Consider the following 57671-nt stretch of genomic DNA (forward strand, 5'->3'; position numbering starts at 1 on the left):
ATTTCATTCAGCAAAATCATTTTAAATCTGATTTTCATGTACAATAAATTTGTATTTTCTATAGCCTTACTAGGTGGTTTGTTTTTTATACTGGTCAGCTGTAAGAAGCAGGAAGATAAAGGAATTCCGCCGGTGTCAATTACACATGTTAAAGGCGTGGCAGGTTACGGGGAAGCTATTTTTACCTGGGACCCTGTTTCAAATACCCCTGCAGATTCCGCCAGCTTTTTATATACTTCGATCAGTTATGCCGATAGCACCGGTAAAGTTTATGAACAAAAGTACAGTCGATATACCGATAGCGTAGCTATCACCGGACTGAGTAACAGACCTTATACATTTATCATCAAAACGGTAGGTACCAAGGGGGCTTTTACGGATGTAACCTCGATTACGCTGACACCCAATCAACCAGTATACGTGATCATCGCGAAAACGTTGCTGATTGAACCCAGCATTGGCGGCGCCAGGGTATCATGGATAAACAATACCGGTAAAACCGTGGTCGTAAATGCATCCTGGAAGGACGCCTCCGGTACCACGCAGAGCCAGTCATTTACATCTTCAAAGGTGAATGGAGTGGGATATGTATCAGGGCTTGCCGGTGGCGCTCCGGTTGTTGTGTCGGCAACGGTGGCTGATATATCTCAAATCAGATCCGCGCCGGTTACAGCTACCATTACACCACAGGTAGAGGTGCGATTGTCCAGAACCGGATGGTCTGTAGCCGGTTTCAGCGATCAGGAGGCTGGTGGCGAAGGTCCTGTAAATGGCTATGCTACTGCAGCTATTGACGGTAATACGGGTACCTTCTGGCACACTGCATGGAATGAATCGCAGCCGCCCTATCCGCACTGGATCGCCATAAATATCGGGCAAGCCGCTACTATATCAAGGTTTGGACTGGTAAACCGGCAAAATAACAGCGGCGGTCAAACTGAAATTCAGCTTATGGGCAGTATGGACAAAACTAACTGGACGGATCTGGGAACATTTCCTTTCCAGCAAAAAAATCCGGAGCAGTTTTTTTCTGTCTCACCGCAAAAATGGCAATACCTCAAAGTGGTGCTAACAAAAGGCCCCAACTTCTTTGGCTTTTTAGCTGAAATAAATTTATACGGGGCGCAGTAACATCAGGCATGCCCCGTGTGAACCTTTCGCCGTTCTAAAAAACGTGATACCTTTCGTATGAGGGTATCACGTTTTTTTCTGAGCAACTTTTTCATTCCTGGTAATTCGTATCGTCTTGTTTCAATGCGCTGAAAAAATAGTGCGCTCATCAGGCCTGGTGCTGCATTACTTATTGATACCGTTGTAAGTTGATTCACACTACAAATAGTGCAACGATCTTTGCCAATTTCGATGCTTTTTTGATCACTATCTATCCTGCTCCGGCCGTTCCGGGCAGGTTTTTATATAACGCCATTTCCCCGGAATACTGATTGCTGCTAATTCTCAGGTTCTTTTAACTTTTATGCACAGCACATCTTTCTTCCATCTTACCGGCAACAGCCGTCTTTACCCAACTCGCCGTGAAAACAAATAATCCTTACTTTTAGCTCCATCACATTTTTTCGGCAATTTCCAGTTAATATGATTTCTTCAAACACCCTGTCCGTTTGTAGTTCCGAGCTTTTGGATGAAGTGGCGGATGGTAATGAAAGTGCCTTCCGGCAGTTGTTTGATATTTATGCCGATAGAATTTATGGCGTAGCATATACCTATACAAAATCTCCTCACCTCTCAGAAGAGATTGTACAGGACGTATTTGTGAAAGTATGGCTTAAAAGAACCTCCTTGCCCGCAGTCAGGAATATCGCGGATTATATCTTTATCATTTCAAGAAACAGGATTTTGAATGAACTGCGTCGCCTCCGGCTGGAGAAAGATTATCTCCGGCAGTTATTGTCGGAAGAGGGGGAACAGCTTCAGTCGCCGGAAAGTGAATACGTGCTGAAAGAATCCCGCCATCTTATTGTGAACGCTATCAACAGCCTGCCGCCCCAGCAAAAAGTGGTATACCAGCTTAACCAGCTACAGGGGCTGAGACTGGGAGATGTGGCATTGCAACTGGGCTTATCCAGGAACACCGTCAGAAACCACCTGGCGAGGGCCACCCAATCTATACGGGACTATATTCATGAACACTCTGATGAGTCAACCTTTCTCTTCGTAATAATTTTTTTTGCATTACAGTAGTATCCCACTGGTACATTTCTTTAAGTCGCGTGTCTTTATCCTGAATCAGTTACAATAACACTGGTAACGAAAGCAATATGCAACGATTTCGCAGCATCATAAAAACATACCTGGAAGGCCGTATGTCGGAAAAGGAACTGTCAGAACGACTATCTGCTCACGATGATGAGCTGCACAGCACCATTCATGAACAGCTGGAATCCGGGGCCTTTGACGGCCTTACAAATCCTGCGGGTCGCGAGGAAATGTATAACCGTGTGATGGCGCAGGCGAAACAAACCGAAAGCGGCCTGCATATTTCCTATCGCAAATGGTTCAGGGTGGCTGCTGCCATATTGCTTCCGGTGATGGCTGTGGCAGGGTGGTGGTACTATACGCAGGAACAACTTCCTCATAAATTGACAGAACATCATATCACCCGGTCTGCAAAGAACAAAGTGGTGCTTACACTTTCAGACGGCACAGCTATCGAACTGGACAGTTCCGGGAAAGGAGTGGTGGCCAGGCAGGGAAATACGGTGGTACTGAAAAAAGACAACGGACAACTTGTTTACAATCCGTCGCTCAACAAAGGAGGCGAGGTACTCTATAATAAAATATCGACGCCAAAAGGAGAAACATTTAGGGTAACACTGCCGGATGGCAGCACCGCATTGCTGAATGCAGCTTCCTCCATACGTTTCCCGGTGGTATTTTCAAAAGATAGCAGGCAGGTAGAAGTAACCGGTGAGGCATATTTTGAGATAGAAAAAGCGAGGGCGCCCTTTCGTGTTAAAACCAGGGGCGCAGAGATACAGGTACTGGGTACTAAGTTTAACGTAAACGGATATACGGACGAAAGCGCGCTCAGGGTAACATTGCTGGAAGGCGCAGTGAAAGTGGCTGGCAGCAGGGACAGTGTAATGCTGCACCCTGGTCAGCAGGCGGTGCTGACCGGCTATGATGCGGGTGTGCGCGACCGGGTAGACCTCGAGGAGGCGATGGCATGGAAGAATGGAAACTTCGTTTTCAATAGCCTTACCCTGCCCGAAATCATGCGCCAGATCTGCCGCTGGTACGACGTAGAAGTAACCTATGAAGGACCGGTAAGTCAGAAACGTTTTACCGGGATAGTAGGGCGTAATGAAAGCATCTCAGAAGTACTCGGCTTTATGCAAACAGCCGGCATCAAATATAAAATCAACGATCGGAAAATAGTTATAACGCAGTAACAAATATCACCAAAATCCGCCCATAAAAAACCGTTCTGTGTGCGAGACAGAACGGCTGAATACGGGCAAACTATCCGGATAGCTATCCGGATAAGGAGTTCTATGCTCAGAAATCTCTAATCATTTACCCTAATCCACTCATTAAAAATGAGTAATTGAAAAAACAAAAGTATGAATTTAAGAGGACATTTCCTTGCCCATCCACGATGTGAAACAATCACAAAACTATTGTTGATGATGAAGTTTACTGCTTTTGCCCTGTTCTGTTTTTGCATGCAGACCAGCGCCACCGGGTTTAGCCAGAGCGTTACATTATCAGAAAAGAATGTGTCACTGAAAACGGTACTAAAAGAAATCAACCGTCAAACAGGATACAAATTTTTCTATGAAGATGAACTGGTAAACAATGCCACAGGCATAAACATTGACGTTCGTAACGTACCATTATCTGATGCCTTGAAAACCTGTTTCAAAGGCCTTTCGTTAACTTATTCGGTCTCGAAAAACCGGATCATTATCACGGCAACAGAAACCGCCGGAAAGGACTCCGCTTCGGCAACCGCACCGCTGGCGGTAGACATCACCGGGGTGGTACTTGGTGATGACGGCACGCCATTGCCGGGTGCTACCGTAAAACTGAAAGGTACTGCCAAAGGCGTAACCACAGATGCTAACGGACACTTTTCCATCCAGGTACCGCGCACCGGCGTATTGCTCACGGTGTCGTTTATTGGCTATGAGCAGCTGGACGTAACCGTGCATTCCGCAGACCCAATGCGGATTGTACTTAAACGCCTGGAATCAAAAGTAGAAGAGGTAGTAGTGGTAGCGCAGGGAAGACAACGGAAAACAGAAGTGGTGGGAGCCGTTACCTCTATTAAACCGGCAGAACTGAAGATCCCCAGCAGCAACCTGACGAATGCACTCGCCGGAAAACTGGCAGGTATTATCGCTTATCAGCGGAGTGGCGAACCGGGATTCGACAACGCTGATTTTTTTGTCAGGGGCGTAACTACTTTCGGTTACCGGAAATCACCCCTGATCCTGATCGATAATATTGAAGCATCTACCACGGATCTCGCACGTCTCCAGGTCGATGATATCGCGAGCTTTTCCATCATGAAAGATGCCACCGCCACCGCATTGTACGGATCTAAAGGCGCCAATGGCATCATACTCATCACCACCAAGGAAGGTAAGGAAGGAGCCGCCAATGTGTCGTTCAGGGCAGAAAACTCTGTTTCCCGCTCTACCCGGAATGTACAACTGGCCGATCCGGTAACGTATATGGAATTGGCTAATGAAGCGGTGCTTACAAGAAATCCCCTGGGTGGACTGCTCTACTCGAAAGATAAAATTGAGAACACCAGGAATGGAACTGACCCGGTGGTATACCCGTCGACCGACTGGCAAAAAATGTTATTGCGTAATTCGGCCCTCAACCAGCGTTACAACCTGTCGGTAAACGGCGGCGGAAAGATAGCACGTTACTATGTATCCGGTGCTATGAACCTGGACAATGGGATTTTAAAAGTAGATAAGAAAAGTAACTTCAACAGCAATTCCAAACTCAAGTCATACTCGATCAGGAGTAATGTCAATGTGAATCTTACCCCTTCCACGGAGATGATCGTGCGTATATCAGGAAGCTTTGATGATTATTCAGGACCCATCAAAGGGGGGCAGGATATTTATGGTCAGATCATGCAATCGAATCCTGTACTATTCCCCGCCTATTACGAGCCTACGGAAGAAACAAAGTATGTGCGGCATATTATGTTTGGTAATGCTGCCGACGGCAAATACAATAATCCGTATGCGGATCTGCAGAAAGGATACAAACAGTTTAACAGGTCTGCCATCAATGCGCAGCTGGCGCTTAATCAAAAGCTGTCTTTTATTACGGAAGGTCTTTCCGCCAGGGGCTTGATCAATATTCAACGCAATGCCTACTTTGCCGTATCAAGGTCTTATAATCCGTTCTTTTACCTGGCCTACAATTACGACTATGTGAGCAAAGGGTATTCGCTGAATGCGATCAACCAGGAGGCAGGGCAATCGCACGCGCCTGCAGGTACGGAGTATCTTGACTACGCGGAGAATGATAAAACATTGTCGTCCGACTTTTATGCCGAGCTGGCAGTAGACTATCGCAGAACATTTAATAAAGTACATGGCCTGAGTGGTACACTGGTAGGAATAGCAAAGAACAGTCTTACCGGAAATGCAGGCAGCCTCCAGAATTCCCTTCCTTTCAGGAACGTGGGCTTATCAGGACGCGCCACCTATTTGTATGATAACAGGTATGCGGCCGAGTTTAACTTCGGCTACAACGGATCGGAGCGATTTTATAAAACCCATCGTTTTGGTTTCTTCCCTTCAGCAGGTGTTGCTTATACCGTGTCAAATGAAAACTATTGGGAGAAGTTAAAGGATGTGGTCACTAAACTTAAATTAAGGGCCACGTATGGCCTGGTGGGCAATGATGCTATCGGTAGCCCTACTGACCGTTTCTTTTACCTGTCTAACGTGAATATGAGCAGTGGTGACAGGAGTATGGTATTTGGAACGCTGAAAAATTACAGTCTTACCGGTATCGACATCTCCAGGTATGGCAACAATGATATTACCTGGGAGCAGGCGGCAAAAACCAATATCGGGTTTGAAGCGTCCTTCTTCGACCGTTTAAACCTCGAAGTGGATGTATACAACGAAAAAAGATCCAACATCCTGATGCCCCGTACGTCGATCCCTACTACCATGGGGTTGTCGGCTGGCCTGAGCGCTAACGTTGGGAAGGCATCTGCACATGGTATAGATGTGGCCATGGATTATTCTCACCAGATCACCAGTAAATGGTGGGCCAAGGCAATGGCTAACTTTACCTACGCCACCAGCCGGTTTGATGTATATGAAGAACCATCTTACCCGGAAAAAAATAAATCGCATGTGGGTCACTCACTTTCCCAGCAGTGGGGATACATCGCAGAACGACTGTTTGTAGATGACCTGGATGCAAAAAATTCTCCCAAACAAAACTTCGGCTTATACGGAGGCGGAGATATCAAGTACAGGGACGTTAACGGAGATGGAAAGATCACGGAGCTGGATATGGCCCCGATCGGCTTCCCGACTACGCCGGAAATCGTATATGGCTTTGGGTTATCCTCGGGGTATGATCGTTTCGATTTCAATATCTTTTTCCAGGGACTGGCCAGGGAATCTTTCTGGATCGATTCCAAAGCTACTTCTCCTTTCATCGATGATCAACGCCAGTTGTTAAAAGTTTGGGCGGATAATCACTGGAGTGAAGACAATCAAAATATTTATGCCCTGTGGCCCAGGCTGAGCACCAGTTTGATCGATAACAACAACCAAACCAGCACCTGGTTTATGAGAAATGGAGCGCTGCTGCGTATCAAATCCATAGAAATTGGTTATACACTACCCACCCCGCTGATGAAACGCCTGCGCCTTTCCAATGCCAGGTTTTACCTGAACGGCACCAACCTGTTTACCTTCAGCAAGTTTAACCTGTGGGATGTGGAAATGGGTGGCAATGGTTTGGGATACCCCATTCAGCGGGTGTTTAATGCAGGCGTAACCTGTTCATTTAAATAGTAAATAACTAACAGTGAAAAAAACACGTATGAAGATCATAAAGATAATGTTGCTGGGGATAATGATCACCTGCACCAGTGGCTGTAAAAAGTTTCTTGATATTATACCCGATAACGTGGCAACCCTGGACCAAGCCTTCCAGATGCGGGCTACCGCCAAAAAGTACCTGTTTACCTGCTATTCGTATCTGCCGGATTTGGGCCATCCGGCGGCAAACTATACTTTCCTGGGATCGCGGGAAATAGCCACGCCGTATCCCGGCTCCCAGGCTCCTGGTATACCCGGGTCAATTATGCAGCTTTGCTACGACTACCAGAATATTGTAAATCCTATCAACAACTACTGGGATGGAAACATGGATGACAACGGTGGTATAGCCATGTTTACCGCGATGCGTACCTGCAATATATTCCTGGAGAACATAGGCAGGGTGCCGGATATACAGGAGGTGGAAAGAAAAAGATGGATCGCCGAAGTCAAAGTATTAAAGGCATATTATCATTTCCTGATGATGCGCATGTACGGCCCCATTCCCATGATGAAAACAAATATCCCCGTATCGGCTGATGTGGAAGCGGTAAAAGTAAAGCGCGACCCGGTAGATGACGTAGCCGCCTATATCGCCCAGCTGGTGGATGAAGCAGTACCGGATCTGCCGTCGGTGATCAACAACCAGCGGGAGGAGTTAGGACGTATTACCACTCCTATTGCATTGGCTGTAAAGGCCTATGCACTGACCCTCGATGCGAGCCCTCTTTTCAATGGGAATGCAGACTATGCCGGCTTAAAAAATAAGGATGGCCAGGCACTGGTGAATACCGCATTCGACAGGGGGAAATGGCAAAAAGCAGCGGCAGCCTGTAATGATGCCATTACAGCGGCTAATAATGCCGGATTTAAACTGTACTATTTCGAGAAACCTTTTGACCTCAACAACATTGGTGATACCACCAAAAAATGTATGGACATCAGGTGTGCGATTAGCGAAGAATGGAACCAGGAGTGTATATGGGGCTTTCCTCAAACCACTACCAGCGAATTACAACGGGAGTGTGCTCCCAGGAACGATGTTTATTCCTATACCTATGCTTTATGGGCGGCGAATATGAATGCCTGTGAAATATTCTATACCGGGAATGGTGTGCCGATTGAAGAGGATCTTGACTGGGATTATAATAACAGGTATACGAAGTTAGTAACCGTACCTGTTGCTATGCGCAGCATTTTAAAGCCTAACTATACCACATCTTCCTTTAACATGAACAGGGAATACCGCTTCTATGCGGATCTGGCTTTTGACGGCTCTTCCTATTTCATGAAGCAACGACCAAACGAAGACAACCTGCTGTATATAAATACCATGTGGGGATCTTCGTCTGCCAACACACTGTCGAGGTATTCGTTTACCGGCTACTGGCCTAAAAAACTGGTGAGCTGGAAAACATCCGGCGATGGAGGCTCCTATACTGCAGACGCCTATTTATGGCCTGCCATTCGTTTAAGTGCCCTGTACCTGATGTATGCGGAAGCGCTCAATGAATCAGAAGGACCTACTCCTAAAGCTTATCAATATATTGACGAAGTACGCCGCAGGGCAGGACTGGATGGTGTAGTGCAATCATGGGCCGCGCATTCCAGGAATGCCGCCAAACCTTCTTCCAGGGAGGGACTGCGGAGTATTATCCAGCAGGAAACCATGATCGAATTTATTTTCGAAGGAGAGAACTACTGGAACATGCGCAGGTGGAAAAGGCTGGACCTGATGAACAGACCCATCACCGGTTGGGATGTTACACAGAATACCCCCGCTACATTTTACAGGGCAAGGTCTATTTACCAGCCACACAATACCTTTAAGGATTTCCTGGCGCCCATCAGGGAATATAACCTCTATGTAAATCCTAATCTTGTTCAGAACCCACTATGGTAAGCAACCGTGGAGATGTGCAGCAGAACAATTATCAATCAAATCACAAAGGAATGAAAAAACAACTATTGCTCAATATACTGGCGCTGACTGCTGTGACAGCCGCCGTTACCCTTTATTCCTGTCAGAAACAGACAGGAACCAACCTGGAACCTATATACAAAAGTGATAAGAAACCCCCGGTGGTTACCAATGTTCGCGTAAGCGATTTTCCCGGCGGCGCCCTCATCACCTATGATATCCCCGCAGATCCGGATATACTCTATGTGCAGGCCGATTATATGATCAATCAAAAGTCAAAGCTGCAGGTAAAGGCTTCATATTATACCGACACGCTGAAGGTCCTGGGCTTTGAAAAAGCCGCGGAATACAAGGTGACACTCTATGCCGTGAGCCGGAGTGAAGTAAAGTCCGATCCTGTGGAGGTGACGGTTAAACCGCAAACGCCGCCTTACCTGGCTGTTAAGGCTTCCCTGCAGATCCTGGCCGATTTCGGCGGCGCGAATATCCAGTTCAGGAATGTTACGGAAAGCGATATTGCGGTAGTAACACTGGTAGACACACTGGGGAAACCCGAGAACGTTTATACCAGTTACACAAAAGACTCGACCGGCAACTTTTCTGTCAGGGGTTTTTCTCCGAAAGAAAGAAAGTTCGGCGCTTTTGTGCGCGACAGGTGGGGAAATGTATCTGATACCGTTTGGGCAAAGGTGACATCGATGAATGAACAGGAACTCGACCGCACAAAAATGAAAGCACTGGTGCTGCCCGGCGATCAGATCGCCTGTTGCGGCTCCGATCTTAACGTGCCATTGTCCAATTCCTATAAATCGGGTGACTGGGCTTTTTATGGGGTAACGAGTAACAACGATGCTGTTCCTGCAAGGGTTACTGTAGACTTTGGACGCCCAGTAGTGCTGAGCCGTTTCAGGTACTGGATGCGCCAAAACGGAGGCGCAGAATTCAGGAATGGTACGCTGCGTTTCTTTAAGATATACGGCAGTATGAATCCTAATCCAAACGGAGCGCTCGATGATACCTGGACGCAGGTAGGGGGCGTATATGAACTGGTAAAACCATCCGGTCTTCCTTACGGACAGCTCAATAGTGCAGACTATGCAGTGGTGAATAACGGATCGGAATTTATATTCCCGTTGCCGGCAGTTGCCATGCGCTACTTCCGCCTGGTGATCCTCCAAAATTACTCCGGCGGCGGCGGACTGGAAATGGCATCTATCAAGTTTATGGGAGATTACAAATAATCATATCCGGCAGCAGTTAAAAAAAACATTATGAAGAATACTATCTATACGCTATTGCTCACAGCAGTAGGATTGAGTGCCTGTACAAAAATGAATCATGAATATGCTCCTTACCTTACAAATGGAGAGATCTTTTATACCGGCATTTCCACTAACCTGGAGGTACACCCGGGCAGGGGAAGGGTAGAGCTGCAGTTTACCCGCTCACAGGATCCCAATATCACGAAGTTTGTTATTTACTGGAACAGTCGCAGCAAACAGCTGGAACTACCCGCTACGAGCAACGTGATACAGAAAGTAGTGGTGCCCGGCCTTTCCGAAGGCGACTATACCTTCGAAATAGTAGCATATGATAAGGCTGGAAATCCATCTACCCCCGGATCGGCAATTGTGGCCGGTTCCAGCCTGGGCCAAACATTTGAAAACAACCTGTTGCCCAGGCGGGTGAGTATCTCCAACAGCCAGTCCGGAATTCAACTGGACCTTGTTTCCGTGGATACTACCTGTAAGTATACCACGGTAAGTTATACCACCACATCCGGATCCACCGGATCGGTGAAGTACATGGATGTAAACGCCTTAACAGATACGCTGAAGAACGCCTCGCCGGCCCTTTCGTCCATTCGTGTTAAAACTGCCTATGTTCCCGTCAATGGTATCGACACTTTCTATGCGGAACAAGTAGTGCCGGTAAACCTCGCTGTTGGGAAATATACCTGCACAGGTCAGATGACAGACTATACCAATGCTTCCCTGACCGGCGCATATCCATGGAATGTTACGCTCCGGCCTACCACCGCCACACAACTGGAGCTGGTAGACAATGATCAGACAAACGATGTGTTTCATAAAATTCTGAGCGGCGGGAGTGGTTCCTACTATGGACAGTTCGGTGTGGTATTTAACCTGAATAGTAACCACCAGGTTGTCAGCGTCATCAATAAATACGGACAGCCTTCGGGTAACGGGAGATCCGCAGAATTGGACCCTTCGGGAATAAACAAATTTGATCCGGCAACCCGTACATTAAAGGTGAAGTACTGGATGAACCAGCCCGGAGCGACCCACCGGACCTCATTTGATGAAATTTTTACCATGAAATAAAGGAAGACAAAACCCCATCAATCAACGGGAGCTGCTTGCGGCTCCTGTTTTTTTATGAGCTGTTCTGCCATACCCAGGGCAAATAAAACATAGGAATCGGATAATTTTGCACTGGAATCGGGCTGCTTTCTTTACTACTTTTATAGCCAATTGGCTGCGTTTCAGTCATTTCGCACTATCACAACCATGAATATGATGTTTATTAAGAAAGTTACGGCGCTATTTGCAGCACTGGCGATGACCTCCGGTGTGTATGCCCAATGTGATTTTAACACGGCATATTTTAAAATTCACGTTAACGCTAAAGGCTGGATTACCAGTATGAAAAATACAACGGTAACGCCTCAACGGGAATTCAGTCCTTCCGATAAGCCTTCTCCGTTACTGTGTTTGTATAACAGTCAAACAAAGGTGTTCCATCAACCCATTAAAGCTGTCTATAACAAAAGCAATAAAACATTGTTGCTGAGTTATCCGAACGGTTCGGTCGCTAAAATTGCTATCGCTCCGCAAAAGAAATATCTCCGGCTCACCCTTCAGTCCCTTTCTCCGCGGAACGGTGTTGACGCTATTCAATGGGGCGCCTATCATACCAATATCACCAACCTGCTGGGAGAAATAATAGGCGTGAGCCGTGATACCAGCGCAGCGGTAAACTATGCTATCGGTATGCTTGCGTTAAACGATAATACCCTTGGCGGCACCGCTGAAACAATTGCCGACGCGGCGCCGTTCCAATATATCATTCACTCTCCTGATACGAAACTTTATCCCCTGCCCGCAAACCTGCACGAAGGACAGGTGTTTTCGCTGGGTGGCGATGGTATCAGTGACGTAGCCTTTTATGCTCACAAGGAGCCTTATTACAGGATCATGTATGGCGATGCGGCCAGTGTAGACGACAAAGGAAGAATATCTATCACTTACCAGTCGAGGGACCGGACTACTGAAAGAGAAGTGAATTATTCACTGATCCCGCATATGGCCGCCAACACTCCCAATCATTTGCAGGTGCAGCCATTGGCAGGTGTAGACTATATTGGTTCTTCCATCGCTTTATGGGGTAGCCCGGACAGCACCGCCCTGCTGGATGTAGTACAAAATATTGTATTGTCGGAAGGACTTCCTTATCCAACAATTAACGGGAGATGGGTAAAAGATCCGGCAGCTTTTGTTCCTGATGCTATTACCAGCGGTGGCTTGTACGATAGCATCATACCGTATACCGCGAGACTGGGTTTTAAAACCATCAGTTTATATGACCAGGGCTTTTTACGACCGGATCGCGGAAATAATGGTTATATAGATGGAAAGAATTTTGAGAAGAAGCCTATACATTTAACGGCAGGCAATAAATCACACAAGGAGTTTGCTGAAATGGCCGCAAAATCCGGGCTTACCATCGGCAGAACCACCATCACCAATTCATTGGCGCCGGGTACGCAGGATGCCAGTCCTGTACCAAGCGACAGCCTGTGTTATCAACAACGCCGTTTATTGATGACAGCTCTTTCGCCAACCGATACCATCATCGTAGTGGACGATCCCCGCTATCTCGAAGAAATTGCCAGCTGGGAAGGGCATTGTGCAAATTTAAATATGATAAAAATCGGGAAGGAGCTGATTCATTATCTCGGTGTTTCTGAGAGCGCACCCCACCGGTTGCTGCAGGTGAAACGCGGCTACTGGGGCACACAGGCGGCCAGCCACCAGTTAAAGGATACCGTGTACAAACTCCAGGTAACCGTTAACTATGGATACGATGGCGTGATTCCAAACATGGAGCTGCAGGACGAAATTGCCAAATACTATGGCGATGTGGCTTATCTCAACGGATTAGATTATTATGATTTCGACGGGCAGGAATTCCTGTTTAACAACGGACATGGCTATTATTCTGCCAAGCGGTTTTTCCGGAAGATGTTTGAAAGTGCCGCCAAACATGGTATTCAGCCGATCCGGTTTACCGGTGCTACTTTGTCCGAGGGTTCATGGCACTACCAGAGTATCTGGAATGTGGGAGGCGGAAAGAATTTGTACGATGCTGATACCAGGGAGTGGGGAAGTGCCACCAGCCAGGGTAAAGATTTGCGCGATGTCACCTATTCGAACTTTTTCCCCGTAGGTATGGGCGGTAATTTTCCTGTCAAAGCCAATTCAACAGTGGCGCAGTATGAGCATATACAGGCAGTATCTGTAGGCGTTGGCACTACCTACAGCCTGTATCTGAACCAGAAAGATGTGGAGAGCTGTCCTCAGAAGAATGAAATTTTCAACACCATCAGAACCTGGGAAGATGCAAGAGCAGCTAACGCTTTCCCCCGCTGGGTAAAAACGGTGTTGTCTGATCCTGCTTATTCTTTTCACCTCGAAGCGGTAGACGCCAATACCTGGAACCTATATAAAGCGAACCGCGACGGTTCACAGCATAAATTGTTTACGCGGCTGGTACGGGCGCGTGGCTATTGATCTTTTATTTGGATCCTACAGAAGTATACTTAATGGCGTTGCTGATCAACCGGTCCATTAAACGTGTATTCCTGGTAATAACAATTGCCTGTGCCTGCAACCCTGTTTTGTATGGCACAGGCAAATGATTATTAGTAACCAGTCCGTCGTCGAGCCGTACGGTGGCCATAAACCCGCTGTCAGAAGCTACCTTTGATACATAGTTAATCGTTCCTTTTACAAACCCGGCTTCCTGGTAAGGGTAGGCTGCAAAGCGCAGTTGTACCTGCAACCCGGTATCCACCTTTCCGAAATTGGCCTGCGGTAAACTTAGCTCTGCGAAGTATTGACTAAATCCGGGATCAATATATCCTATTGTTTTCCCCTGGAGTATAAACTGGTTTTCCTGCAAGGGCACATTTAATACCACTTCCCCGGCAATTGGAGCCACGATCACATATTTTCTTTTCCACTCATCCACTATGTTTTTTAACGACTGTATCGCCTGTTGGAAAAGAACTTTTTGTTGCAGGTAATCATGTTGCAGCTGGTCTATTTCTTTGAGTTTATCTCTTTTTTGCGACTCGTTGGAAAGGAGGGAAGCAGTCAGTTGCGGAATACTCATTTGCTTGTTGACAAACTTACTTTTCTCACTCCTGAATGTTTCTTTGGCAATTACTTTCCCATCATACAATTCCTTGTTCATATTGTAGCTTTCCTCGGCGAGTTTTACATCCTGCTCGGTAAGCTCCAGTTGTTGGCGGAGCGTGAGTTTTGCGTCGTCCATTGATGCAGCATCCTGCCGCAGTATGTTCGTTTTCCTGGCATAAAACCCGTTCACTACATAGTCGTCAAATTGCTGCAACGACTTAATAAAATCACCGTAGGGTTGTTGTATTTCCCCCAGGTTACTGTAATGCCGGGAAAAGTAGCGGACAACTTTCTCAAACTGGCCGTGGTTGAGCAGGGTGATACAACTATCTACCTGCGCCGACAACTGCAATACATCCTGGTGACTGGCATTGCTTTCCATCCATCCCAGCAATTCATTTTTTGCCACTTTTTTCCGATTGTAGGTGAGCAGGTTCACCAGCCGTCCTTCCTGTCTGACGATGATCTCTTTGGGTGCGTTGGTGGCCGTTAATACCGCGTGAGCTTCAATAATATCCGGGTATTTTATAAACCAGGTAATCGAAAATAGCAGCAGCAGGATGATTAAAAATAAGTACAAAGCCCATCTTTCCAGGAAGCCGGGTTTACGACTGATGATTTCCTGCACCATCTCTGAACGCTGATGGATGCTATACACTATTTCGTTTGTTTCCGCGGAAAGCGGAGCTGCTGCATGATCATTTACAACTTCGTCTATCATCATTATTATTTTTAATTACATACCAAGTTCCAACTGGTTTTTAACCAGTTCATAATATTTTCCCCTGCTGGCGGTTAAGGAGCTGTGGGTGCCTTCTTCAGCTATTTTTCCATTATGCATCACAATTATTTTATGCGCATTTTTTACAGTGCTCAGCCGGTGTGCCACCACTACCACCGTTCTTCCATAAAAGAACCGCTCTAAATTTTCGACGATCGTTTTTTCGTTGTTGGCATCCAGTGAATTGGTGGCTTCGTCAAAGAAGAGGTACTGAGGGTTTTTATATACGGCCCGGGCTATGAGCAGCCGTTGCCGCTGGCCCTGGCTTACGCCTGCGCCTTCTGCCCCCAAAATGGTATTAAAGCCGTTGGGCAGCGTTTCTATGAATGAGAAGATATTGGCAATTTTACAACTTCTTATTAACCGGTCGTGATCAACATACTCTTCGCTCACGGCAATGTTGCGGGCGATGGTATCGTTAAAAATATATCCATCCTGCAATACGGCGCCGCATTGTTTCCGCCAGAAGGAGGGGCTGAGGTATTTGAAATTGTTTTCCCCGACCTTTATTTCGCCCTGGTACTGCTCGTATACCTTCAGCAGCAATTTGATCAGGGTGGTTTTGCCACTGCCGCTGGATCCTACAATAGCGGTGACTTTACCTTCCGGGATCGTAAGATTGATGTCTTCCAGCACCGGGTCATTGCCGGCGGAAGGATAGGTAAACGACAGGTGATTGATCTTTATATCGCGTTTTTCCGGGAGTTCACTGACAAATGTTTTGGTAACCGGTTCTTCATCTTCCATATTATGCACTTCATTCAGTCTTTCCATACTTATTTTAGCATCCTGGATGCTTTGCGATAGCCCGATGAACTGTTGTACCGGACCGCTTAACTGGCCTATGATGTATTGAATGGCGATCATGGCGCCAAAAGTCAGTTGTCCCTGTACTACAAGACCGGCTACCGTAAAACTGATGATGATATCCTTGCCCTGGTTGATGAACAATGCGCCGGCCGATTGCCATTGACTGTAGTTGAGGCTCCTGAAATTGAGTTTAAAGATCTTTGCCTGTATATTTTCCCATTCCCATCTTTTGAGCTGTTCTGCATTGTTGAGTCTTATTTCCTGCATGCCCTGTACCAGTTGCAGGGTGGCATTGTTTTCCTTTGCAGATATATGGAAAGACTCATAGTTGATTTTTCTGCGAATCCGCATAAACAGCCGGATCCAGAGGAAGTACAAGGTGCTTCCCACCGAAAAGATCAGGAACAACGGCACGCTGTAGGTGATGAGGATAGCGGCATACAGGAAAAAATTAAGGATAGAGAAAATAGTGGTCAAAGCCTGACCGGTTAAAAAAGACTGGATTTGTTTGTTATCACCGATGCGTTGAATGGTATCACCGGTATGATGGGCATCAAAATAGGCCAGGGGCAACCTGGTTAATTTTATCCAGAAGTCAGAGAGAATCGAAATGTTGGCGGTATTGGATATCCTTAGTTGTAACCTGCTTCTGATAAACTCTATCACGGTGCTGCTAAACGTGAGGGTAAGCTGGGCGATCAGTACAATGGTGATGTATTGCATATTGCGGGTGTTGATACCGGTATCCACCATGCTCTGGGTAAGAAAGGGAAGTATCAGCTGTAACAGGGAACCGATCAGCAAGGCAACAAACACCTGTACAATAGACCATTTACTGGGACGCAGATAGCGGGTAATAATATTCCAGTTGAGTTTGTTTTCCTTTTCTCCTTCCTCTTCGTAAAATGAAGCAGCCGGCTCCAGCAGCAAAACAGTGCCAGCCTGCTCGTCTCCGTGCTTTTTGTTGGAGAGCCAATACGTTTGAAATTCTTTAGTGTTGTAATGGATCATTCCCCTGGCGGGGTCGGCAATCCGGACCTTTCGTTTATTCATGGATACCAGTACTACAAAATGGTTCTGGTTCCAATGCAATATGGAAGGATGGGCGATGGTCAGCAGTTTATCATAGGTGATCTGAACGCCGCGTGTTCTGAAGCCCAGTTTTTCTGCCGTTTCGCTGATACCCAGTAATGAAACGCCTTGCTTGCTGAACCCTGCTTTTTGCCGGATGGTATCTGCATTATAATGCCTGCCGTAGTGCCGCGCTACCATTCGTAAACAAGTGGGGCCACAGTCCATTGCATTCAGCTGTTTATAAAAAGAGAAACTCATTATCTATTTAGTTATCGAAATCAAAAAACAATTACAACAGGCATCCCTTTAAAACGTCTTTGTCGTTAGCCGCCATCCACATGATGTTTAGCGGGTTTAAATCGGTCAGAAACCGTTTCTTTTGTTGTCTTACATATTTTATTCTTTTGGAGAATTCGTTGTTCTGTATCATTTCTATCATTAAACCTGCTGCTTCCAGCGGTTCCTTTATATTGATCCTGACAAAGGCCCGTTCATCAATGAACCGCTCCAGGTCTTTACAGCCATCATAAAAACACAGGGTTTCGGTAATAAGCGGGTCTACGATCTTTTCTGTGAAGTAGCCATTCTCAAAGGAATTCTCGCTGATAAAGTGATATTTATAATTCCAAAGACCATCATATTTTTGTGGAATCTCTCCTTTGTATTTGCTGAGTCTTTCAAAGAAATTGCTGCCGTAGCTTTTTCCCCATATATCCAAACCTTTTTCAATCAGGTGATCCAGCACATCTACCATGCGGAGGCGGTAAAAATGACCTTCCATAAAATTCAGGTCGCTGGTGATACAGGAAAGCAGTTTGGTTTTCCGGACATGCAGGCCATTCCCGCCATTGTTGGCTGCTCCGTGTATTTTGGCCGGCCAGAAGGGAAGTGGCAGGTACATGGTTTCTGTACGCGAGCATGGATTGTCATGCCTGTTAGGAGAAGCCGGCGGCTCCGTCAGGAAGGTAATGGCTTTTTCACTGTCATATTCCGGGAAGTCTTTATGCGGCCGGGTTAAGATAAACAGTTTGTCATAGCTGTTGTCCGTAACAAACTCCAGGTTTTTCCATGCCAGTTTCCCCCTGCCATACAATTTTAGTGTATGGAGATATTTTTTTTCCTTCTCCCAAAAACAAGTAACCCTTACTTTTATTTTCATATGTGGCGGCTTATTTTTTATGTTTAACAGATTACATCGGGATATCGTGTTCATCGAATACCCTTCCTACAAATTCATCACTTATGCGGGGTGTGGGAAAATCAACACCATCCCCGAATAGCCGGTAGCTGTCGTGTACCGTGGCGTAGTTTTTTATTTGCGGATAGATATGCTGTGCCAGGAAAAACTGGTCGGTGCCCTTGATGTGTTTATGCGGGTATTCGTTTACCAGCTCCCTGATACCAGCCATATTTCTGCAACCCCACATTCCGCCCATGATCAGCGCGGTATGCTGGGGATGATCCCGCATAATATGAAAATGGCGGTCGCTTTGAAGCCAGTGTTCTACCGCTGTAACCTCTCTTTCAGACAACCTGGAATCGGTATCCCTGCAAATCATGATATCGGCATCGTCGGCGGCATAGAACCTCCAGAACAAGCCGGCGAAGGAATCGGATGGTTCCACCAGTTCTATTTCGCAGTCCTCGTCCCACAGCATTTTTATCAATGTCGGGGAAGCATGACTATCTACATAAAAACGGCAGGTCCATCCCGGGTATAAAATTTTCGCCAGTTGAATGTTTTTGATGGCCCCCATCCAATACATGGCATTGCTACCCCATAAAGAGAATGAAATAACTTTCTTCATGTTATGATCTTTTTTTGTTCAGATATTGGTTGTATATGTGCTGGTATTTTTCCAGCCTGGCACTCGTAGTGCTGAAATATTCATCGATCAAACCTCTTTTATTATTGTTTTTGTCGGTAACATCAGAGTAACCAAAATCCGTTTGTACAGATACAAATGGATAAAGCACCATTTTATGGCTTGTTATTTCCGATAATATCCCATCGGCAGTATCATGACTTTGAAAATCTGCATCAAGAATTTTTTTAAATATTGGTTTGTATAAAACCAGGAATTGGCTGCACCAGAAAGAGTCTACCCAATACCGGTTCCCGGTAAGGGGCACCGCATGATTAAACCCGCCTATTCCTCCGCTCAGTATTTCAGCTCCCTGTCCGGCGGCTTCCAGTATATTTTTGAACAGGAAATCCCTGTTATAGAAAGAAGTAAAAGTATGGTCATCTTCACAAAGCAGGATTACCTCATCATCCTGTTGTTCAGCCAGTTTTATTACCTGTACAATACTGTTCCAGAGCCCCACACGGCTGTTTTCGCCGGTGCAGGCTGCTGTGATACATAAGTCGAATTCCTCTTTTCCGTGGAACTGCTCCCGGATATGTTGGTACCGGTCTGTTCGCGTTTCCAGGTTAATCACGTAAGTGGGTAAAACGATATCGTCGAATTTCATAGGTTAATAGTCTGCCAGGATGGATGAATAGTATGTTTTTACCTGTTGAAGCAATGCCAGCTGCTCGGCGGGGTCTGTATAAAAAGCGGCCGATCCGGGTAGTGGGTGTTGCTTGGGGATTTTTTCACTGACGTTAGATATGAAGGGATACAGCAATAGTTTGTTGGCCGCGATGCTTCCCAGCAGCTGGTCCGTAATAATGGTATCCCTGTTTTCGCTGCTATGCAGCAGTGTATCATAAAATCGCCGGAACAGTACCACGAACCGGAGCCCGCGGAATCCATCTAGCCAGAACAGGTGCTGGTCAATTTGTATGGCGGAATCCATCCGGTTAACGGCGCCTAATAAGATATCTGCATGGTATTGTTCTGCGGCAGCGATGCCGGCTTCCAGGCAGGCAGCAGTATAGTGCTGTGAAAAGCAATGATTGGTGTTACACAGCATCAACAGCGCGTTGCCGGCGTTTTGGGCATGCAATACCAATGCCTGCAGATCGGCCAGTGTCAGGTTACCGGGATACCTGTTACTGACTGAAAATTCGGGTCTGCCCGCAAAAGGATCTCCTTCCGGTGTTCCACTGCCCACCGGTTCGGAAGGGTCGGCAAACAATGTTACATTCCATCGTTTGCCGCCAGGGTATTTAATTGCTGACGCCATAGTGCTTCAATTTTTTGTTTTCGCAGGATATTGTGCTGACGCATTTTTTCGGAAATACTTTCCAGGTCCGCCGATTTGAGTTTTTGCTCCAGGTCGGTAAATGAATCGAAGTAGGTGATATGCGGCATCCATTCGGGATCAAACCAATCGCTATAACTGATCCATTGTTCCAGTACCTCCGGGCTGTGGTAATTATTGGGATCGTTTTGTGCGGGCTGTAGGGCTGCCTGTCCGCTGATCCCCGAAACCTGCAGCCAGGAAATCTCGGAGAATGCACCCAGGTCAGGATATTGACGGTACAGTTCCATGGAGTATTTTTTGGAGGGGAAAAACAGCGGAATGCAGGCGGTATAATATTCGAATACCGACATCAGGGAGGCATTGTAAGGGATAACGATGATCCCGGAATATTTCGACAGGTCGGCCCAACTGAACCGGCCCAGGTTTTTTTTGAGTACAAGGTTCATATTTTTCAGGTGAAGGGGAAAGCGTTTGCTGTCGACAAGGAAGCTGGGAAAAGCCAGCTGCCACTGCGTATTAACATGACCGCAATAGCTGGGGATATGCGTCCAGGAAAGACCGGTGAATAATTCGCAGTATTGTTGATCATATTTGTTGTTGGCAACCCTGCTGATGAGGTGTTGCTGACTTAACTCCTGCATACTGCTGTTTAACCAGTTCCAGTTGCTTTTACTCAGGGTAAAAGGCGCCTCATACCTGGTGGAAGCCACTGTTATTATTGGCTTGTTAAACTCGCGGTAAAGCAACGCAAAGGCGGGTGTATGGGTCACAATGAACCCATCGTATGCACTCAGCACGTCTTTGTACCGTTGATAAAACCGCCTGCACATATTTTCATTCAGGTGTTTCCAGGTAAACTGGTTCACCACCTCCACGTCTTTCACGGTCCAGCCATGTACCCAGCTATGCGAGGAAATAGACCAGTGATCGGTAGCATGGCCGAGTACCTCAAAGGTATCCATGAGGTCTTTTATGACGGTAGCGTGTAAGTCCAGGTTAAAAAATTTCATATCTGAATTTGATAGGTCGTTGTCAATGAATAAAAATCACTATGCCCGATTCCCACAGCGATCTGATAAACTCAATACAATCCCCGGTATCATATGCTGACCCGGTAATACCGGGTAGTTCATTGAGCGTATTTTCACCGTTACATTGTTTAATCAGCCTGGCCTCGGAAATACCCACTACGCCCAGTACTTTGTTGGTATTTATATTCCGTAACCAGTATATCTGGTTGGAAGGGGCTCCCATTTCATCCAGGATAATGGAGGCTGATAATTTGGGTTTTAGCTGAAGCATGCCGTTATGATCACTCATTCTTTCCCCAAGCAGCCGTTGTTGTTGCAGCACCTGTTGTATCAGCATATAGGTGTGCTCCCAGCTGTATATGTTTAAACTGCCCAGCTGGCCGGCATTGAAATGCAGCAGTTGTGTTAGTTCTGCTGTGCCCGCAATGTCAGCAACATAGCTGATTTCCTGCAACAGCAATGCCGGGGAAATCCTTTCCCCGGTATACCCTCCGGGCCGGCCGTTGAAGGCGGAAGCAACAAAAGCCGGCAGGTTATTGGCTGTTACAAGGCCCCCAAAACCGCACTTCCCGGCTACTATAACCGGTATGTCGGATAATAGGGCCTTTGCCGCCATCGCGCCGGAAGTAACCAATAAGTCGCAGCCGGAAAAATGCGATGAAGCGTTAGGGGTATGTGTGATGAAAGAAATATTGTCGTTTGCTATTGGTCTGAGCGCTGTGATGACTGCTTCCGGTGCTACCACAAAGAACCGGTGTTGTAAAAGACAATTAAATCCTTTTACCACCGAAAGACTGATACAATTGTCCGGATCATTTTCCATATCATCCGGTATATACCATATTTTGCTGATCAGGCCGGGAAGGGGCTTAACAGGTAGTTGATCACATTTTTCGTAAAACGGCCAGGGTACTCGGGTAACCAGTTCTGATGGTATGCCCCAGGTGGGCAGATCAATGTCCTTTCCCAGGGCAATAAAGTGCAGCCGTTGCCGCTGATCAAGGAAGCATGGTAACACCTGCGACTTGTAAATAATACAGGTGCCCGGGCTGCCTGGATGTTGACCATGCTGTATCAGCAAATAGCCATCCTCGCAGATAACATCCTCACTACGCTGCCTGACATCTGAAATAATCCGGGAAATAGCCAGCTCCATATATTGATGATTGATTAGTAATTGTTTTTTTGTTGCTCATATTGTTGCCTGATGGCCGTCAACCGGGTTTCCGCATGCGGATCGCCGACCGAAACAAAAGGACAGATAACCATTTTGTTGCTGCTGAAGGCGGATAGACTGTCTTCCCGGGTGGTGATAGGATCGGCTGCATAAGCCAATAGTTTGGAGAATGCCGGTTTGAAAACGACGATAAATTGAGGGCCGGCCACAGAGCCTGTCCAGAACCTGTTTTCAGCAACAGGTACCACGAGGCCGAAATCATTTCCTCCTCCAAAGAGTATATCCGCACCTTGTTCGTGGGCTTCGAGGATATTCCGGATAAGATAGTTGCCTGAATAAGCAGGGGAGAACCGGTGAAAATCGTCGCAAATGATAATCACGTCTTCTTCATTGCTTGCTGCCATCGCGATGATATCTTTTAATACGGCAGCGGATGAAAGACTGTGGAAGGACCGGTTATCGCCGGGCGGCACAACTACCGGCGTTAGCTCCGGTTTGTCCGAGAAATGGGAATCAATGTATTTTTCGATATCCCCGTTTGTTGCGTGTACCACGTAGGTGGTGATGGAAAATCCCTGGGTGGTCATTTCATCAGGGGGCATGGCGCCTGTATATTTTGCGTAATAGGCGGTAATATCTTTTAGCATGAGAACATTTGCATCACTTGTTTTAAATAGTTCATCCACTCTTCCGCAAACATTATTTTTAGTGGTTACATCGGAGTATCCGAACTCTTTCTGAACAGATATAAATGGATGTATGAAGAATTTATTGTCGGTGAGCGAGCAGATTTTGAAATCTACTGCTTCGTTGTCGTTGAGCTGAGCTGCCAGAATTTTCGGAAAGGCTTTTTTAAAGATAACGGTGAACTGCAGACCGGAATATTTTTCCGTCCAGTAAATATGCGGGCTTACCTGTAGCGCGCTGTTGAACCAGCTGGGGCCTCCGCTCAGTACATCCGCGTTATTGGCTAAAGCGTCCCGGATGGCGCTGGCCAGCAATTCCGGGGTATAGTTGCAGGTAAACCGGTGGTCGTCTTCACAAATAATAATATACTCCTCCTGCTCAGCATAGGTACGTATAATACGTTGTAGTGTTTGCCAGAGTCCCCTGGCGCCAATGGCATCTTCGGTGGCTGCTGCAATGGTTACCCGGAACCCGGACCGGCCTTCGAATTCTTTTATAATATGCGCCTTACGGTCGGTTCGTTTCTTTAAGTTGACGACAATGGTTTGTATAGGTGTAACACTGCTCATTAGAAGGGTACATTATAATTTGGAAGGGGGCGGATCGTTTTTGATGATTTCCCCGATTTCTGTAATGGAAATATCTTTGGCAACAATCTTCCTGGCGCTGTCCAGCAGTATATTACAGGGGATGGCGCTAACCAGGTAGTATTTGGAAGCCCAGTCGGCTGTAGGAGTAATGAGGTTGGGCCATTTCATTTGTTCCTGTATCATTGCTTTTTTCCATTTAACAGGGTCATGATCTATTGAAATGCTGATGATTGTTAAATGCGTTCGGTTGTGTTTATCATATAATTGTTTCAGGGCCGGTATCTGCTTTCTGCAGGGAGCGCACCAGCTGGCCCAGAAGTCTATCAATACCCATTTGCTTTTAAATGACGTTACATCGTACATCTTTTGAAGTGAATCGGGTAATGTAAAGTCCTGGAAGGTGTGACCGACGGATACATTCGGCTTCAGGCTAATGATGGCGGTCAGGTTTTGGTAAGAGGGGCTGTTTTGCAGGTTGTTGAATTTTGTACTTAATGCAGTTAATTCATCGGGCGTAAACAGGGAAGCATTATCGAGGAGCATATGCAGGGCTGCATAACTGCCAGGATATGATGTTACCGCCGCCCGGATGTTGTTGCTGTGTTGTTTTTCCAGGTCGGTTAATTCGGCGTGCCATACGTTTACACTATCTTCCGGCAATTGCTGATTATGCATTTCTGCCTGGTAAAACAGGTTTCTCAACATACCGTACCGGGTGGGGTAGTTGGTAGCGGCGTCTATTTTTTTTCGGATCTCATCTTCTTTTGCACCGCTAAGTTGAATATCGGCCCGGTGGCGGATATCTCCTTTTAAGCTGATGTCCCGGTTTTCCAGGTAAAACAGGTTGCACAACGGCTCTTTTTTGCCGGCAGCGTTGGTGAAGAACAGTGTTACGATGCAGGGTTCTTTCACCTTGCCGTTTAACTCAAAGTGTTCGTCTTTTATCACGGCAGAGTCGATCCAGGTGAAGCCGCTGTCGGACCGTGCCTGGATATATATCCCTGATCCTTTTAGCCCGCTGATGTTACCGGTAATTTTGTATTCGTTGTCTGCGTTTTTGCCGGCGCAGGAAAGCAGCAACAGGAAAGCAACGGCGTATAAAACCGTTAAGTTCCGATGTTTGCCGGGGGGCAGTGATGAGTGAAATATCCGCATGATATGATATGTTACAGGCAGGAAGGACCCCGGTAACACGAGGCCCTTCCCGGAATTTAACTAACTAAAGGACGGGGATTTTAGATGTTGCAGGCGCTCCAGGTGTTCGGATCAGTTTGATAGTCGCCGTTAACACAGGAACAACGAATAGTACCACCTTCGTGGAAGTCGGTGCAATCGCCATCTACAGTAATGCCCAGGTCTGATACATACAGTTTACATTTTCCTGTTTTGCAATGCCCGTCACCTGAACCTGCACTGCCGGTACCACCCAATACATTTTTTAATTGCTCTCTGCTGAGTACTTCTGTTGCACCTAAGTGAAGTGCTTTTAATTTTAATTTTTTCATTTAGACAGTAATTTTTGGTAAAAGATGGAAGTTCGTTGCTCTTTAGTTTATAGCCCGGTAAGCACAGGCTTTACCTAACCAGTTGCATTGTACACTGCAAAAGGTATCTGGTTGTTTCAGGGATCTGTAACCGTAGTACTCCGGCAACAGCAGGCGTTCCCTGGTTTTTCTCACAGTTGCCTGTACCGTAAGAAAAGACTTTATACACTCAGTTCAACAGCCGGTGAAAGGCGTTTTCCTGTTGCTTGATTAAATTTTCGTTTACATATACCCCGTTCTTTTTATACAGACCTATACTTTTGTCAATCCACTCCTGTACTATAAGTGCATGCTGTTTAAGCGAGGTGTTGAAATACTGATGATAGCCATAAACAATTTCAAACAACTCTTCATTGATTAATCTTGTTTCATGAAGAAAACCTTTTTTGAAACCTGATAATTCCTGCTCTGAAGGCTTGTTGGTGCATTTTCCGAATTTTACGTTCAGCGCATCGCGGAAGGCAAGTTGGTTGCGGGCTGTCAAAGTATCTGTGTTTATATTGATGATATATTTATCAGCAAAATCATGGGCTGTTTTTGTAAAGTTTGTACTGTCGTTTGCCGCCAGGTAATATCTGCAGAGGAGATATAGCTGCTCCCGGTCTTTGGCCCATGCAGATGTATTTAGCTGGTCGCTTACGGCTAGGATTTCGTTGAGCCAGGTGGTGTCGCCTTGTTTGCCTGCACTGTCGGTATATTCCAGGAGCCTGCTCTTCAGTATATTCCAGGGACTCATCATTTCCCAGGATTTTACCGGGTATTGGGCATAGGCATTCAATAATACTTTGGTGGCCTTACCCTGCAGCGGCATGCGTCCGAAATACCCGGCGGATACCAGCGTTAATATTTCCGGCGAATAAATAGAATCTTCCGGCAATACATCCAGGTAAGCTTCAATTAAAGTGGCGTTCGGTTGATTAAGCGCACTCAATCTTTTAATATAATTTTTGATATCGGTTTTGCTGTAGTTGTTTGCGGTTATTTGCTGCTGCATCGCCCGCAGGCTGACGTTATCCTTTATATTGGACAGTGCCTGGCGGATAATTTGTATCATTGATGCAGCCGGGGTGGCGCCATTACCTGCCAATGCGAGGTCACCACCAGGATTAAAAAAAAGAAAAGTGGGGAAGCCGTGCACATTGTTCCGGGCCGCAAATTCTTTTCCATAGCCCTTTTCAGCATCTATTTTTACATTTACAAACTGGCTGTTAAGCAGCGATGCTACACTGGCCTGGTTAAACACATTTTTATCCATCCATTTGCAGGGGCCGCACCAGGAGGTGCAGACATCCACAAATATTGGTTTTTGTGAGGTGTTGGCTTTAGCCAATACTTCATTCCACGATTTTCCTGTTGTATCAAAATTCACTGATTGGCCGGCAACGCTTGTGGCAACCAGTAATAATCCAATCATATTTTTTATCAGTTTCATCGCTGAAGTGATTTACTCAATGAAAAGCAGGCGTGCATTTGCACACCTGCTTTTTTGGGGTTATCCTTTACAAAGGGCTGCTACATAGTAACCTGAAGGGCAGGTTGCGCCGCCCTGAACAGCAATGTTCTGGCAGTTTTCATTGGAGCTGCAGCTGTCAACGCCGGGCAGGGTGGTACCCGAACCGCAATTGTTGGAGCTGTCGCAGCAATAAACTACGCACCTGGTGCCGGAAGTATTGCTACCGTCGCCGCCCAGCACATTCTTTAATTGTTCCCTGGTAAGCACTTCTGTTGCGCCTAATTGAAGCGCTTTTAGTGTTAATTTTTTCATTTTGATGAAGTGTTTGTGTTGAAAAAATGGACATTGTTTGCTTACCGGATGCAGTCCGGAAGACTTCCCCTTCCTGGCTGCAGTGTACACGGTAACCAGGAAGAAGGTAATCGGCAGGGATCTGTTACCGTAGTACTCCGGCAACAGCAGGCGCTCCCTGGTTTTTCTTACAGCTGCCTACACGGTAAGAAAATATTTTAGGTCTTCCACGGTATATATATCCGGCATCTGGTAGCCGTTTATAAAGAACGTGGGAGTGAAGCTGATCTCTGTTTGATCGCACCATTTGCGCATGGCCTCAATTTTATCCTCCTGTTGTTTCAACTTACCATTCATGGGGTATTTGGTGGCGAATTGCTCGTAATTTTTTTCTTTTGCCAGGTACCAGTCGTCCAGCCCCTGTTTTATAGCGGTGTCATCGTCTTTATTGGAAGCGGCTATTGCCAGCAGATGTCTGACAGGAGGCGCGGTATGATCTCCGGCTTTGTTACTGGCAGTGAATATGATCTGGATCTGTACGTCGGGATTGTTTTCAAGCAATGCCTCCATGGGAGCATGGGCTCTTGCACATGGCCCACAGTAAGGATTACATACTTTAATTATTTTAAAAGGAGCAGATGGATTTCCCAACGTTATACCCAGTCCGTTGGAAGGAACAGAGAGCTGTTTTTGTTTGCTGAGTAACGCATCAAATATCTGGGTATTATGCTTCAGTCGTTGCAGCCGTGATATGTTTTCCCTGCTTTCCCTGGCCTTTTTGAATACAGGCAACAATACAGCAGCCAGTACAAAGGGAAGGGTGTAGGCGGTGATGACAGCGGGCAGCCATTCAACATGGAAGGAGAGCGGGAACATTGTTCCCAGCCGGCCGGCTGCCAAAAGTGTTGCCAGCTGTAATAACAGTAAGGCTTGTACGAAAAGACAAAGCACACACCATTGCTGTGCAACCCGCCATTGATAATAGAGGGAAAAGAAAGTGTAAGGGAAAGCCAGCAGCGTAAGTATCCCCGTGGTAAACAGCACCTGGGGGCTGTTTACACCGGTAAATAACATCAGCAGCAGTCCGCCGGCAAAATAACTAAACCCGATGATGCTCCAGCTGATGCCCGCTATTTTTGCTGCGCCGGACTGAAGGATGGCGCCACAGTTTGTTTTTTTACCGGCGCTGCATATTTGCTGCAGTGCAGGATTATGCTGATCAAGTTCATACCATAGTAACAGGAACCCTGCCGATACGCCGGCAAAATTTAGTAAGGCATACAACAGCGATGGCCAGCTGCCGGCGCCATATTGCATAACGCTAATAACACCGGCGATACATAATATAACAGGAAACGCTATTATGCCCGATAACGACAGGATGGTTTTCCGTTTTTCTTCTTTTGCTTTTTTCTCAAAATCCCGTTCACCGGCATCTTCCCTGGCTTCTGCCAGCAAAGCCACGCCCAGGTACCGTTTTAGAAAATCCTCTTTTTTACTACGCTGCCATTTAAACGAAACCGGATCATAGTAATCAATGTTATCGCCATCGATTTTTTTCACAATAGAAAAATAATCAGGCTCATTGTGGGCGCCTCTTATCTGGGTAATAAAAGGAGCAGGCATGGTCAGCAATTTGTCGCTATCCAGTCTCACAGCCAGGTTGTCGACCCCGAAGCGATTTAACACATCGCTGATACTTAACAGGCTGTTGAAGTTGGGATGCTCTTCCAGTTCTTTGTTAATGGTGCCGGCAGTAACAGGTACCTTGAGTGCTTGCAGGAATAACAGGGTAATATCCGGGCCGTTACTTTTGGGTTCAAAGAGTTTTTTTAGGAATGAATTCATCTTGATGGGTTTTGTATAATTCCGCCATGCGGTAGTGACTCCGGCAAAGAATCTCCCTGACGACTACCTGCGGGTAGTTGTCAACAGCAGCTTTGATGGGTTTACTAACGATTTTTGATTGAATAAATGTTATCGGGCAATTACTTAAGATACCGAGTTGGCAGTATCATCAGTTTCGGGAATTCAGGAAAATCTTGTATCAATAGTGGTATACATAGTTTTTTGAGTTTGACAAAAATTAGGGTTGTATAGTGATATTTTACTATCGTGGCTTTAACGGTTCATTGTCACTTCCTTACAAAACTAACAGTGCTCGTTTTGTGAAACAACCACTATTTTGATTTGTTTCATTGTTATTTTGATTTTGGAAGAAATGATAAAGGTGAAAAGTTCATTTTGGAACAATAGCTGTAACTGAGCCATGCAGACAAGTAAATTGAGCTATGGAGGAAAATGCTTATCATGTATAAAGGATGACCTTTGTGTTGTTCATCAATAAAAAATAACGGTAATGACAAACATAACAAAGATACCCCTAGGTAAAAACGGACCGCTTGTATCTAAACTCGGATTAGGTTGTATGCGCATGTCGCCTGTTTGGGGAAGCATAGCGAAAGACGAAGATGAGAGTATCGCTACTATCCGGATGGCATTGGATAATGGTATCAACTTTTTGAATACGGGCGACTTTTACGGTAGTGGCCACAACGAGCTGTTGGTAGGCAAAGCCATCAAAGGCAGAAGGGATGACGCTTTCATCAGCGTGAAGTTCGGTGCGATCTTTTATGGTAACCAATGGCTTGGTCTGGATCTGCGTCCTATCGCTATTAAGAACTTCATCAATTATTCGCTGGTGCGTTTAGGGATAGATACCATTGATCTTTACCAGCCGTGCCGGCTTGATAACAGTGTGCCGGTGGAAGATGTGATTGGCACGGTTGCCGACCTCATCAAAGAAGGAAAAGTACGGCATCTCGGTGTTTCTGAAATAACGGCGGACCAGTTACGCCGGGCCAATAGCGTTCACCCGGTAACGGCCCTGGAAATAGGCTATTCGCTGGCAGATCGCCAGATAGAGCAGGACCTGCTTCCTACCGCTAAAGAGCTGGGCATAGGCGTGGTAGCATTTGCCAATACCGCCGAAGGATTACTTACCGGCGACATGAAAGCGCCACTGCCAGCTAATAGTTACCAACATCATTTTTCACGTTTTCAGGGCGATAACCTGGTAAAGAACCTGGAAAAAGTGGAAACACTGAAGCAAATGGCCAAAGAAAAAGGATATACGCCAACGCAACTGGCCATCGCCTGGGTGAATGCGCAGGGCGATCATATCCTGCCATTGGTAAGCATGAGCCGGCGATCACGGCTGCCGGAAAATATGCAGGCCATGGAAATTGAATTTACTGCTGAAGAGGTGAACCGGCTTAACACGCAGTTTTCGCAGGGGGCTATACTCGGAGGTACCTATCTGCAGAGATAACAGGCCTGTAAATAAGCCCCAACTGTTTTATATCTTTACATGATGACAGACCGAGCTGAAATAATACCGGGGCTTATCTTCTCCTCTTATCTAACGGCCAGGAGAAAGGAGAAGGTGGCATTCCTGGAAAACAATATCCTGGTATTGCAGGTTTCCGGCCGTTTTGTAATGGAAACCGCAAACCAGACGTTTACAATGGGCCGCGGTGAAATGTTGCTGATACAAAAAAATCAGCTGGGAGAAATTACCAAGATACCTTTGGAAGGAGAGGACTATCAAACCATTGTTATTAGTTTGCGGGAAGATGTGCTCAGAAAGATAGCTCTTGAAGAGCAAATAGAGATGAACGAAAAATACACAGGTCCTTCCGGTATGCTGATCCCGGTTAATGATTATCTGCATGCTTTCTTCCAGTCCCTGCTGCCCTATATCCGTCACCAGGAAGAGAAAATTGCCAATACCGTGGGAATACTCAAGGTAAGGGAAGCTGTACACCTGCTCCTGAATAGTATGCCGGAGCTAAAAAAGTTCTTATTTGACTTTTCAGAACCTTACAAGATGGATCTGGAAAAGTTTATGCGCAGGAATTTCCATTATAATGTTCCGGTGGAAAAATTTGCGCGGCTTACGGGAAGGAGCCTTGCCGGTTTTAAGCGCGACTTCCGGAAGATATTCGGGATGGCCCCCCGCCAGTGGTTATTGAAAAGAAGGCTGGAGGAGGCCCGGCATCTGATGGAAAAAAAGAACAAGAAACCATCATCAATTTATCTTGATCTGGGATTTGAAAGTCTCTCACATTTCTCACACTCCTTTAAAAAGGAATTCGGCAAAACGCCCACCGAATGGGTGGTGTAACCTGGCAAAAACCACGTCGCCGGTTTAACATCAGGTGTCACCCATTACTTCACATATTCTTTGAAAATCCCGTTCAGCCAGCGCAGCATCAAAAATATTACAGCCGCCGCGGCTCCCAGCAACAGGAAGTTGACCAGGAAATAGTTCGCTTTGTTATCATAGGTATCCCATAACGTTGCCAGGATACCTGAGAGCTTATTGCCGATAGACGTAGCCAGGAACCAGCCTCCCATCATCAACGATGTAATACGGGCAGGGCTGAGTTTCGACACCAGCGATAATCCCATCGGACTCAGGAACAGTTCTCCCACCGTTATCACCCCGTAACATCCTGCCAGCCACCATGGGGAAGCTTTAACAGCGCCATTGCCGCATACATATACCGCGCCCACCATCATGAGTGTTGACATGGCCGATATAAACAGTCCCCAGGCTATTTTAGAGGGGGTAGACGGCTCTTTGTTCCGTTTTCGCAGTAATGCAAAGAACACTACCAGTAACGGCGTTAGCGTGATTACAAAGAACGGATTAATGGACTGGAACAATTCTGTATTATACAGGCTGATACTTTTTCCATCAGCGGGCATCTTCTCCGGCGCCACGTTCTTGAAGTAGGCCGGCTTGCCCCATACTTTCTGCGGCGCACCCGCAGCATCACGCAGCACTCTGAACTCTTCATCATACGCTGTTACCGAGTCCGTTTTATTCATCACCGATTCTGCCAGGTAAAGACGCTGTGCCGGTTGTTCAATTGCGGCAGGGATCTCCCTGTCAGTATAGTATTGCGCCCAGGTAGTGAGTGCAGTGCCATTTTGCTTAAACACCGCCCAAAAAACAATAGATACCGCAAAAATAGCCAGCAGGGCAGATATCGGCCTGCGATCCTTTGCATCTGCTTTCATCAGCAGTGATACAAAGAAGAACAATATCGGGATACAGGCGAAGATGAATGCATCGGTAGAATCAGATCCGAAAATGTTGCCGGGAATAAACCAGGCGCCCAGTCCTACTACAATTGCCGGGAGAAATACCACAGAGAAAATCCTGCTCAGCGGCATATCATTCTCCTGCTCCGGTTTACGTACATCCGCTTCACGGTAGTGTTTCATGCCGATGATGAAAATCAATACACCCAGGAACATACCTATACCGGCGGCGATAAATGCAGCGCCCCATCCTATGGTATTGCGCAGGAAGGCCGCAAAAAAGTTACAGATAAACGCACCGATGTTAATACCCATGTAAAAAATATTGTACCCGGTATCTTTACGGCTGCGGTATCTTTCATCGTTGTACACGTTCCCCAGCAACGTGGATATATTGGGCTTGAAAAAGCCATTGCCGATACAGATCAGAGCGAGCGACCCGTAAAACACCGTAAGATGATGCACCGACAAACCTATATAGCCGATACCCATCAATATCCCGCCAATAATAATGGATTTACGATATCCCAGTTTCCGGTCGGCTATAAGGCCGCCAAGAAATGGCGTCAGATACACAAAAGCGATGAAGGTGCCGAAAATATCTGCAGCAGTGGCACGATCCATACCCCAGCCACCCTTTGACGTGTCTGTCAGATATAACTGGAAAATACCCAGGATCAGATAAAAACCAAATCGTTCCCACATCTCGGAAAGAAACAGGAAAGGCAGTGCTGTCGGATGATTACGTGGTTTACTCATGCAGGCAAGATACTACTTCTGCGACATAAGGCGCAGATTATCCCTGGAAGGTATCGGTTACCGGCTGCGTATCCACATATTCCCGCAGCTCCCGCAGCCGGCCTGCGGAGAAACGGCATATCCGGCAATACCTGTTATCTGGCATCGCCAAAGTTGCATATATTTAAAGCACCGAATCAGCTGCTATGGAACAATATGAATTTTTCAAAGGATTTCACGACATCAGTGTGGCAGACTATCAACTGCTCACTGACAGTCTTAAACCACGGTCATTTAAGAAAAACGATTTTATCACCGTTCCCGGGCAAATCCAGCGGGATCTTTACTTTGTAAAAAGCGGCGTCCAGATGTCCTATTTTGATACGGGTGATAAAATCTATACACTTGCGTTTACTCATTTTCCATATCTCTGTGCCATAGCAGAATCATTCTCGTTCCAGGTACCCTCGAAGTATCATTTGGTGTGTTTGACCGACAGTGAGCTGGAGTACATCTCCTATAACGAGCTGCAGTTACTGATCAACCAGTCGCAACAAATAGAACGGCTTTTCAGGCGGATGACCGAAGCCATGCTGGCAGGTATGATTGATCTGCATATAGAGCTGAGAGCCATGACCATTGAAGACCGCTACAAAACATTTTGCCGGAAAAGTCCGGAACTGCTTCAACTGGTGCCGCACAAGTACATTGCTTCCTACCTGGGTATAGACCCCACCAATTTCAGTAAGTTATTTAATAACGTGATGTTTTGACGTTGGTGTATACCAACTTTTGTTTGCCGGCAAGTGCAGACCTTCGCTGGTAAATAAACAGCCATGCACACAGATAACACCAACATCAGGGATGCCGCACCTAAAAACAGCGCTGCATCCCCGGGAAACTATGCGAACGTTAACGGACTAAAAATGTATTACGAAATACATGGTGAAGGGAAACCCCTGTTGCTTTTACCCGGCGCCCTTTCCGGTATCAGCACCGCATTTGGGAAATTAATTCCCTTGCTGGCAGCAACGCGACAGGTGATTGCCGTTGAATTCCAGGGCTATGGTCATACCGCGGATATCCCGGAGCGCCCGCTGTCCTATGAACAATTTGCGGACGACATTATTGCATTACTGGATGTGCTGAATATATCACAAACAGACATTTTCGGGTACAGTACAGGAGCCGGAGTGGCGTTGCAGATAGCCATCCGCCGGCCTGACTTTACCAGGAAACTGGTGCTGGCCTCCGCAAGCTATAACAGCAACGGACGACATCCCGACCTCAAAACCCTGTTTAATCCCGAAGTAATGATAGCCGCGCTGAAAGGAAGTCCGTATGAAGCGGAGTACTTAAACACCGCTCCCAGACCGGAAGACTGGCCCCGGCAGCTCGCTAAAGTAAGGGTGTTTGAAGAGAAAATACAGGACTGGCCGGAAGATCACATCCGTAATATTAAAGCTCCTGTTTTGATTATTGCCGGTGATGCAGATATTATTCAACCGGAGCATATTGTGGCGTTGTACCGGTTATTGGGTGGCGGCAGCCTGGGCGAATTTTCCATGCCTGCCTCGCAGCTGGCGATATTGCCTGGAACAAAGCACACCGCGTTAACACAACAAACAACATTGCTAATGGCCATGATTCCCGGCTTTCTTGATGAGATGATATTATAACGGAAGCCTTTTTAGTTTTTCACCATCTCTTTTGTTACTATCCTACTCCACAAATATTCCCCCAGGCATTACAAATATGGTTCGCCATCAGCCGAATATGTATCGCCCCTCCCTGAAACCCGCCCGCCCGCCTAATTTTAAGGCAGATTCTAAAAATCAATAACATGAAACAGTTAGAAAAATTGGTTACCAAAAAGGTAACATCTCCGGAAACTGTAAAGGGCGGAAGATTTGCTTTGGCTCTTGAAGCTTTTGTTGACGACCAGGAAAGAACCACGGAAAACTACGCTTCCTGGAATGGCCAGCATTATGTAACCGACACCCGGAATGACCCCAAGTAACCCCAAACGTAAACCTCTAAAAATTAAAAATCATGGACAAGTTGCAAAAACTGAATGCAAAGAAAGTAGAATCTCTGGAAACCATCAAAGGTGGTAAACTGGCAATGATTGCTGAACTGGAAGATAGCGGCGAAGGCGCGGGTACCACTGTTCACTCGCCTACACATTTTTCAGGCCCGGATGTTTACCTGTGCGACCACAAACGCGACAGATAATAAACATCTCCTCCCGTCATGGAATGACCGGAAACAACAGGACTGCCGGCAATTGCCGGCAGTCCTTACTACCAGAAACCAACTGTACAACATGTCTCAACAGATCCTCATATTAAGTCAGTCGCACCTGGAAGGTACCACTGATCATGTTTGCCAGTGGATGAATCATTTGCAGATACCCTACCTGCGGGTAAATGGGGAAGACCTCTTCCAGATGCAGCACCTGGGCGATCTGCCCTCCAATAGTCAAACAGGGGTTGTCTGGTACAGGAGAAAGATCAGCAGCTTCCCGGCAAAATACAGTCTTAAACAGGACGACTTTGCTACACAGTATACCCTGAAACGTTTCCTGATAGATGAATTCAATGGACTTCATGCTTTCCTGTTTTACACCATCGATCGGCAAAAATGGATGAATGACCCCATCTCAGAAGATAACCTCAATAAGTTGCATGTATTGGCCCTGGCCCGTCAACACGGGCTTAACACCCCTTTTACAGAAGTGGTCACCACCAAAGCTGTCATTATCCGCCTGCTGGAGCGCTGCCCCGAGCTGATTGTTAAACCTGTTAGTGAATGCATCCTTGTTGAAGATGCTGCCGGCGGGCAATACAAGATGCTCACCAAAACCATCAGCAAAGCCAATCTGCAGCAGGTGCCCGAAAAATTTTTCCCCTCCCTGGTACAGGAAAAAATTATCAAAAAGTTCGAAATCCGCACTTTTTACCTGGATGGAACATGCCATTCTATGGCTATTTTTTCCCAGGATAACCGGAACACCAAAGAAGACTTCCGGAATTATGACAACAAACGCCCCAACAGAACAGTGCCCTACAAATTGCCGGATGACCTGGAACTTAAGCTGGGCCAGCTGATGAAGGCGCTCGGCTTCCGCACAGGTTCCATTGACCTGATGGTAGACCTGCAGGGTAACTATCATTTCCTCGAAATAAACCCGGAAGGCCAGTTCGGCATGGTGTCTTATCCCTGCAACTATTACCTGGAAAAGAAAGTGGCACAATTGCTCAATAAAAGCATCCTCCATGAAAAAGAAATTTATTAGTAACCTGAAAGAGAAAAAAGGATTGCCGCTGTCATTGTATTTCCTGGAAAAAGATAAGCAGCAGCAAACAACACCCATCCTCAAATTTGAAAAAGCCCCGAAAATAAACTCCGAAGGATTCGAGCTTTTTAATTTTTATAAAGTGATATCCAAATTCTGACAATGGAATATTTTAATCTATACGCAAACTGCCAGCTCGTAAAAGGAGCCAATATGTCGCTGCTCTGCGATCTGCAGATGCGCAGATTTTATCATCTCCCTAACGATACCGCCGAAGTGATCACTTTTCTGCAACAACATGCTATAGAAGAATGCCTCGCGCACTACGGAGAAGATAACCGCGAGACTATTACCGGCTACATTGATTTCCTCATCAGCAGGGAGTTGGGATTTAAAGATCATCAGCTATTGCCCGGGCTAACGCCGCTGGATCTCAGCTGGGACCGGTACTCCCGTATTACCAATGTGATTATAGAGTATAATGAAGCCGTTAACTATAACGACACCTTTTTCCAACAGCTATTCGATCTCCATGTACAGGGACTGGAAATCAGGTTTTATCATACAATAGCGCCCGATAAAATCCGCGGATTGTTGGCAGGTTTCAATGGCACCACCCTGCGTTTCATCAAACTGGTACTGCCGTATAACGAAACGCTGGACTTACGAACGCTGGATAAACTCGTGAAACAATATCCACGCGTAAAGTCGCTGCTGATCCATTCTTCGCCGATTGATAAACAGGAAAAAATATTCGATGAGTCTGTACCGGTGGTTTTCTTCAGCAGGGAAATTAATTCCTGCATGGCTTGCGGTGAAATCCGTACGAATTATTTTACCTCAAATATGGAACTGTTCACCGAAAGCCAGCATTATAACACCTGCCTGAACCGGAAGCTGAGTATTGATACAAACGGATATATCAGGAATTGTCCTTCCATGAGAGAACATTTTGGTCATGTAACTACTACGGCTTTACAGGAAGTATTGAATAATGACGCATTTCACCGGTATGGAAAAATCCGTAAAGATGAGATAGCGGTTTGCAGGGATTGTGAGTTCAGACACGTATGCACCGATTGCAGGGCCTACGTAGAAGATCCACAGGATATTTATTCAAAACCGCTCAAATGCGGGTACAATCCATATACCAATACCTGGGACGAGTGGACGGAGAATCCACTGAAACAATCTGCCATTGCCTGGTATGGGTTGGAAGATATAGTAAAATAATATGAAGCTGAAAACATTCCCTTTTTACAGGCAGCCGGACGGGAAGGACTGTGGTCCTACCTGTATAAAGATCATTAGTAAACATTACGGCCGGCTGACAGATATCCAGCACATCCGCTCGCTGGCGGAAACTACGCGGGAGGGAAGTTCTTTGCTGGGATTGTCGACGGCTGCCGAGGCGCTGGGTTTTAAATCGTTGGCGGTAAAGATAGATTTTGTTACCCTGCTCGAAGATGCGCCCTTGCCCTGCATTTGCCACTGGGGGCAACAGCACTTCGTAGTTGTTTATAAGATGAAAAAGTTGGGTAGCGAAACATTCGTGTATGTTTCCGACCCTGCTTACGGGCTGATAAAATATACCAAGCAGGAGTTTATTGATGGCTGGATGGGCCGGGGAAAAAGCGAACAGGACGAAGAAGGTATTGCCCTGCTGCTGGACCCTTCTCCCGCATTTTTTGAAGCTGATTCAGAAACACCCCGAAGCAGAAAGGATTTTTCTTTCCTGTTCGGTTATTTTTTAAGATACAAAAAATTAGTGGCCCAACTAACCATTGGTCTGCTGGCGGGCAGCCTGTTGTCGCTTATTTTCCCTTTTCTTACACAGAGTATTGTAGACATCGGCATCCAGAACCATGATCTGAACTTTATCTACCTGGTATTGCTGGCGCAGGTCATGCTATTTGTTGGAAGAATGGGAATAGACATCATCCGCAGCTGGATTTTATTGCACCTTTCCAGCCGGATCAATATTTCCATTGTATCCGACTTCTTCATAAAACTCATGAAATTGCCGATCAGCTATTTTGATACGCGCATGACGGGTGATATTATGCAGCGGATCGCTGACCACCAACGGATAGAACACTTACTCACCAATTCTTCGCTGAGTACCCTTTTCTCCATGGTGAACCTCGTTATTTTCAGCGTGGTGCTGCTGTTATACGATTACCGGCTATTCCTGATCTACTTGCTGGGAGCCGGTTTGTCGGTGGCATGGATTTCTTTTTTTCTGAAGAAGAGAAAGGAGCTCGACTATAAGCGTTTTTCACAGGTAGCCCAGGAGCAGAGCAAGGTAATGGAACTGGTGAACGGGATGCAGGAAATCAAGATGCATAATGCAGAGAAACAGATGCGCTGGGGCTGGGAATTTATGCAGGTGAAATTATTCAAGATCCAGATCAGGGCGTTATCGCTGGAGCAATGGCAAACAGTAGGCTCGAATTTTATTAACCAGATGAAAGACATCTTCGTCAGCTTCCTCGCAGCCAAACTTGTGCTTGATGGTCATCTTACATTGGGGATGATGCTGGCGGTACAGTATATCATTGGCCAGCTGAATGGCCCGTTGCTGCAGCTGATGGAATTTATGAAACAAACACAGGATGCAAAAATATCACTGGAAAGACTGGGAGAAATCCATGATAAAGAAGATGAGGAGCGTAGTAATGAACAAACGGTGTCAGAAGTGCCGGAACAGGATATCGTGTTGAATGATGTATCCTTCCGCTATGTAGGCGCCGGCACGCCGGTATTTGAACACCTGAGCCTGCGCATACCGTACCGTAAAACTACCGCCATCGTAGGCGCCAGCGGCAGCGGAAAAACTACCCTGCTGAAACTGCTGATGAAATTTTATGAACCTGGTGAGGGAGACATTAAAATCGGACATGTGCAGTTACAGCATGTTTCACCACGATACTGGCGGGATCAGTGTGGCGTGGTAATGCAGGAGGGATATGTATTTAATGATACGATCGCGAAAAATATCGCAATAGGAGTAGATGACATTAACCGGCAACAACTCAGGAAAGCCGTAGATGTAGCCTGTATCAGGGAATTTGTGGAAAGCCTGCCACTGAGCTATAACTCAATTATCGGCAACGAAGGCATTGGTATCAGCGGCGGACAGAAGCAACGGATCTTCATTGCCAGGGCCGTATACAAATCACCGGAATATATATTTTTTGACGAGGCCACCAGTGCGCTGGATGCTAATACGGAAAAGGCAATCATGGGCAACCTGGAACAATTCCTGAAAGGCAAAACGGCTGTCATCATTGCACACCGCCTGTCGACCGTAAAAAATGCAGATAAAATAATTGTGCTCGATAAAGGAAAAGTAGTGGAAGAAGGAAGTCATGATGAACTGGTATCGCTCCGAAAAGAATATTACAGGTTGGTAAAAAATCAATTGGAACTTGGAAACTAAAAAAGATATACTAAGCACCATCCAGCTGCATTCGGAAGGAGTGCAGGATATCCTTACGCAACCGCCGAATTGGATGGTTCGCTGGGGTAATACAACCATATTTTTGATACTGGTGCTTATCCTGGTGATGAGCTGCTTAATAAAGTACCCCGAGTTTGTTCCTTCCACTGTTATCATTTCCTCCCGGAACCCGCCGGAAAAGCTGGAAGCCAGAACCAATACCAAAGTGGAGGAAATATTTGTGGAAGACCACCAGGCGGTTTCCCCAAAACAGGTGTTGATGGTGCTGCAATCCACCGCCGACTACCGCGATGTGATCCGGCTGAGGAACATTGTGGACTCACTGGGAAACAGCGGCGCAGAACATTTTCCGCTGAGCGAAGTATCGGCCTTCAAACTGGGCGAAATCCAGGCGGATTATAACGCTTTTGCCAAAGCGCTGACGGAAGAGCAACTTTATGCCAGGCTGCAGCCGTATGCACCGGATTACGCGGCGGCAGACCGAAGCCTGGCAGAGTCCCGCAGCAGGATACGTACCCTGCAGCAACAAAAAAGCCTGGAGCAAACAAAGTATGAGGTTTCCAAAAGAGAATACGACCGGTACCAGGAACTCTTTAAAGAAAAGGTGGTATCCGCATCAGAAATGAACCAGGAAAAGATAAAATTCCTGCAGGCCACGCAGAACCTGGAAAATATCAATATCACGATATCCCAACTGCAGGAAGGTATACTGGGTATTGAAAAGACCAGGAGCGGGGCCAGTATCAATGCCCAGAAAGATAAGATCAACCTGAACTCGCAAACAGGTCAGCTTTTTGAGCAATTGAGAAAATCACTCAATGCCTGGGAGCAAAATTACCTGCTTACCTCGGCGGCTGCAGGCGTGGTGAGCTTCCAGCAATTCCTGGGGAAGAACCAGTTTGTAAAGACCGGCGACATACTCTTATCCGTGATGCCGGATGATAAAGATATCCTCATTGGCCGGTTGCGGGTACCTGCTACCAATTCCGGCAAGGTGAAAGAAGGACAGAAGGTGTTGTTGAAGCTGGATAACTATCCCTACCAGGAATTTGGGATAGTAGAGGGGCGTGTAAAGAATATCGCTAATGCACCCGATAAGGATGGTAATTATTATGTCAACGTTATTCTCCCCAATGGCCTGCAAACATCTTTTCACAAAAATCTTCCCTTTGATAAAGAGCTAAAGGGCAATGCAGATATTGTTACGCAGGACCTGCGATTGATAGAAAGATTTTTTTTCCAGCTGAGGAAACTGCTACGGTTTGAGCAATAAAAAAGAACAGCCGGTGATGCCGGCTGTTCTCAACATTGAATCGGTATTATAATTTAACGCCGGAACCAGTTAATATCTATATAACCGCCTGTTGCCCCGCCTTTATTGAAATTAAATAAGGCAAACCGGTTGGCTGTCCAGTCAAGTCCCAGTGCCATTTTTAATTCGTTTCCGAGCGGCGTAAAATCTTTACCATTGGTACTATAGGCAAAAGTAGCTACGAAACCTTTTTCACTGACCATTGCTTTAAACCAGATCTTATTGTGTTTTATATGGGCTGTTGCTACCGTGCTGTCGCTTTGAGACATGACAATTCTTTTTTTGCCATGGGTTTGCTCCACCGCCAGGTAAGCATAAGGAACCTGGAATACGCCCAAACCCGCTACATCACCGTCTTTCATTCCACTGATGTCTATTTCGGCAGTTCCTTCGCTGTAAGGCCCTTCTACGCGCTGGGTTAACGTGTTGATGGCATTGTACAAGGTTGCCGCTTTACCTGCTTTTAACCGGAGATAGCCTGGACGTGCAGTCAGCGACCAGTTGCTGTTGTCGGGATTATGATTCCATTGCCATTGCAGCCCAAGTGTTGGAGCGTTAAATTCATCCGTGCTGGCGGGAACGGTAATAGGGGAGCTTACGCCAGCTACAGGTTTGGGATAGGTAGCGGCGCCGATCCCGTTTTTTCCCAGTATGGGCCAGCCATCTACCCAGGTAACCGGTTCCAGGTTAGGCACACGCCCGATAGGCCCGCGGTCCTGCATAATAATAAACCACCAGGAACCATCTTTTAACTGCACCATACCGCCCTGGTGTAAACCGTTGCCGGGATAGGTATGATCATCCTGCATGACTACTTTCGACTCATAAGGTCCGTATATACTATCTGAGCGTAAACAAACCTCGCGGCCCTGTGTGCCGCCGGTAGAGCCAAGGATATAATATTTGTTATTGACTTTATACATATGCGATCCTTCGAGATAAGGGTAATGCGGATTGTCGTAGATCTCGCGCTGTGGCACCTTTACAGACTTCGCATCGCTGTTTAACTCGGTAATGAAGAGTTTTTGCTGTCCATGGGCTACATACACTTTACCATTATCGTCAAAAAAGAGACCGGGATCATAGAGGTACTCCTTAAATATAGTTCTGGTCCATGGCCCATTGATATTTTTAGCGGTGCAAATGGAAAAATGCCCTTCCTTGTTTTTTCCCATCTTCGGCGTACAGAAGCCTGCATAGAAGGTGCTGTCGTGGTAGCGGATAGTGGCAGCCCAGGAGCCGCTCAGGTACATATCGCCGCCTTTCATATCATAGCGGGCGTCCTCATCGTATCTTGACACGGCATAACCAGCCATTTCCCAGTTTACCAGGTCAGTTGAAACAGCAATAGGGCAGCCTGGTACGTAATGCATACTGGTGGAAATGAAATAGAATTTATCGCCTACCCGGATGATGTCCGGATCAGGCCAATCGCCCCACATGAGCGGATTTTTAAACTGTCCGTTGCCTAAATCAGGTGTCCAGTTTTTGGTGGTTTGCGAAAAAACAGTATTGAGGTATAGCAAAAAAGTAAATAGCACTAAGATTCTTTTCATTGATCACTGTGTTTGATATTGTTTAAATAACGCCGTAATGGACGCCCTAAAATCATTGTCAACCGTAAAACTATAAAAAAAGCCTTACAGAATATCATGCTGTTAGGCCTTTTTAGGTTGGCCACTATTGTTGATGGTTACCTGGCAGCTTTGAAAACCAGGCTTTTTACATCTCCCGGTACATCATCCAGTTCGTCGGCCAGTAACATACCTGATTTTTCCAACACCTTTACAGATACGGTATTGGCGGGTCTTACCAAGGCCCATATTTCATTTTTGCTGAGGGTATTAAAGCCGAAGTCGATCGCATATCTTGCTAACTCTGTGGCATAGCCCTTACCCCAGTGATTTTTATCAAACCGGTATCCGAGATTAAGTTTCAGGTCGTTCCCGTATTTTTTATAACTTAATCCGCCAAAGCCAATGATGTTGGCAGGACTGTTTTTTAATTTAATAGTCCAGCTGCCAAAATCATGTTCCTGCCAGTGCAACAGGTTTTTGCTGAATATTTCCAGGGCATCGGCAAAGCTTTTAAGAGGACCGTTGGGATTGAATAAATTTGTATCCGGGTCGGAAAATATTTCAAAGTATCGTTCCACATCCGGTTGTTGCGGGGGAGCCAATATGAGTCTGTCTGTTTGCTGCGTCATGTAATAAAATTATCGAAAAGATTAATTATGGAGAAACAAATCGTCATTGATGGAAACAGGATCAACGACATCGCTTCCTTTTATCAGGAAATAAATCGTGTATTCATGAGCGGTGAGAACTGGAAAATTGGGGATAGTCTGGATGCCTTTAATGACCTGCTTTACGGCGGATTTGGAGTTATTAGCAGCAATGAGCCGGTGAAACTCGTATGGAAAAATATAGAAAGAAGCAGGCAGGTACTGGGATATGATGTCACCAAACATTATTACGAACAAAAATTGTCGCCGGAGTCACCTTTTAACAAAGCGCATTTCCGCGAAAAGCTGGAAGCATTGAATAAGGGTACCGGTCAAACCTATTTTGATATACTGATGGAGATTATTGCAGATCATCCTAACATTCATCTTTATCCGGCCAACTGATATTTGTCCGCTGATCCCCATAATCAGGCAGTGTAAAATACCCGGTTCCCGGTATTGTCAAGGGTTTTTAGCAGGCCTAACTTCGCTTTTATTAATTCATTTAATATAGAGAAAATGGAAACTACAAGAACCAAATGCTTTATTGTTAACCTATGTCTGGCAGCGATTGCCAGTTTGGTATTTACCGGGTGTGGTAGCAAGGATGACCCTAAGCCTGCAGGAAAAGGAAAAATAAACATGAAGTTTACTGTTACCGTACAAAATGCCGCTGCTGCTGGTCAGGTTGATTTCCAGGTAATGGCAGCAAATCATGACGCCAGTCAATATGGTGCGCCTGTATGGAAAATGAACGGCGTTACGCAGAACAATGAACAGGCGATCATCATAAGCAAAGGTAGCTTTACCGGAAGTACAAAAACATATGTATTTGAAACCGTTAAGGCGTTTGACTTTGGTAAATTAGGTGTGACTTGTTCTGCTGTTGATGGAGGTGTTGTAACGCTGAGCTATAAGGCCGAAGTAGATGGGAAGGTGGAAACCAGCGTGGAGAATGTTGCTGTTACTTCCGCCCAGATATATATCAAAGACTTTAGTTATGAGGGAAAATAGAACCAACCTCGCTTAGATGAAACGACGAATAAAAAAGAGCACCCGATGTTGGGTGCTCTTTTTTATTTGCTAAATCTTATCATTAGGCCAAATCAAACCTGTCAAGGTTCATCACTTTTGTCCAGGCTGCCACAAAGGCTTTTACAAATTTATCCTGTGCATCTGCGCTTCCGTATACTTCTGCTACGGCTCTCAGTTCTGAGTTAGAGCCAAACAGGAGATCTGCGCGGGTGCCGGTCCATTTGACAGCGCCGGTGGCGCGGTCGCTGCCTTCGTATATTTCTCTGTCGGCGGATACTGCTTTCCAGGCAGTGCGCATGTCGAGCAGGTTTACAAAGAAATCGTTGGTCAGTTGTCCGGGGCGTGTGGTAAAAACACCATGTTTCGAACCATCAAAATTGGTGTTCAGCACACGCATACCGCCTATCAGCACTGTTAACTCGGGCGCTGTGAGCGTGAGCAACTGGGCTTTATCAACCAGCAATTCTTCGGTGGATACCGGGAATTTTGATTTGCGGTAGTTGCGGAAACCATCGGCGGGCGGTTCCAGGAATCCTACCGATTCCACATCGGTCTGGTCCTGTGAAGCATCCATGCGGCCGGGTGTAAAAGGTACGGTAATGGCTTGCCCGGCGTCTTTGGCTGCTTTTTCAACACCGGCGCTGCCTGCCAGTACGATCAGGTCTGCCAGCGAAACTTTTTTACCATTTGACTGTGCCCCATTAAATTCTTTTTGAATTTTTTCCAGGGCATCCAGTACTTTTTGTAGTTGCGGCGGATTGTTTACCTGCCAGTATTTCTGCGGCGCCAAACGAATGCGCGCGCCGTTGGCGCCGCCGCGTTTGTCGGAACCGCGGAAAGTAGAAGCGGAGGCCCATGCGGTGGAAACCAGTTCGGATATGCTTAATCCTGCTGCCAGTACTTTCGCTTTCAGCGCGGCCACATCTTTTTCATCTACCAGTGTGTGATCTACTGCAGGAATAGGATCCTGCCAGAGCAGTTCTTCTGCGGGCACATCGGGACCCAGGTAACGGGCGCGGGGGCCCATATCGCGGTGGGTCAATTTAAACCACGCGCGGGCAAACGCATCTGCAAATTCATCCGGATGTTCAAGGAAGCGCCTGGATATTTTTTCGTAGGCAGGATCAAACCGGAGAGAGAGATCAGTTGTCAGCATAGTGGGCACATGCTTTTTTGACTTGTCGTACGCATCCGGAATGATGCCGTCAGCGTTTTTTGCTACCCACTGGTGGGCGCCGGCCGGGCTTTTAGACAGCTGCCATTCAAAGCCAAACAGGTTTTCAAAGAAGTTATTACTCCATTGTGTAGGCGTTTTCGTCCATATTACTTCGAGGCCGCTGGTAATGGTGTCCGCACCTTTACCGGAGCCATAGCTGTTGCTCCAGCCCAGGCCCTGCAGTTCCATATCGGATCCTTCCGGCTCCTTGCCTACGTGGGTGGCAGGCGCAGCGCCGTGTGTTTTACCAAAGCTGTGGCCGCCGGCTATCAGGGCTACGGTTTCTTCGTCGTTCATGGCCATGCGGCCAAAAGTGTCACGGATATCTTTTGCGGCAGCAATAGGATCAGGGTTACCATCAGGACCCTCGGGGTTCACATAGATGAGTCCCATCTGTACCGCTGCCAGCGGTTTTTCCAGGTTGCGGGCATGGATATCGCCGTCCGCATTTTCGTCTGATACCAATACGCCATGACGCTCTTCCACACCGGGAGAACCATGCGCGTAACGGATGTCGCCGCCCAGCCAGGTGGTTTCTGCACCCCAGTACACTGCTTCATCCGGCTCCCATACGTCTTCACGTCCACCTGCAAAACCAAATGTTTTAAAGCCCATTGATTCCAGTGCGACGTTCCCTGTAAGGATCAGCAAATCCGCCCATGAAATTTTGTTGCCGTATTTCTGCTTGATAGGCCAGAGCAAACGCCGGGCTTTATCAAGACTCACATTATCCGGCCAGCTGTTCAGCGGAGCAAAACGTTGCTGTCCTTCACCCGCGCCACCACGGCCATCACCCACACGATACGTACCTGCACTATGCCAGGCCATGCGGATAAACAACGGACCATAATGCCCGAAATCTGCCGGCCACCAGTCCTGCGAATCAGTCATCAGCGCATGGAGATCCTTTTTTACTGCTTCCAGGTCGAGGCTTTTGAAAGCTTCGGCATAGTTGAAATCTTCACCCATCGGGTTCGACAAGGACGAGTGCTGGCGAAGGATACTTAACTTTAAGTGATTAGGCCACCAGTCATGATTCCTGGTACCGCCGCCGCCAACGTTGTGTTTCATGCTCCCATTATGAAACGGGCATTTACTGATGTCGTTTAATTCTTTTTCCATTTTTATAAATTTTGGGTGTGGAATGAACACATGCTTGCACCTGGTATTTGTGCAGTTGAGTAAAGTTAGGATATTGAAGTAATAGCCACAATCAATTAATTTCTATCTTTAGATAGTTAAAATCTATTTGAACTTTACCGGCCTTACCATGATATAATATACTGAAAAGCCCGGGTTAAGAGAAAAAAAGTTTTGGCGAAAGTGTTAACTTTCATCCCGGGAAGACAAATCCGCTTCCCGGGCTTAATTCAAAACCATAACAGTAGAGATATGAACCCTCCCGATCATGTGCCCCTCATTAAAGGAGAAATAGCCGATTATTATTATGATAATACCGGTATTTTATTTTCCTATTCAAAAAGCATTCAGCGAACAGTAGAGAATATCTCGAACAATATTGCATTGGTGAAACAGATAACGGGGAACAAAAAAGTACCGCTGCTGATCTATCTTACCAACTCGCCGGTACCCGATAAGGAAACCAGGAGATTTTCTGCCGAACAACTTCCTCATGTATACACCGCCATGGCAATGGTATCGAAGCCCGGCCTGTCGAAATTGATCATGAATATCCTGTTTAAATTAAAAACGCCGCCTATTCCCATGAAGTCATTTACAAATGATACGGAAGCCAAAACCTGGCTACAGCAATACCTGTAAACAGGTAGTTTTAATACCCTGTTTGCGGGTAATCGAAGCTCGCTGGAAACCATTTACTTTTGATGATGAAACGCAATAATAATGGGTATATTGCGAGATGTGGCAGCGCAGCCGTCTGCGTATTTTATTTAACCTATATTAAACCAACATGATCATTCATCCTTTTAAACATTCCCGGATGCCGGGTATTGTTACAACACTGCTGCTCATGCTTACCACCGGGTGGTGTCATGCACAAACGGCACTAACTCCAGGCAAAATTCCTTTCGATACAAAGTTGCTCAAAAGCGGGAAATATGAAATGGGCTGTTTTGTGATGAATGGAGGCCGGCAAACGGAGTTCGGCTCCTTTATAATCGACATCGCCTTTAACAGCGATCAAAATTTATCTATCTATACCGTGTTAAATTTGTTCGGCTCAAATGAGCCACGCCTCGATACAACGGTGGCCGACGGAAATACCTTTAAACCCCTGTATCGTTCCTCCTTCAACAAAGAGTATGACCTCCAGCTGAACTACGACAAGGAAGTAACAGGTTATCATTTCGATAAGCAAAGCGGCAAAAAAAGTGTTATTAAAGATGCGGTGGATAATGCCTACCTGGATGGTTACTGTTATCCCTATCTACTTGGCATGCTTCCGCTCACAGCCGGATACAACGCCAGCATGCCGGTGTATGACTACAGACCGGAAAACACCGAGAATGTAAAAAATGCCGTCATTGAGGAAGTAACGACCAACAGGTATATCAGTAAGCTGACCGGTGAACATAAAGTTTGGCAGGTCACCGTGTATGAAGAGGCTACAGGCGATAAGTACCAGTATTACCTCGATAAAGATACCCGCCGCATGTGGAAAGTGGATATCTTTTCGAAAGCAGGACAACATCTTGTGATGGTAGACAAAGAAATTGATTTTAATCCCATCAAAAGCCCATTCGATAAGGTAGCTACCATGAAACTGATAAAGTCCGGCAGCGCTGCCATCAGCGGGCAGGCCTATGCAAAAGACAACGAGAATGAAGGCCTCCTCAGTAATATTGCGGTGGTTAACATAAATAAAAAACAATACGCCCCGGAAGGCACTTCCATCGTATTAATCCCGTATACCGCTTTTTTCAAAGAATGGATAAAGCTGAACGAGTCGTCCAGGAAAAAAGGAAGATCAATTCCGCTCCCGCAGGACGCCGCCGACTGTATTAAAGTGGTTACGGTGTATGACGACAAAGGTCATTTTGAATTCGTAAACCTGATGCCCGGTGATTACCTGGTGTATACAGAATTCGGATACAGGCACACTACCAGGCGAACTGAAGTAACAGGCTATACCGATACTTATATAAATGGGCTGTACCAGGGCACATCCACCAATACCACCAGCAGAAGCTATAGCGGTAATGCTGGCGCCAGTATTAAGAAAGTTGTAACAATCGAAAAGGAAGGTGAACAAGTGGAGATAAAATTAAAAAAGACCTTATAATATCATCATATGCTGCCGGCCCCGCCAAGGGGCCGGATAACCCCCGGATCACAGTTCCAATCCACCCGCTATCGCCGGAATTACACCCTCATAGTACGTTTATAATTCTTTTTTCAGAAATTTATGCAATCGTTTGCATTTTAAAATAAATTACCTAACTTAGGTATCGGTCAGCATAAAACTGATGATGATAATGTTGCGCAATAGCGACATTGCCGGCTATGTACTGTATTGTTCCCTGTAAGCATTTCAAAACGTTTGTAAATAAACTTTTTCAACCAAAATCACCCTATAAATCAACTAACATGAACCCGAAAAATTGCCCTTTATTATCCACGTTGCGGATACGCCGCATCATGTCAAAAACTATCTTATCTGTACTATGTCTTGCCGCATCAGCAAGCCTTTCAGCTGCCACTATCAACGTTTCCTCTTTATCCGCCCTGCAAACAGCGATTAATAATGCAGTGGCAGGCGATACCATCGTGCTGGCCAACGGCGTGTATACCGCATCTTCAAACATCACCGTCAGCAAGCAGGGAACTGCTGCCAGCCCCATTACCATCACCGCGCAAACAATTGGTGGCGCCGAAATAAAAGGAACCGGGGGATTTAGTATCGTAAGTCCTGCGAAATATATTATTATCAGGGGATTCAAATTCACCCATAATGCCTCTCTGGCTACCATGGCCAGCGGCACCAGCTTTTGCCGCTGGACCTGTAACGTATTCCAGACACCAGGGGCAGGGGAGAACCTCTTATTAAACGGGAATGATCACGAAGTGGATCACAATACATTTCAGCATAAAAATGCGCTCGGACGCTTTATTGCCGTGCGTGGCAGCGGCAGCCAGATTGCACAGCGACTGAAAATCCATCATAACTACTTCGTAGACCAGCTGCCGCAAACCGGTAACGGCGCAGAAACGCTACAGTTCGGACTAAGCGGCTACAGTCTTTCTTCTTCCAACAGTACCATCGAGTACAATCTTTTTGAAGATTGCGCCGGCGAATCAGAGCTGATATCTGTTAAATCATCTGCCGTTACCATCCGTTATAATACCATCCGCAATTGCCCGGCGCAGTTTACATTGCGCCACGGTAACCACTGTACGGTGTATGGCAACTATTTCATCAATACACCCGGCATCCGAATCTTCGGAGATGACCACAACATTTTCAGCAACCATTTTGAAAATTGCAGCCCTGCTATCAATATCGGCAACGGCGACGGAGAAGTAGCAGATGGCGCCGCACTCACCGTACACGATCGCCCCGACCGCACGCTTATTGCTTATAATACCCTCGTAAACAATACTACCAATATTGTACAGAACGGCCGCACCAACGGATTGGGTGCTACTACGCAAACCGTAGTCAATAATATTATCCAGGGCGGCGGCCCTGCAGCCGCCATTGCAGGCCCTTACACCGGTGGCATATGGTCCGGAAACATCCTTTATAATACCAATGGCGATGGCGATATGCCAGCCGGTGGATACATCACCGTGAATCCACTGCTGGCAAGAGATACAACGGGCACCTTCCATCTGCAACCGGGAAGCCCGGCCATCAACGCAGGCACCGGTACTTATGCTGCCGTTACAACAGATATGGACGGACAACCAAGACCTTCACCGCTCGATAAAGGCGCTGATGAAGTTGCTGCTGCACCGGTGATTGCCCGTATCCTCACACCCGCTATGGTAGGACCTTTGGCCGACGATCTCACGCCTGTATGCCAACCCGTTATTGCCAGCGCAGATGATGGCAATGTACCGGCCAATGTACTGGACGGAAATCTCAACACCCGCTGGTCTGCCAATGGCAACGGCCAATGGATCCAGTTTTGTCTCGACGATACACTGGCGGTATCGGGTGTGCAAATCGCATTCCTCAACGGTAACACACGTACTTCTACCTTTGATGTGCTGGTAGGAAACGATACCCTGCATTGGACTACCGCCGCCACAGGAAAGGTAAGCAGCGGCACTTCCCTTAACCTGGAAACATTTTCCTTTCCCGCCAAAACGGGAAGACTGGTACGAATAGTAGGGCACGGTAACAGCGTTAATACCTGGAATAGTTATACCGAAGTGCGCATACAAACCGGCAACCAGCTTGCCGTCCGCAAAATGAATGTAGCTCCCGCAGCTGCTGCTCCCGATCCGTTTTCATTAAACAGTTATCCCAATCCATTTAACGACCATGCTACCATTAACTTCTACCTGAAAAAACCGGGTGTGGTTAATCTTACTGTATATGATATAAATGGTAAACAGGTAAAAGTACTGGTAAACGCGCGACTGGAAGCAGGTTCGCACAATATCCCGTTCGATGCCGGTGTTCATCCTTCAGGCACCTATCTGTTGTCACTTCATCATAACGGAAAAGTTAGCGTGAAGAAAGTACAGAAATTATAACCAGCCAGCTTTTAACAGGGAGCAATGAGCCTGGCTTGTTGCTCCCCGTTTGTATAATACCATCGCCGGATCATCTTCTTATACCCGATGGAATAGCTTTTAACGGCCTGGTCACGGAAATACCGAAGCCTTCAGCCCCAGCACAAATTTTGTCCGCTCGGCGGGCGCGCCGGTAGCCACGCCGCTGACCAGGGCGTAATGCGTTACACCATCCCCGGATACCTGTATGCTTTCAATGGTTTTAACCGCGCCGTTAATATTCCCGCCAAACCACAACGGGTTGCCCTTCTGCTTCCAGGTAATGAGCCGGTAAACGGCGCCTGCCACCATATTGCTATCACCCCTGGCGGCTTTCAGGGCTTCCGCATTACCATACAATGTTGAGATGGTTTGCTGCCGGTTGTTAAAAAAGGAGGTGATCACTGATACGCCCGGCTCCTGGTAAATTGTTTCCGGCGCCAGTGTGGGTTGTTTTGCCGGGTGACATGCGGCCGCCAGGAGAGACAGCGCGATAAATGATAAAACTTTTCTCTTCATGGCAGATTATTTTTTAGTAGGAATATCAAATACAAAACCATTGTCGGCAGCCAGGCGGTGACAGCTGGCGCAGGTTTGGCTAAACATCGGTGTTTTACCGTAAGGAGCCAGCGCAGTACCATTGAACCTGGCGTAGCCCCAACCTCCGGTGTCCTTAAATTTTTTGTCATCTCTGAACATGAGCTGCACGTTGTTAAAATCTCCCGTAAGAATGTTGCCGTCCTGGTCCGCGGGTTGCTGGTTCCACACCACCTTGGCGATGATGGCGCCATTGGGCCATGGGCGGATCTTGCCCTGCTGTATAGCTTTCACGGCGATATCGTTGCCATAGATCACCCGCATGGTGCCATTGTCGAACCGGTTGGTGGTGCTGATCACTTTCCAGTTTTTATAATCCGGCGTATAGGCTATCCCGTTAGGCGCCACCGGTAACGTGCCCGGTGTAGCCGGTTTAGCAGCCGCCCGGGTAGCAGCCGCGGGTTTCGGGCTGGCCACTGCCAGCACATAGTTTTTTAATATCCTGGTATCGGCAGCGCTGATCCTGGCCGATGAGTGAACGGCGGTATACGCCGCCAGCGGCATCCTGCCTTGCTCCACGATATTTTCAATATACCAGCGCATGCCCTGTTGGTCCGCTGCGGGTAAACTATCCCACTGTGAAAAATTCAGCCGGCTTCTTGCTGCTTTTACATCAGCAGCTACCAGCCAGGAGATGGGCGCAATTTTGTGGTACCAGGCCACCCTGGTTTCATTGGAGTGGCAGTCGTAACAGGCCCGTTTAAGGATGGCCGTTACCGAATCCGGACCGTTGAACGCCCCGGTTATCGGCGGGTGTTGAATAGTAGGGCTGCTGAACTGCAAACTGATCATCAGTACCACAACAATCACGGTGATAATGGTTGTTTTGCTGGCTTTTTTTAGTGAGATGGATCCCATAGCATGTCTTTTTTTTCAAAACTACCGGCCGGTGTGCGCAGGGCAAAGCAATGATTGCTCAACACGGCAGATGAGGTGTTGAAGTAGACATTTCGGCGCCCCAATTGCCATCCTCCTGTTGGGTATGCTCATGCTGGTAACTGAACAACCGGGATGGCTGCTCCATGGGCGAATTTGTCTTATTGAGGTACTTCCTGCTGGTTTGCCCGGCATATCGTAAATACTTTTGGGAGAAATAATCGCATCCATCATTCTTTTATTAAAACAACAGCATATGTACTCACTGAAAGCAGTTATTACTTCTATTAGCCTGGCGGGTGTTTTGGCCCTGACAGCGGCATTTATCAGTTCATATAACGGGCCTGCCATGAAAGCACTGCAATCGCCGGCAAATGATAAAGGCTTTGCCGTAGTGGAGCTCTTTACCTCCGAGGGATGCTCCAGTTGTCCGCCTGCCGACGAGCTGCTGCAACGGCTGGAAAAAGAGAATAAGAAAGGGCAGCTGTACCTGCTGGCATTCCACGTAGACTACTGGGATCACCAGGGTTGGAAAGACCGGTTCAGCGATCATGCATTTTCATTAAGACAACAGCAGTATGCAGACTGGCTGCATTTGCGCACCGTATACACTCCGCAGGTGGTGGTAAATGGCGCCAGTGAATGTATTGGCTCCGATGAGGGCGCGGTGGTAAGGACTATTGCAGGGGCGCTGGAGCATTCAGCCACAGATTCCTTAACACTTAACGGCAGCATAAACGGGCGGGAGGCGAAGGTGACGTTTCAGGCAACGGCAGCGGAAAAAGACGCCGTGGTAGTGCTGGCATTGGTACAGCAATCCGCCCAAAGCCGCGTGCGGGCAGGTGAAAATGAGGGACGGGAATTATCGCATGTGCAAATAGTACGGGGACTGAAAACGGTGCGCCTGGAAGGAAACAGCGACCACGCGGTAAGCATACCCCTGCCTAAAGGAGCAGATCAGCAAAACTGGGAACTCATCGGCTTTGTGCAGCATACCTCCGGCGGGCGGATTACAGCGGCGGCAAGATACCCGCTTAGCGCCGGGGCCACAATTCCCACAGTCCGGAATGACTAACTCAGGGTCCATTTCGTCCGGTTAACGCATAAAGGGATTGTCCGGCCATAGCCGCAGTCCTACTTTTGATCAAACAAATTTAAATATCAGCATCATGGAAAAAAATGTCATCAGCGAAACAGCAGCAAGCGTGATTAACGTTATTGAAGATACTACGGCAACCGCTGTCGAAAAGGTTTTGTATACAGGTACCGTGCATACCACCGGAGGGCGTGATGGCGCCGCCGCCAGCACCGATGGCCGTTTGGATATAGGACTGTCGTCTCCCGGATCAGCAGGTTCCGGTACCAACCCGGAACAGCTGTTTGCCGCCGGCTGGTCGGCCTGCTTTATCGGCGCCATGGGCATCGCAGCGGGTAAAATGAAGGTAACATTACCGGCAGATCTGTTCGTAAATGCATCGGTAGACCTGGGCGCCGCTGCCAGTGGTTATTTGCTGCAGGCACGCCTGGATGTGAGCTTACCCGGTTTCAGCCAGGAAACTGCCCTGGTCATTATAAAAGCCGCACACCAAACCTGTCCGTATTCCAAAGCCACCCGTGGCAATATCCACGTCACCATTAACCTGGTGTAAAATGAGGGGTATCTGAACAAGGCCGCCGCGTTGTTGGTGTGGCGGCCTTTACGCCCGGGAGGAAGCGTACAATTACAAAAAATCCTGACGTATATTTAACTTTTATATCAGGGCCGCCCCTGATTTCATTATTTTAACAGCCGCTTGACCACACAGATGAGTAATAAGAAAGCATTCAAGGTTTCCACCAAAATAATATGGATTAGTTCCTTACTCCTGGGTATACTTACCTCGGTGCCAAAAATTGCGGAGCATCATTTCCATCCTTATGAGGCATTCGTGAATGCGCTGATCACGTTTTTATTCGCCATCTTCATATGGTATTATAATATTCTTACTTTTCCCGCCTATTCTTCCCGTGATGTGGCGAATGGTTTTTCCATTTTCCGGCTGATCAAGAGCCTGGTAGTGGGTATTATCGTAATGTTTGTGCTGGCTTGTTTCCAGCAGTTCCTGTTATCGCACCTGGAATTTGGCCCGGTAATGCTGATGGTGGAAATGCGCGGTATCCTGGTCAATCTTAGCTTTTACCTCTTTATTCACCTGTTGTACCAGAGCTATCAGAACCAGCAGGTGGGTGTAGAACTGGAACGCACCAAAATGGATAACCTCGGCGCGCAGTACGAATTACTGAAGCAACAGGTAAATCCGCATTTTCTATTCAACAGTTTAAATACGCTGAAGTACATGGTGGAAAGCAAGGATGTCCATGCCGTGGATTTCATCCTGAAACTGTCCGACTTTTACCGCTTCACCCTCGAAAGCCGGAAGCTGGACCTGATCAGGCTTTCGGAAGAACTGGATATTCTCCGCGCATATATGTTCCTGCTAAAAGCCCGCTTTGAGAGCGGTATCGATCTGGCTGTTGACATCCATCCGGAGCACCATACCTCGCTGGTACCGCCATTTACATTACAGCTGCTGATCGAAAACTGTATCAAGCATAACGTGGTATCGCTTGATCATCCGTTGAAAATAAGGTTGTATTCTGAAGGGAATTTCCTGGTAGTAGAGAATCAGATTCGGCCCAAAAGAACACCGGAATCATCTACCGGAATGGGACTGGAGAATATCAACCAGCGTTATATTCATTTGTTGCACGAAAAGATTGTAATCGAAGCAGGAGAGCAGTTATTTAAAATAAAATTGCCCATTATTCATGAACATCATCATAATTGAAGACGAAATCAAAGCGGCAAAATCATTGGAGAACCTGATCGCCGAAGTACGCCCGGGTGCTGCAGTACTGGCGAAGTTACAAAGTATAGAGGGCGCAGTGGAATATTTTTCACAACATGCTTCGCCCGACCTGGTTTTCATGGACGTGCAATTATCCGACGGCGTATGCTTTGAGATATTTAAAGCCGTAAATATTACCTGCCCGGTGGTTTTTTGTACGGCCTATGGAGAGTATGCCATGGAAGCCATCAAGGCTAACGGTATCGACTATCTGCTAAAGCCTTTTTCGAAAGATGATTTAAAAGAAGCTTTTGAAAAAGTAGATAACCTGAAGAATTTTTTCCAGCAGCATAAAACGCCCGACCTGGAAGGATTATTGAAAAGGGTAGGACTGAGCGAAGGAAAGAAAAGTTTCCTGGTATTTAAACACAACAAATACACTACGGTACAAACAGAGCAGGTGGCCTTTATTTATATTCATAATGGCATCGCCACTATCCGAACTTTTAAGGAAGAAGAATATACTATTTCCCAATCGCTCGATCAGGCGCAGGAGCTGCTGGCCACTCAGCAGTTTTTCAGGATCAATCGCCAATACCTGGTGAACTTCAGCGCCATTAAAGAGGTAGAACATTATTTTGCGAGGAAACTGCTGGTTAAGCTGGTGATTCCCAGCCCGGAGAAATTGCTGATCAGGAAAGAAAAGGCCAGCATGTTCCTGGAATGGCTGGAGAATAGGTAGGGCGAAATTTTTTTGACGTACATTACAAGCAAGTAAAACGAAAAATGGAAAAGGAGTTAGATAAACAAATACTGATCAGTGCCACTACAGCAATAGTCTGGAAATCCATCACCGATGTGGCGCTCATGGCCGGCTGGATGGGAGACCCCTCTATGAACCTGGAAATTAATACCAGCTGGGAAGTAGGCGCTCCCATTCGCATAAGGGGTAAACATCATGCCCTGTTTGAAAATAAAGGAACAGTACTGGAGTACTTGCCGGAGCATACCATGAGCTATGACTATTTAAGTTCCCTGTCCCGGTTGCCCGATGAAAAAATAAATTACACCACGTTACAGTTTGTACTGACACCACAGGGCACACAAACCTTACTCTCGTTAAAGATTACCGGTTTCCCCACAGAGGTAATATACCATCACCTTAATTTTTACTGGAACGGTACTTTGGCGGTACTGAAAAGAACGATAGAAGACCGGTTGGGATGATCTGTACCATTTCCGGGATGTCTCAAAAAAGAAGCTGAAAAAATTTGCGCAACCAATTAGTTGCGTATATTTGTGCCGGACAAATTACCGGGTCAATGAGAAGAGATGCATTTCAGGCAATTGCCGATCCAACCAGGAGGGCCATTATATTATTGATAGCGGTTCAGGCGATGACGCCAAATGCTATCGCCGAGCATTTTGATATTACGCGTCAGGCGGTGTCCAAGCATCTGCGCATATTGACCGAATGCCAGCTCGTAAAACAGGAGCAGTCCGGCAGGGAGATCTATTATGAGCTGGATGGTACCAAAATGCAGGAGATTGATAAATGGATTGCGCAGCTGAAGAATATCTGGGAGCACCGATTTAATGAACTTGACAAAGTATTATTAACCATACAAAATCAAAAAAAATGAGTTACAATTTAGCATTTGATTTTTCTGTGGATAAGGAAAACAAAACCATCCGGGTAACCAGGGAATTTGCAGCAACACTGCCTTTAGTATGGGACGCCTATACGAAAAGCGACATCCTGGATCGATGGTGGGCGCCAAAACCCTGGAGAGCAAAAACCAAAACGATGGACTTCCGCAATGGTGGCCGCTGGCATTATGCGATGGTAGGACCGGAGGGAGAAGAACATTGGGCGCTGGCTGAATACCTGGACATCCAGGTACATAAAACATTCGCTCTGCTCGACGCTTTTGCGGATGCAGATGGTAACACGAATAAAGATTTGCCACAATCAAAATGGGTAGTTACCTTTATAGACAAAGGGGCTGTAACACTGGTAGAAAGTGTTATCACCTATGCAGACCTGGCACAGTTGGAAGCAACCATCAAGATGGGCTTCAAGGAAGGACTGGCCATGGCCATGGAAAACCTGGACGAACTGTTTGCTGCATCAAAGTAATAATAACCAAAATCATTATTGTCGCTGTAAATAAGCCACTGACAACCGAAATCCATATTCCAAAAAAATAAAAGTATGAAAAGTAAAATCCTCTTTGTAGTTAGTCTTCTTTTTG

The 57671-nt window shown here is 46.6% G+C and carries 52 protein-coding genes (1 of these 52 running past the window's edge); 32 read left to right on the plus strand and 20 right to left on the minus strand.

Annotated features, from left to right (window positions below; genetic code table 11):
- The first annotated feature begins 36 nt into the window (after positions 1-36).
- From KE626_RS23635 to KE626_RS23670, 8 genes are all read left to right on the plus strand, one after another.
- Positions 37-1131 carry a discoidin domain-containing protein gene (locus KE626_RS23635; RefSeq protein WP_211975479.1) on the plus strand — a complete coding sequence of 365 codons (1095 nt, stop codon included), beginning with the start codon at positions 37-39 and terminating at the stop codon, positions 1129-1131.
- Between the two features lie 462 nt (positions 1132-1593).
- A complete protein-coding gene (locus tag KE626_RS23640; protein WP_211975480.1) occupies positions 1594-2199 on the plus strand; it encodes an RNA polymerase sigma factor in 606 nt (201 codons plus the stop codon).
- A gap of 77 nt (positions 2200-2276) precedes the next feature.
- The gene (locus KE626_RS23645; RefSeq protein WP_211975481.1) at positions 2277-3410 is read left to right on the plus strand and encodes a FecR family protein; all 1134 of its coding nucleotides are present in this window, start codon (positions 2277-2279) and stop codon (positions 3408-3410) included.
- A 234-nt stretch (positions 3411-3644) separates the two neighbouring features.
- Entirely contained in the window at positions 3645-7031 is a 3387-nt protein-coding gene (locus KE626_RS23650) for a TonB-dependent receptor (RefSeq protein ID WP_211975482.1), read from the plus strand.
- Positions 7032-7059: 28 nt separating this feature from the next.
- A complete protein-coding gene (locus tag KE626_RS23655) occupies positions 7060-8961 on the plus strand; it encodes a RagB/SusD family nutrient uptake outer membrane protein (protein WP_211975483.1) in 1902 nt (633 codons plus the stop codon).
- 50 nt (positions 8962-9011) lie between these two features.
- Positions 9012-10220, plus strand: coding sequence for a DUF4959 domain-containing protein (locus KE626_RS23660; protein ID WP_211975484.1), 1209 nt, complete (start codon positions 9012-9014; stop codon positions 10218-10220).
- A gap of 30 nt (positions 10221-10250) precedes the next feature.
- Complete coding sequence (locus tag KE626_RS23665; RefSeq protein WP_211975485.1) at positions 10251-11324, plus strand: DUF4998 domain-containing protein; 1074 nt, start codon at positions 10251-10253, stop codon at positions 11322-11324.
- A 192-nt stretch (positions 11325-11516) separates the two neighbouring features.
- Complete coding sequence (locus KE626_RS23670; RefSeq protein ID WP_211975486.1) at positions 11517-13793, plus strand: hypothetical protein; 2277 nt, start codon at positions 11517-11519, stop codon at positions 13791-13793.
- A gap of 4 nt (positions 13794-13797) precedes the next feature.
- Here the strand turns inward: KE626_RS23670 and KE626_RS23675 are convergent, their stop codons facing one another.
- The 14 genes from KE626_RS23675 to KE626_RS23740 form a co-directional block, all read right to left on the minus strand.
- Positions 13798-15144, minus strand: a complete 1347-nt coding sequence (locus KE626_RS23675) for an HlyD family secretion protein (protein ID WP_211975487.1) — start codon at positions 15142-15144, stop codon at positions 13798-13800.
- A gap of 15 nt (positions 15145-15159) precedes the next feature.
- On the minus strand, positions 15160-17346 hold the full coding sequence (locus KE626_RS23680) for a peptidase domain-containing ABC transporter (RefSeq protein WP_211975488.1): 2187 nt from the start codon (positions 17344-17346) through the stop codon (positions 15160-15162).
- A 31-nt stretch (positions 17347-17377) separates the two neighbouring features.
- A complete protein-coding gene (locus KE626_RS23685) occupies positions 17378-18247 on the minus strand; it encodes a glycosyltransferase family 10 domain-containing protein (RefSeq protein WP_211975489.1) in 870 nt (289 codons plus the stop codon).
- 31 nt (positions 18248-18278) lie between these two features.
- The gene (locus KE626_RS23690) at positions 18279-18896 is read right to left on the minus strand and encodes a hypothetical protein (protein WP_211975490.1); all 618 of its coding nucleotides are present in this window, start codon (positions 18894-18896) and stop codon (positions 18279-18281) included.
- Position 18897: 1 nt separating this feature from the next.
- The gene (locus tag KE626_RS23695) at positions 18898-19563 is read right to left on the minus strand and encodes a glycosyltransferase family 25 protein (protein WP_211975491.1); all 666 of its coding nucleotides are present in this window, start codon (positions 19561-19563) and stop codon (positions 18898-18900) included.
- A 3-nt stretch (positions 19564-19566) separates the two neighbouring features.
- Positions 19567-20220 (minus strand): hypothetical protein, encoded by a 654-nt coding sequence (locus KE626_RS23700; protein WP_211975492.1) that lies wholly within the window; start codon positions 20218-20220, stop codon positions 19567-19569.
- Positions 20175-21251: a hypothetical protein gene (locus KE626_RS23705; protein ID WP_211975493.1), complete on the minus strand. Its 1077-nt coding sequence runs from the start codon at positions 21249-21251 to the stop codon at positions 20175-20177. Before KE626_RS23705 ends, KE626_RS23700 begins: the two co-directional genes overlap by 46 nt.
- 22 nt (positions 21252-21273) lie before the next feature.
- Positions 21274-22428 (minus strand): hypothetical protein, encoded by a 1155-nt coding sequence (locus tag KE626_RS23710; RefSeq protein ID WP_211975494.1) that lies wholly within the window; start codon positions 22426-22428, stop codon positions 21274-21276.
- Positions 22429-22442: 14 nt separating this feature from the next.
- Positions 22443-23705 carry a hypothetical protein gene (locus KE626_RS23715; RefSeq protein WP_211975495.1) on the minus strand — a complete coding sequence of 421 codons (1263 nt, stop codon included), beginning with the start codon at positions 23703-23705 and terminating at the stop codon, positions 22443-22445.
- Positions 23706-23717: 12 nt separating this feature from the next.
- The gene (locus tag KE626_RS23720) at positions 23718-24881 is read right to left on the minus strand and encodes a TlpA disulfide reductase family protein (RefSeq protein WP_211975496.1); all 1164 of its coding nucleotides are present in this window, start codon (positions 24879-24881) and stop codon (positions 23718-23720) included.
- A gap of 80 nt (positions 24882-24961) precedes the next feature.
- Complete coding sequence (locus KE626_RS23725; RefSeq protein WP_211975497.1) at positions 24962-25231, minus strand: hypothetical protein; 270 nt, start codon at positions 25229-25231, stop codon at positions 24962-24964.
- A gap of 208 nt (positions 25232-25439) precedes the next feature.
- Complete coding sequence (locus KE626_RS23730) at positions 25440-26702, minus strand: thioredoxin family protein (protein WP_211975498.1); 1263 nt, start codon at positions 26700-26702, stop codon at positions 25440-25442.
- A gap of 60 nt (positions 26703-26762) precedes the next feature.
- The gene (locus KE626_RS23735; RefSeq protein ID WP_211975499.1) at positions 26763-27035 is read right to left on the minus strand and encodes a hypothetical protein; all 273 of its coding nucleotides are present in this window, start codon (positions 27033-27035) and stop codon (positions 26763-26765) included.
- Between the two features lie 177 nt (positions 27036-27212).
- On the minus strand, positions 27213-28862 hold the full coding sequence (locus tag KE626_RS23740) for a vitamin K epoxide reductase family protein (RefSeq protein ID WP_211975500.1): 1650 nt from the start codon (positions 28860-28862) through the stop codon (positions 27213-27215).
- A 511-nt stretch (positions 28863-29373) separates the two neighbouring features.
- Between KE626_RS23740 and KE626_RS23745 the strand changes: the two genes are divergently transcribed.
- A complete protein-coding gene (locus tag KE626_RS23745; protein WP_211975501.1) occupies positions 29374-30345 on the plus strand; it encodes an aldo/keto reductase in 972 nt (323 codons plus the stop codon).
- Between the two features lie 39 nt (positions 30346-30384).
- Positions 30385-31200 (plus strand): helix-turn-helix domain-containing protein, encoded by an 816-nt coding sequence (locus tag KE626_RS23750; RefSeq protein WP_249207653.1) that lies wholly within the window; start codon positions 30385-30387, stop codon positions 31198-31200.
- 44 nt (positions 31201-31244) lie between these two features.
- On the opposite strand, the gene KE626_RS23755 is transcribed toward KE626_RS23750, so the two are convergent.
- On the minus strand, positions 31245-32885 hold the full coding sequence (locus KE626_RS23755; RefSeq protein ID WP_211975502.1) for a peptide MFS transporter: 1641 nt from the start codon (positions 32883-32885) through the stop codon (positions 31245-31247).
- Positions 32886-33070: 185 nt separating this feature from the next.
- Here KE626_RS23755 and KE626_RS23760 point away from each other — a divergent pair, with 185 nt between their 5' ends.
- The 9 genes from KE626_RS23760 (at position 33071) to KE626_RS23800 (ending at position 40898) form a co-directional block, all read left to right on the plus strand.
- A complete protein-coding gene (locus KE626_RS23760) occupies positions 33071-33637 on the plus strand; it encodes a Crp/Fnr family transcriptional regulator (RefSeq protein WP_211975503.1) in 567 nt (188 codons plus the stop codon).
- A gap of 63 nt (positions 33638-33700) precedes the next feature.
- A complete protein-coding gene (locus KE626_RS23765) occupies positions 33701-34543 on the plus strand; it encodes an alpha/beta fold hydrolase (protein WP_211975504.1) in 843 nt (280 codons plus the stop codon).
- 164 nt (positions 34544-34707) lie between these two features.
- A complete protein-coding gene (locus KE626_RS23770; protein WP_211975505.1) occupies positions 34708-34884 on the plus strand; it encodes a hypothetical protein in 177 nt (58 codons plus the stop codon).
- A 32-nt stretch (positions 34885-34916) separates the two neighbouring features.
- The gene (locus KE626_RS23775) at positions 34917-35099 is read left to right on the plus strand and encodes a hypothetical protein (protein ID WP_211975506.1); all 183 of its coding nucleotides are present in this window, start codon (positions 34917-34919) and stop codon (positions 35097-35099) included.
- A 91-nt stretch (positions 35100-35190) separates the two neighbouring features.
- Positions 35191-36162, plus strand: coding sequence for a grasp-with-spasm system ATP-grasp peptide maturase (gene gwsG, locus KE626_RS23780; RefSeq protein WP_211975507.1), 972 nt, complete (start codon positions 35191-35193; stop codon positions 36160-36162).
- A complete protein-coding gene (locus KE626_RS23785) occupies positions 36143-36322 on the plus strand; it encodes a hypothetical protein (RefSeq protein WP_211975508.1) in 180 nt (59 codons plus the stop codon). The genes gwsG and KE626_RS23785 overlap by 20 nt, the downstream gene beginning before the upstream one ends.
- A gap of 2 nt (positions 36323-36324) precedes the next feature.
- Positions 36325-37395 (plus strand): grasp-with-spasm system SPASM domain peptide maturase, encoded by a 1071-nt coding sequence (gene gwsS / locus KE626_RS23790; RefSeq protein WP_211975509.1) that lies wholly within the window; start codon positions 36325-36327, stop codon positions 37393-37395.
- Between the two features lies 1 nt (position 37396).
- Positions 37397-39604, plus strand: coding sequence for a peptidase domain-containing ABC transporter (locus KE626_RS23795; protein ID WP_211975510.1), 2208 nt, complete (start codon positions 37397-37399; stop codon positions 39602-39604).
- Positions 39594-40898, plus strand: coding sequence for an HlyD family secretion protein (locus KE626_RS23800; RefSeq protein WP_211975511.1), 1305 nt, complete (start codon positions 39594-39596; stop codon positions 40896-40898). The genes KE626_RS23795 and KE626_RS23800 overlap by 11 nt, the downstream gene beginning before the upstream one ends.
- 53 nt (positions 40899-40951) lie before the next feature.
- On the opposite strand, the gene KE626_RS23805 is transcribed toward KE626_RS23800, so the two are convergent.
- Positions 40952-42493 carry a glycoside hydrolase family 43 protein gene (locus tag KE626_RS23805; RefSeq protein ID WP_211975512.1) on the minus strand — a complete coding sequence of 514 codons (1542 nt, stop codon included), beginning with the start codon at positions 42491-42493 and terminating at the stop codon, positions 40952-40954.
- A 137-nt stretch (positions 42494-42630) separates the two neighbouring features.
- On the minus strand, positions 42631-43143 hold the full coding sequence (locus tag KE626_RS23810; RefSeq protein ID WP_211975513.1) for a GNAT family N-acetyltransferase: 513 nt from the start codon (positions 43141-43143) through the stop codon (positions 42631-42633).
- A 27-nt stretch (positions 43144-43170) separates the two neighbouring features.
- On the opposite strand from KE626_RS23810, the gene KE626_RS23815 reads away from it, so the two are divergent.
- Together KE626_RS23815 and KE626_RS23820 are read left to right on the plus strand one after the other, a co-directional pair.
- Positions 43171-43566, plus strand: a complete 396-nt coding sequence (locus KE626_RS23815) for a barstar family protein (RefSeq protein WP_211975514.1) — start codon at positions 43171-43173, stop codon at positions 43564-43566.
- Between the two features lie 114 nt (positions 43567-43680).
- Positions 43681-44175 (plus strand): hypothetical protein, encoded by a 495-nt coding sequence (locus KE626_RS23820; protein WP_211975515.1) that lies wholly within the window; start codon positions 43681-43683, stop codon positions 44173-44175.
- Between the two features lie 82 nt (positions 44176-44257).
- On the opposite strand, the gene katG is transcribed toward KE626_RS23820, so the two are convergent.
- A complete protein-coding gene (gene katG, locus KE626_RS23825) occupies positions 44258-46534 on the minus strand; it encodes a catalase/peroxidase HPI (protein WP_211975516.1) in 2277 nt (758 codons plus the stop codon).
- Positions 46535-46804: 270 nt separating this feature from the next.
- On the opposite strand from katG, the gene KE626_RS23830 reads away from it, so the two are divergent.
- The 3 genes from KE626_RS23830 (at position 46805) to KE626_RS23840 (ending at position 51097) form a co-directional block, all read left to right on the plus strand.
- Positions 46805-47194: a DUF7793 family protein gene (locus KE626_RS23830; RefSeq protein WP_211975517.1), complete on the plus strand. Its 390-nt coding sequence runs from the start codon at positions 46805-46807 to the stop codon at positions 47192-47194.
- Positions 47195-47342: 148 nt separating this feature from the next.
- On the plus strand, positions 47343-48674 hold the full coding sequence (locus KE626_RS23835; RefSeq protein WP_211975518.1) for a DUF3108 domain-containing protein: 1332 nt from the start codon (positions 47343-47345) through the stop codon (positions 48672-48674).
- Between the two features lie 356 nt (positions 48675-49030).
- Positions 49031-51097: a chondroitinase-B domain-containing protein gene (locus KE626_RS23840; protein WP_211975519.1), complete on the plus strand. Its 2067-nt coding sequence runs from the start codon at positions 49031-49033 to the stop codon at positions 51095-51097.
- Positions 51098-51208: 111 nt separating this feature from the next.
- Here the strand turns inward: KE626_RS23840 and KE626_RS23845 are convergent, their stop codons facing one another.
- Both KE626_RS23845 and KE626_RS23850 read right to left on the minus strand, forming a co-directional pair.
- Positions 51209-51634, minus strand: a complete 426-nt coding sequence (locus tag KE626_RS23845; protein ID WP_211975520.1) for a hypothetical protein — start codon at positions 51632-51634, stop codon at positions 51209-51211.
- Positions 51635-51640: 6 nt separating this feature from the next.
- Positions 51641-52570: a heme-binding domain-containing protein gene (locus KE626_RS23850; RefSeq protein WP_211975521.1), complete on the minus strand. Its 930-nt coding sequence runs from the start codon at positions 52568-52570 to the stop codon at positions 51641-51643.
- A gap of 274 nt (positions 52571-52844) precedes the next feature.
- Between KE626_RS23850 and KE626_RS23855 the strand changes: the two genes are divergently transcribed.
- The 8 genes from KE626_RS23855 to KE626_RS23890 all read left to right on the plus strand — a co-directional run.
- Entirely contained in the window at positions 52845-53663 is an 819-nt protein-coding gene (locus KE626_RS23855; protein WP_211975522.1) for a DUF1223 domain-containing protein, read from the plus strand.
- A gap of 94 nt (positions 53664-53757) precedes the next feature.
- Positions 53758-54237, plus strand: a complete 480-nt coding sequence (locus KE626_RS23860) for an organic hydroperoxide resistance protein (protein ID WP_211975523.1) — start codon at positions 53758-53760, stop codon at positions 54235-54237.
- A gap of 156 nt (positions 54238-54393) precedes the next feature.
- Positions 54394-55416 (plus strand): sensor histidine kinase, encoded by a 1023-nt coding sequence (locus KE626_RS23865; protein ID WP_211975524.1) that lies wholly within the window; start codon positions 54394-54396, stop codon positions 55414-55416.
- Positions 55397-56158 (plus strand): LytR/AlgR family response regulator transcription factor, encoded by a 762-nt coding sequence (locus KE626_RS23870; protein WP_211975525.1) that lies wholly within the window; start codon positions 55397-55399, stop codon positions 56156-56158. Before KE626_RS23865 ends, KE626_RS23870 begins: the two co-directional genes overlap by 20 nt.
- A 44-nt stretch (positions 56159-56202) precedes the next feature.
- The gene (locus tag KE626_RS23875) at positions 56203-56643 is read left to right on the plus strand and encodes an SRPBCC family protein (protein ID WP_211975526.1); all 441 of its coding nucleotides are present in this window, start codon (positions 56203-56205) and stop codon (positions 56641-56643) included.
- 95 nt (positions 56644-56738) lie between these two features.
- A complete protein-coding gene (locus KE626_RS23880) occupies positions 56739-57059 on the plus strand; it encodes an ArsR/SmtB family transcription factor (RefSeq protein ID WP_211975527.1) in 321 nt (106 codons plus the stop codon).
- Complete coding sequence (locus tag KE626_RS23885) at positions 57056-57556, plus strand: SRPBCC family protein (protein WP_211975528.1); 501 nt, start codon at positions 57056-57058, stop codon at positions 57554-57556. The genes KE626_RS23880 and KE626_RS23885 overlap by 4 nt, the downstream gene beginning before the upstream one ends.
- A 75-nt stretch (positions 57557-57631) precedes the next feature.
- A protein-coding gene (locus tag KE626_RS23890; RefSeq protein ID WP_211975529.1) for a DoxX family protein crosses the window boundary here: on the plus strand, positions 57632-57671 show its 5' portion. Its footprint extends 338 nt past the window's final position; the window shows 40 of its 378 coding nt (coding positions 1-40); its start codon is at positions 57632-57634; its stop codon lies beyond the right edge, outside the window.

This window comes from Chitinophaga hostae (assembly GCF_018224885.1).
GTDB lineage: Bacteria > Bacteroidota > Bacteroidia > Chitinophagales > Chitinophagaceae > Chitinophaga > Chitinophaga hostae.

Excerpts from the sequence above, each read along its gene's own strand:
- KE626_RS23635 (WP_211975479.1), top strand. The coding sequence starts at position 37 with ATGTACAATAAATTTGTATTTTCTATAGCCTTACTAGGTGGTTTGTTT.
- KE626_RS23640 (WP_211975480.1), top strand. The coding sequence starts at position 1,594 with ATGATTTCTTCAAACACCCTGTCCGTTTGTAGTTCCGAGCTTTTGGAT.
- KE626_RS23645 (WP_211975481.1), top strand. The coding sequence starts at position 2,277 with ATGCAACGATTTCGCAGCATCATAAAAACATACCTGGAAGGCCGTATG.
- KE626_RS23650 (WP_211975482.1), top strand. The coding sequence starts at position 3,645 with ATGATGAAGTTTACTGCTTTTGCCCTGTTCTGTTTTTGCATGCAGACC.
- KE626_RS23655 (WP_211975483.1), top strand. The coding sequence starts at position 7,060 with ATGAAGATCATAAAGATAATGTTGCTGGGGATAATGATCACCTGCACC.
- KE626_RS23660 (WP_211975484.1), top strand. The coding sequence starts at position 9,012 with ATGAAAAAACAACTATTGCTCAATATACTGGCGCTGACTGCTGTGACA.
- KE626_RS23665 (WP_211975485.1), top strand. The coding sequence starts at position 10,251 with ATGAAGAATACTATCTATACGCTATTGCTCACAGCAGTAGGATTGAGT.
- KE626_RS23670 (WP_211975486.1), top strand. The coding sequence starts at position 11,517 with ATGATGTTTATTAAGAAAGTTACGGCGCTATTTGCAGCACTGGCGATG.
- KE626_RS23675 (WP_211975487.1), bottom strand. The coding sequence starts at position 15,144 with ATGATAGACGAAGTTGTAAATGATCATGCAGCAGCTCCGCTTTCCGCG.
- KE626_RS23680 (WP_211975488.1), bottom strand. The coding sequence starts at position 17,346 with ATGAGTTTCTCTTTTTATAAACAGCTGAATGCAATGGACTGTGGCCCC.
- KE626_RS23685 (WP_211975489.1), bottom strand. The coding sequence starts at position 18,247 with ATGAAAATAAAAGTAAGGGTTACTTGTTTTTGGGAGAAGGAAAAAAAA.
- KE626_RS23690 (WP_211975490.1), bottom strand. The coding sequence starts at position 18,896 with ATGAAGAAAGTTATTTCATTCTCTTTATGGGGTAGCAATGCCATGTAT.
- KE626_RS23695 (WP_211975491.1), bottom strand. The coding sequence starts at position 19,563 with ATGAAATTCGACGATATCGTTTTACCCACTTACGTGATTAACCTGGAA.
- KE626_RS23700 (WP_211975492.1), bottom strand. The coding sequence starts at position 20,220 with ATGGCGTCAGCAATTAAATACCCTGGCGGCAAACGATGGAATGTAACA.
- KE626_RS23705 (WP_211975493.1), bottom strand. The coding sequence starts at position 21,251 with ATGAAATTTTTTAACCTGGACTTACACGCTACCGTCATAAAAGACCTC.
- KE626_RS23710 (WP_211975494.1), bottom strand. The coding sequence starts at position 22,428 with ATGGAGCTGGCTATTTCCCGGATTATTTCAGATGTCAGGCAGCGTAGT.
- KE626_RS23715 (WP_211975495.1), bottom strand. The coding sequence starts at position 23,705 with ATGAGCAGTGTTACACCTATACAAACCATTGTCGTCAACTTAAAGAAA.
- KE626_RS23720 (WP_211975496.1), bottom strand. The coding sequence starts at position 24,881 with ATGCGGATATTTCACTCATCACTGCCCCCCGGCAAACATCGGAACTTA.
- KE626_RS23725 (WP_211975497.1), bottom strand. The coding sequence starts at position 25,231 with ATGAAAAAATTAAAATTAAAAGCACTTCACTTAGGTGCAACAGAAGTA.
- KE626_RS23730 (WP_211975498.1), bottom strand. The coding sequence starts at position 26,702 with ATGAAACTGATAAAAAATATGATTGGATTATTACTGGTTGCCACAAGC.
- KE626_RS23735 (WP_211975499.1), bottom strand. The coding sequence starts at position 27,035 with ATGAAAAAATTAACACTAAAAGCGCTTCAATTAGGCGCAACAGAAGTG.
- KE626_RS23740 (WP_211975500.1), bottom strand. The coding sequence starts at position 28,862 with ATGAATTCATTCCTAAAAAAACTCTTTGAACCCAAAAGTAACGGCCCG.
- KE626_RS23745 (WP_211975501.1), top strand. The coding sequence starts at position 29,374 with ATGACAAACATAACAAAGATACCCCTAGGTAAAAACGGACCGCTTGTA.
- KE626_RS23750 (WP_249207653.1), top strand. The coding sequence starts at position 30,385 with ATGATGACAGACCGAGCTGAAATAATACCGGGGCTTATCTTCTCCTCT.
- KE626_RS23755 (WP_211975502.1), bottom strand. The coding sequence starts at position 32,885 with ATGAGTAAACCACGTAATCATCCGACAGCACTGCCTTTCCTGTTTCTT.
- KE626_RS23760 (WP_211975503.1), top strand. The coding sequence starts at position 33,071 with ATGGAACAATATGAATTTTTCAAAGGATTTCACGACATCAGTGTGGCA.
- KE626_RS23765 (WP_211975504.1), top strand. The coding sequence starts at position 33,701 with ATGCACACAGATAACACCAACATCAGGGATGCCGCACCTAAAAACAGC.
- KE626_RS23770 (WP_211975505.1), top strand. The coding sequence starts at position 34,708 with ATGAAACAGTTAGAAAAATTGGTTACCAAAAAGGTAACATCTCCGGAA.
- KE626_RS23775 (WP_211975506.1), top strand. The coding sequence starts at position 34,917 with ATGGACAAGTTGCAAAAACTGAATGCAAAGAAAGTAGAATCTCTGGAA.
- gwsG (WP_211975507.1), top strand. The coding sequence starts at position 35,191 with ATGTCTCAACAGATCCTCATATTAAGTCAGTCGCACCTGGAAGGTACC.
- KE626_RS23785 (WP_211975508.1), top strand. The coding sequence starts at position 36,143 with ATGAAAAAGAAATTTATTAGTAACCTGAAAGAGAAAAAAGGATTGCCG.
- gwsS (WP_211975509.1), top strand. The coding sequence starts at position 36,325 with ATGGAATATTTTAATCTATACGCAAACTGCCAGCTCGTAAAAGGAGCC.
- KE626_RS23795 (WP_211975510.1), top strand. The coding sequence starts at position 37,397 with ATGAAGCTGAAAACATTCCCTTTTTACAGGCAGCCGGACGGGAAGGAC.
- KE626_RS23805 (WP_211975512.1), bottom strand. The coding sequence starts at position 42,493 with ATGAAAAGAATCTTAGTGCTATTTACTTTTTTGCTATACCTCAATACT.
- KE626_RS23810 (WP_211975513.1), bottom strand. The coding sequence starts at position 43,143 with ATGACGCAGCAAACAGACAGACTCATATTGGCTCCCCCGCAACAACCG.
- KE626_RS23815 (WP_211975514.1), top strand. The coding sequence starts at position 43,171 with ATGGAGAAACAAATCGTCATTGATGGAAACAGGATCAACGACATCGCT.
- KE626_RS23820 (WP_211975515.1), top strand. The coding sequence starts at position 43,681 with ATGGAAACTACAAGAACCAAATGCTTTATTGTTAACCTATGTCTGGCA.
- katG (WP_211975516.1), bottom strand. The coding sequence starts at position 46,534 with ATGGAAAAAGAATTAAACGACATCAGTAAATGCCCGTTTCATAATGGG.
- KE626_RS23830 (WP_211975517.1), top strand. The coding sequence starts at position 46,805 with ATGAACCCTCCCGATCATGTGCCCCTCATTAAAGGAGAAATAGCCGAT.
- KE626_RS23835 (WP_211975518.1), top strand. The coding sequence starts at position 47,343 with ATGATCATTCATCCTTTTAAACATTCCCGGATGCCGGGTATTGTTACA.
- KE626_RS23840 (WP_211975519.1), top strand. The coding sequence starts at position 49,031 with ATGTCAAAAACTATCTTATCTGTACTATGTCTTGCCGCATCAGCAAGC.
- KE626_RS23845 (WP_211975520.1), bottom strand. The coding sequence starts at position 51,634 with ATGAAGAGAAAAGTTTTATCATTTATCGCGCTGTCTCTCCTGGCGGCC.
- KE626_RS23850 (WP_211975521.1), bottom strand. The coding sequence starts at position 52,570 with ATGGGATCCATCTCACTAAAAAAAGCCAGCAAAACAACCATTATCACC.
- KE626_RS23855 (WP_211975522.1), top strand. The coding sequence starts at position 52,845 with ATGTACTCACTGAAAGCAGTTATTACTTCTATTAGCCTGGCGGGTGTT.
- KE626_RS23860 (WP_211975523.1), top strand. The coding sequence starts at position 53,758 with ATGGAAAAAAATGTCATCAGCGAAACAGCAGCAAGCGTGATTAACGTT.
- KE626_RS23865 (WP_211975524.1), top strand. The coding sequence starts at position 54,394 with ATGAGTAATAAGAAAGCATTCAAGGTTTCCACCAAAATAATATGGATT.
- KE626_RS23870 (WP_211975525.1), top strand. The coding sequence starts at position 55,397 with ATGAACATCATCATAATTGAAGACGAAATCAAAGCGGCAAAATCATTG.
- KE626_RS23875 (WP_211975526.1), top strand. The coding sequence starts at position 56,203 with ATGGAAAAGGAGTTAGATAAACAAATACTGATCAGTGCCACTACAGCA.
- KE626_RS23880 (WP_211975527.1), top strand. The coding sequence starts at position 56,739 with ATGAGAAGAGATGCATTTCAGGCAATTGCCGATCCAACCAGGAGGGCC.
- KE626_RS23885 (WP_211975528.1), top strand. The coding sequence starts at position 57,056 with ATGAGTTACAATTTAGCATTTGATTTTTCTGTGGATAAGGAAAACAAA.